This window comes from Curtobacterium sp. PhB115 (assembly GCF_003752025.1).
Classification (GTDB): domain Bacteria; phylum Actinomycetota; class Actinomycetes; order Actinomycetales; family Microbacteriaceae; genus Curtobacterium.
Genome location: NZ_RJKR01000006.1, coordinates 439,532 through 493,319, shown reverse-complemented (window position 1 = coordinate 493,319; position 53,788 = coordinate 439,532). Strand labels below are relative to the sequence as shown.

General features: G+C 71.3%; 60 protein-coding genes and 1 pseudogene (2 of these 61 cut by a window edge). 29 read left to right on the top strand and 32 right to left on the bottom strand.

Annotated elements, in window-relative coordinates:
* Positions 1 to 352: the 5' end (the start) of an alpha/beta fold hydrolase gene (locus EDF19_RS07940; RefSeq protein ID WP_123680359.1), read on the bottom strand. It extends 386 nt beyond the left edge of the window; the window shows 352 of its 738 coding nt (coding positions 1–352); it begins with the start codon at positions 350 to 352; the stop codon falls past the left edge of the window.
* Positions 353 to 637: 285 nt separating this feature from the next.
* Between EDF19_RS07940 and EDF19_RS07935 the strand changes: the two genes are divergently transcribed.
* The 15 genes from EDF19_RS07935 to EDF19_RS07865 all read left to right on the top strand — a co-directional run bounded on the left by EDF19_RS07935 (position 638) and on the right by EDF19_RS07865 (position 15,756).
* Positions 638 to 1,456 carry a GntR family transcriptional regulator gene (locus tag EDF19_RS07935; RefSeq protein WP_123680358.1) on the top strand — a complete coding sequence of 273 codons (819 nt, stop codon included), beginning with the start codon at positions 638 to 640 and terminating at the stop codon, positions 1,454 to 1,456.
* Positions 1,457 to 1,631: 175 nt separating this feature from the next.
* Entirely contained in the window at positions 1,632 to 2,549 is a 918-nt protein-coding gene (locus EDF19_RS07930) for an ABC transporter permease (RefSeq protein WP_123680357.1), read from the top strand.
* Positions 2,546 to 3,415 (top strand): ABC transporter permease, encoded by an 870-nt coding sequence (locus tag EDF19_RS07925; RefSeq protein ID WP_123680356.1) that lies wholly within the window; start codon positions 2,546 to 2,548, stop codon positions 3,413 to 3,415. The genes EDF19_RS07930 and EDF19_RS07925 overlap by 4 nt, the downstream gene beginning before the upstream one ends.
* 101 nt (positions 3,416 to 3,516) lie before the next feature.
* The gene (locus EDF19_RS07920) at positions 3,517 to 5,034 is read left to right on the top strand and encodes an ABC transporter substrate-binding protein (RefSeq protein WP_123680355.1); all 1,518 of its coding nucleotides are present in this window, start codon (positions 3,517 to 3,519) and stop codon (positions 5,032 to 5,034) included.
* Between the two features lie 10 nt (positions 5,035 to 5,044).
* Positions 5,045 to 5,719, top strand: coding sequence for a cysteine hydrolase family protein (locus EDF19_RS07915; protein WP_123680354.1), 675 nt, complete (start codon positions 5,045 to 5,047; stop codon positions 5,717 to 5,719).
* Between the two features lie 82 nt (positions 5,720 to 5,801).
* Positions 5,802 to 7,478 carry an ABC transporter ATP-binding protein gene (locus EDF19_RS07910; RefSeq protein ID WP_123680353.1) on the top strand — a complete coding sequence of 559 codons (1,677 nt, stop codon included), beginning with the start codon at positions 5,802 to 5,804 and terminating at the stop codon, positions 7,476 to 7,478.
* 106 nt (positions 7,479 to 7,584) lie between these two features.
* On the top strand, positions 7,585 to 8,268 hold the full coding sequence (locus EDF19_RS07905) for a flavin reductase family protein (RefSeq protein ID WP_123680352.1): 684 nt from the start codon (positions 7,585 to 7,587) through the stop codon (positions 8,266 to 8,268).
* Positions 8,269 to 8,399: 131 nt separating this feature from the next.
* Positions 8,400 to 9,716 (top strand): NtaA/DmoA family FMN-dependent monooxygenase, encoded by a 1,317-nt coding sequence (locus tag EDF19_RS07900; RefSeq protein WP_123680351.1) that lies wholly within the window; start codon positions 8,400 to 8,402, stop codon positions 9,714 to 9,716.
* 20 nt (positions 9,717 to 9,736) lie between these two features.
* Entirely contained in the window at positions 9,737 to 11,050 is a 1,314-nt protein-coding gene (locus EDF19_RS07895; RefSeq protein ID WP_123680350.1) for an NtaA/DmoA family FMN-dependent monooxygenase, read from the top strand.
* A 21-nt stretch (positions 11,051 to 11,071) separates the two neighbouring features.
* On the top strand, positions 11,072 to 11,905 hold the full coding sequence (locus EDF19_RS07890) for an alpha/beta fold hydrolase (protein ID WP_123680349.1): 834 nt from the start codon (positions 11,072 to 11,074) through the stop codon (positions 11,903 to 11,905).
* A 76-nt stretch (positions 11,906 to 11,981) separates the two neighbouring features.
* Positions 11,982 to 12,479: a flavin reductase family protein gene (locus EDF19_RS07885; protein WP_123680348.1), complete on the top strand. Its 498-nt coding sequence runs from the start codon at positions 11,982 to 11,984 to the stop codon at positions 12,477 to 12,479.
* Between the two features lie 153 nt (positions 12,480 to 12,632).
* The gene (locus EDF19_RS07880) at positions 12,633 to 13,091 is read left to right on the top strand and encodes a hypothetical protein (RefSeq protein ID WP_123680347.1); all 459 of its coding nucleotides are present in this window, start codon (positions 12,633 to 12,635) and stop codon (positions 13,089 to 13,091) included.
* Positions 13,092 to 13,151: 60 nt separating this feature from the next.
* Complete coding sequence (locus EDF19_RS07875; protein ID WP_123680346.1) at positions 13,152 to 13,850, top strand: GAF and ANTAR domain-containing protein; 699 nt, start codon at positions 13,152 to 13,154, stop codon at positions 13,848 to 13,850.
* A 12-nt stretch (positions 13,851 to 13,862) separates the two neighbouring features.
* Positions 13,863 to 14,579 carry a GAF and ANTAR domain-containing protein gene (locus EDF19_RS07870; RefSeq protein ID WP_185022742.1) on the top strand — a complete coding sequence of 239 codons (717 nt, stop codon included), beginning with the start codon at positions 13,863 to 13,865 and terminating at the stop codon, positions 14,577 to 14,579.
* A gap of 100 nt (positions 14,580 to 14,679) precedes the next feature.
* On the top strand, positions 14,680 to 15,756 hold the full coding sequence (locus EDF19_RS07865; protein ID WP_123680344.1) for an acyl-CoA desaturase: 1,077 nt from the start codon (positions 14,680 to 14,682) through the stop codon (positions 15,754 to 15,756).
* 176 nt (positions 15,757 to 15,932) lie between these two features.
* Here EDF19_RS07865 and EDF19_RS07860 read toward each other — a convergent pair whose 3' ends face one another.
* Positions 15,933 to 16,322, bottom strand: coding sequence for a MerR family transcriptional regulator (locus tag EDF19_RS07860; RefSeq protein WP_123680343.1), 390 nt, complete (start codon positions 16,320 to 16,322; stop codon positions 15,933 to 15,935).
* A gap of 93 nt (positions 16,323 to 16,415) precedes the next feature.
* On the opposite strand from EDF19_RS07860, the gene EDF19_RS07855 reads away from it, so the two are divergent.
* Positions 16,416 to 17,117: an SDR family oxidoreductase gene (locus tag EDF19_RS07855; RefSeq protein ID WP_123680342.1), complete on the top strand. Its 702-nt coding sequence runs from the start codon at positions 16,416 to 16,418 to the stop codon at positions 17,115 to 17,117.
* Positions 17,118 to 17,320: 203 nt separating this feature from the next.
* The gene (locus tag EDF19_RS07850; protein WP_185022741.1) at positions 17,321 to 18,283 is read left to right on the top strand and encodes a matrixin family metalloprotease; all 963 of its coding nucleotides are present in this window, start codon (positions 17,321 to 17,323) and stop codon (positions 18,281 to 18,283) included.
* Between the two features lie 12 nt (positions 18,284 to 18,295).
* On the opposite strand, the gene EDF19_RS07845 is transcribed toward EDF19_RS07850, so the two are convergent.
* The 5 genes from EDF19_RS07845 to EDF19_RS07825 are packed head-to-tail and all read right to left on the bottom strand — an operon-like array spanning position 18,296 to position 21,262.
* Positions 18,296 to 18,937: an NAD(P)H-binding protein gene (locus EDF19_RS07845; RefSeq protein WP_123680340.1), complete on the bottom strand. Its 642-nt coding sequence runs from the start codon at positions 18,935 to 18,937 to the stop codon at positions 18,296 to 18,298.
* Between the two features lie 54 nt (positions 18,938 to 18,991).
* The gene (locus EDF19_RS07840) at positions 18,992 to 19,753 is read right to left on the bottom strand and encodes an ABC transporter permease (RefSeq protein ID WP_123680339.1); all 762 of its coding nucleotides are present in this window, start codon (positions 19,751 to 19,753) and stop codon (positions 18,992 to 18,994) included.
* Positions 19,753 to 20,529: an ABC transporter ATP-binding protein gene (locus EDF19_RS07835; protein WP_123680338.1), complete on the bottom strand. Its 777-nt coding sequence runs from the start codon at positions 20,527 to 20,529 to the stop codon at positions 19,753 to 19,755. The genes EDF19_RS07840 and EDF19_RS07835 overlap by 1 nt, the downstream gene beginning before the upstream one ends.
* On the bottom strand, positions 20,526 to 20,894 hold the full coding sequence (locus EDF19_RS07830) for a DUF1048 domain-containing protein (protein ID WP_123680337.1): 369 nt from the start codon (positions 20,892 to 20,894) through the stop codon (positions 20,526 to 20,528). The genes EDF19_RS07835 and EDF19_RS07830 overlap by 4 nt, the downstream gene beginning before the upstream one ends.
* A 2-nt stretch (positions 20,895 to 20,896) precedes the next feature.
* The gene (locus EDF19_RS07825) at positions 20,897 to 21,262 is read right to left on the bottom strand and encodes a PadR family transcriptional regulator (RefSeq protein ID WP_123680336.1); all 366 of its coding nucleotides are present in this window, start codon (positions 21,260 to 21,262) and stop codon (positions 20,897 to 20,899) included.
* A gap of 133 nt (positions 21,263 to 21,395) precedes the next feature.
* Here EDF19_RS07825 and EDF19_RS07820 point away from each other — a divergent pair, with 133 nt between their 5' ends.
* The 4 genes from EDF19_RS07820 to EDF19_RS07805 all read left to right on the top strand — a co-directional run bounded on the left by EDF19_RS07820 (position 21,396) and on the right by EDF19_RS07805 (position 23,769).
* On the top strand, positions 21,396 to 21,884 hold the full coding sequence (locus EDF19_RS07820) for a DUF4126 family protein (RefSeq protein ID WP_185022740.1): 489 nt from the start codon (positions 21,396 to 21,398) through the stop codon (positions 21,882 to 21,884).
* A 16-nt stretch (positions 21,885 to 21,900) separates the two neighbouring features.
* Positions 21,901 to 22,872 carry an NAD(P)-dependent oxidoreductase gene (locus EDF19_RS07815; protein ID WP_123680334.1) on the top strand — a complete coding sequence of 324 codons (972 nt, stop codon included), beginning with the start codon at positions 21,901 to 21,903 and terminating at the stop codon, positions 22,870 to 22,872.
* Positions 22,873 to 23,053: 181 nt separating this feature from the next.
* Complete coding sequence (locus tag EDF19_RS07810; RefSeq protein ID WP_123680333.1) at positions 23,054 to 23,437, top strand: hypothetical protein; 384 nt, start codon at positions 23,054 to 23,056, stop codon at positions 23,435 to 23,437.
* Positions 23,437 to 23,769, top strand: a complete 333-nt coding sequence (locus tag EDF19_RS07805; protein WP_260217015.1) for a sigma factor-like helix-turn-helix DNA-binding protein — start codon at positions 23,437 to 23,439, stop codon at positions 23,767 to 23,769. The genes EDF19_RS07810 and EDF19_RS07805 overlap by 1 nt, the downstream gene beginning before the upstream one ends.
* Positions 23,770 to 23,784: 15 nt before the next feature.
* Here EDF19_RS07805 and EDF19_RS07800 read toward each other — a convergent pair whose 3' ends face one another.
* The 4 genes from EDF19_RS07800 to EDF19_RS07785 form a co-directional block, all read right to left on the bottom strand.
* Positions 23,785 to 24,978 carry an MFS transporter gene (locus EDF19_RS07800; RefSeq protein WP_123680332.1) on the bottom strand — a complete coding sequence of 398 codons (1,194 nt, stop codon included), beginning with the start codon at positions 24,976 to 24,978 and terminating at the stop codon, positions 23,785 to 23,787.
* Positions 24,975 to 25,673, bottom strand: a complete 699-nt coding sequence (locus tag EDF19_RS07795) for a carboxymuconolactone decarboxylase family protein (RefSeq protein WP_123680331.1) — start codon at positions 25,671 to 25,673, stop codon at positions 24,975 to 24,977. Before EDF19_RS07795 ends, EDF19_RS07800 begins: the two co-directional genes overlap by 4 nt.
* A gap of 70 nt (positions 25,674 to 25,743) precedes the next feature.
* Positions 25,744 to 25,947, bottom strand: coding sequence for a hypothetical protein (locus EDF19_RS07790; protein ID WP_123680330.1), 204 nt, complete (start codon positions 25,945 to 25,947; stop codon positions 25,744 to 25,746).
* On the bottom strand, positions 25,944 to 26,816 hold the full coding sequence (locus EDF19_RS07785; RefSeq protein WP_123680329.1) for a helix-turn-helix domain-containing protein: 873 nt from the start codon (positions 26,814 to 26,816) through the stop codon (positions 25,944 to 25,946). Before EDF19_RS07785 ends, EDF19_RS07790 begins: the two co-directional genes overlap by 4 nt.
* An 86-nt stretch (positions 26,817 to 26,902) precedes the next feature.
* On the opposite strand from EDF19_RS07785, the gene EDF19_RS07780 reads away from it, so the two are divergent.
* Positions 26,903 to 27,787: an aldo/keto reductase gene (locus tag EDF19_RS07780; RefSeq protein WP_123680328.1), complete on the top strand. Its 885-nt coding sequence runs from the start codon at positions 26,903 to 26,905 to the stop codon at positions 27,785 to 27,787.
* Between the two features lie 148 nt (positions 27,788 to 27,935).
* Here the strand turns inward: EDF19_RS07780 and EDF19_RS07775 are convergent, their stop codons facing one another.
* Positions 27,936 to 28,823: a helix-turn-helix transcriptional regulator gene (locus EDF19_RS07775; protein ID WP_123680327.1), complete on the bottom strand. Its 888-nt coding sequence runs from the start codon at positions 28,821 to 28,823 to the stop codon at positions 27,936 to 27,938.
* A 130-nt stretch (positions 28,824 to 28,953) separates the two neighbouring features.
* Positions 28,954 to 30,114, bottom strand: coding sequence for a sorbosone dehydrogenase family protein (locus EDF19_RS07770; RefSeq protein WP_123680326.1), 1,161 nt, complete (start codon positions 30,112 to 30,114; stop codon positions 28,954 to 28,956).
* A gap of 120 nt (positions 30,115 to 30,234) precedes the next feature.
* Here EDF19_RS07770 and EDF19_RS07765 point away from each other — a divergent pair, with 120 nt between their 5' ends.
* Both EDF19_RS07765 and EDF19_RS07760 read left to right on the top strand, forming a co-directional pair.
* Complete coding sequence (locus EDF19_RS07765; RefSeq protein WP_123680325.1) at positions 30,235 to 30,633, top strand: cupin domain-containing protein; 399 nt, start codon at positions 30,235 to 30,237, stop codon at positions 30,631 to 30,633.
* Positions 30,630 to 31,301: an SDR family oxidoreductase gene (locus EDF19_RS07760; RefSeq protein WP_123680324.1), complete on the top strand. Its 672-nt coding sequence runs from the start codon at positions 30,630 to 30,632 to the stop codon at positions 31,299 to 31,301. The genes EDF19_RS07765 and EDF19_RS07760 overlap by 4 nt, the downstream gene beginning before the upstream one ends.
* Positions 31,302 to 31,448: 147 nt before the next feature.
* On the opposite strand, the gene EDF19_RS07755 is transcribed toward EDF19_RS07760, so the two are convergent.
* Positions 31,449 to 31,991 carry a TetR/AcrR family transcriptional regulator gene (locus EDF19_RS07755; protein ID WP_123680323.1) on the bottom strand — a complete coding sequence of 181 codons (543 nt, stop codon included), beginning with the start codon at positions 31,989 to 31,991 and terminating at the stop codon, positions 31,449 to 31,451.
* 53 nt (positions 31,992 to 32,044) lie between these two features.
* Here EDF19_RS07755 and EDF19_RS07750 point away from each other — a divergent pair, with 53 nt between their 5' ends.
* On the top strand, positions 32,045 to 32,365 hold the full coding sequence (locus EDF19_RS07750; RefSeq protein WP_148071057.1) for a DUF952 domain-containing protein: 321 nt from the start codon (positions 32,045 to 32,047) through the stop codon (positions 32,363 to 32,365).
* 85 nt (positions 32,366 to 32,450) lie between these two features.
* On the opposite strand, the gene EDF19_RS07745 is transcribed toward EDF19_RS07750, so the two are convergent.
* Both EDF19_RS07745 and EDF19_RS07740 read right to left on the bottom strand, forming a co-directional pair.
* Complete coding sequence (locus EDF19_RS07745; protein ID WP_123680321.1) at positions 32,451 to 32,687, bottom strand: hypothetical protein; 237 nt, start codon at positions 32,685 to 32,687, stop codon at positions 32,451 to 32,453.
* On the bottom strand, positions 32,684 to 33,277 hold the full coding sequence (locus EDF19_RS07740) for a helix-turn-helix domain-containing protein (RefSeq protein ID WP_185022739.1): 594 nt from the start codon (positions 33,275 to 33,277) through the stop codon (positions 32,684 to 32,686). Before EDF19_RS07740 ends, EDF19_RS07745 begins: the two co-directional genes overlap by 4 nt.
* Before the next feature lie 112 nt (positions 33,278 to 33,389).
* Between EDF19_RS07740 and EDF19_RS07735 the strand changes: the two genes are divergently transcribed.
* Entirely contained in the window at positions 33,390 to 33,827 is a 438-nt protein-coding gene (locus EDF19_RS07735; protein ID WP_123680320.1) for a hypothetical protein, read from the top strand.
* A 78-nt stretch (positions 33,828 to 33,905) separates the two neighbouring features.
* On the opposite strand, the gene EDF19_RS07730 is transcribed toward EDF19_RS07735, so the two are convergent.
* From EDF19_RS07730 to EDF19_RS07700, 7 genes are all read right to left on the bottom strand, one after another.
* A complete protein-coding gene (locus EDF19_RS07730; protein WP_123680319.1) occupies positions 33,906 to 36,725 on the bottom strand; it encodes an ABC transporter permease in 2,820 nt (939 codons plus the stop codon).
* The gene (locus EDF19_RS07725) at positions 36,722 to 37,450 is read right to left on the bottom strand and encodes an ABC transporter ATP-binding protein (protein WP_123680318.1); all 729 of its coding nucleotides are present in this window, start codon (positions 37,448 to 37,450) and stop codon (positions 36,722 to 36,724) included. The genes EDF19_RS07730 and EDF19_RS07725 overlap by 4 nt, the downstream gene beginning before the upstream one ends.
* Positions 37,447 to 38,049, bottom strand: coding sequence for a PadR family transcriptional regulator (locus EDF19_RS07720; RefSeq protein WP_260217014.1), 603 nt, complete (start codon positions 38,047 to 38,049; stop codon positions 37,447 to 37,449). The genes EDF19_RS07725 and EDF19_RS07720 overlap by 4 nt, the downstream gene beginning before the upstream one ends.
* 178 nt (positions 38,050 to 38,227) lie before the next feature.
* Entirely contained in the window at positions 38,228 to 39,109 is an 882-nt protein-coding gene (locus EDF19_RS07715; protein ID WP_123680316.1) for an aldo/keto reductase, read from the bottom strand.
* A gap of 79 nt (positions 39,110 to 39,188) precedes the next feature.
* Positions 39,189 to 39,776 carry a YdeI family protein gene (locus EDF19_RS07710; protein ID WP_123680315.1) on the bottom strand — a complete coding sequence of 196 codons (588 nt, stop codon included), beginning with the start codon at positions 39,774 to 39,776 and terminating at the stop codon, positions 39,189 to 39,191.
* Positions 39,777 to 39,902: 126 nt separating this feature from the next.
* Positions 39,903 to 41,483 (bottom strand): FAD-dependent oxidoreductase, encoded by a 1,581-nt coding sequence (locus tag EDF19_RS07705; RefSeq protein WP_123680314.1) that lies wholly within the window; start codon positions 41,481 to 41,483, stop codon positions 39,903 to 39,905.
* 9 nt (positions 41,484 to 41,492) lie between these two features.
* Positions 41,493 to 42,035, bottom strand: coding sequence for a thioesterase family protein (locus EDF19_RS07700; protein ID WP_123680313.1), 543 nt, complete (start codon positions 42,033 to 42,035; stop codon positions 41,493 to 41,495).
* A 46-nt stretch (positions 42,036 to 42,081) separates the two neighbouring features.
* Between EDF19_RS07700 and EDF19_RS07695 the strand changes: the two genes are divergently transcribed.
* Together EDF19_RS07695 and EDF19_RS07690 are read left to right on the top strand one after the other, a co-directional pair.
* Complete coding sequence (locus EDF19_RS07695) at positions 42,082 to 43,068, top strand: aldo/keto reductase (RefSeq protein WP_123680312.1); 987 nt, start codon at positions 42,082 to 42,084, stop codon at positions 43,066 to 43,068.
* A gap of 114 nt (positions 43,069 to 43,182) precedes the next feature.
* On the top strand, positions 43,183 to 44,589 hold the full coding sequence (locus tag EDF19_RS07690; protein ID WP_260217013.1) for a nucleobase:cation symporter-2 family protein: 1,407 nt from the start codon (positions 43,183 to 43,185) through the stop codon (positions 44,587 to 44,589).
* A gap of 26 nt (positions 44,590 to 44,615) precedes the next feature.
* Here the strand turns inward: EDF19_RS07690 and pucL are convergent, their stop codons facing one another.
* The 8 genes and pseudogenes from pucL to EDF19_RS07650 all read right to left on the bottom strand — a co-directional run bounded on the left by pucL (position 44,616) and on the right by EDF19_RS07650 (position 51,394).
* Entirely contained in the window at positions 44,616 to 45,533 is a 918-nt protein-coding gene (gene pucL / locus EDF19_RS07685) for a factor-independent urate hydroxylase (RefSeq protein ID WP_123680311.1), read from the bottom strand.
* A 3-nt stretch (positions 45,534 to 45,536) separates the two neighbouring features.
* Entirely contained in the window at positions 45,537 to 45,869 is a 333-nt protein-coding gene (gene uraH / locus EDF19_RS07680; protein WP_123680655.1) for a hydroxyisourate hydrolase, read from the bottom strand.
* Positions 45,870 to 45,887: 18 nt separating this feature from the next.
* Positions 45,888 to 46,346: pseudogene (gene uraD / locus EDF19_RS07675) on the bottom strand (2-oxo-4-hydroxy-4-carboxy-5-ureidoimidazoline decarboxylase); the annotation flags it as partial.
* Positions 46,347 to 46,500: 154 nt separating this feature from the next.
* A complete protein-coding gene (locus tag EDF19_RS07670; RefSeq protein ID WP_123680310.1) occupies positions 46,501 to 46,983 on the bottom strand; it encodes an FBP domain-containing protein in 483 nt (160 codons plus the stop codon).
* Between the two features lie 181 nt (positions 46,984 to 47,164).
* A complete protein-coding gene (locus tag EDF19_RS07665) occupies positions 47,165 to 48,004 on the bottom strand; it encodes a class I SAM-dependent methyltransferase (RefSeq protein WP_123680309.1) in 840 nt (279 codons plus the stop codon).
* Positions 48,005 to 48,050: 46 nt separating this feature from the next.
* Positions 48,051 to 48,962, bottom strand: coding sequence for a helix-turn-helix transcriptional regulator (locus tag EDF19_RS07660; protein WP_123680308.1), 912 nt, complete (start codon positions 48,960 to 48,962; stop codon positions 48,051 to 48,053).
* Between the two features lie 102 nt (positions 48,963 to 49,064).
* Positions 49,065 to 50,324 (bottom strand): hemolysin family protein, encoded by a 1,260-nt coding sequence (locus EDF19_RS07655; RefSeq protein WP_123680307.1) that lies wholly within the window; start codon positions 50,322 to 50,324, stop codon positions 49,065 to 49,067.
* Positions 50,325 to 50,407: 83 nt separating this feature from the next.
* Complete coding sequence (locus tag EDF19_RS07650) at positions 50,408 to 51,394, bottom strand: M23 family metallopeptidase (RefSeq protein WP_148071056.1); 987 nt, start codon at positions 51,392 to 51,394, stop codon at positions 50,408 to 50,410.
* A 162-nt stretch (positions 51,395 to 51,556) separates the two neighbouring features.
* Here EDF19_RS07650 and EDF19_RS07645 point away from each other — a divergent pair, with 162 nt between their 5' ends.
* Positions 51,557 to 52,045: a hypothetical protein gene (locus tag EDF19_RS07645; RefSeq protein ID WP_123680305.1), complete on the top strand. Its 489-nt coding sequence runs from the start codon at positions 51,557 to 51,559 to the stop codon at positions 52,043 to 52,045.
* Positions 52,046 to 52,096: 51 nt separating this feature from the next.
* Here EDF19_RS07645 and EDF19_RS07640 read toward each other — a convergent pair whose 3' ends face one another.
* A protein-coding gene (locus EDF19_RS07640; RefSeq protein ID WP_123680304.1) for a sodium:proton antiporter crosses the window boundary here: on the bottom strand, positions 52,097 to 53,788 show its 3' portion. Its footprint extends 12 nt past the window's final position; 1,692 of the gene's 1,704 nt are visible here — the last part of the coding sequence; the start codon falls outside the window, past its right edge — the gene reads right to left on this strand; it ends in the stop codon at positions 52,097 to 52,099.

Here is a 53,788-nt window from a genome sequence, read left to right as displayed (position 1 = left end):
TCGTCGGGTCGGGGACGTCGAGCGCGGAACCGGATCCCCCGAGCAGCTGGAAGACGAACTCGCCCTCGTCCGGGATGAAGCCGTCGACGTAGACGAGCGCTCGGACGTCGTTCGAGAACTCCGCGTTCGAGATCACGAAGCCGCCGTACGAGTGCCCCACGACGACGACGGGACCGGTGGTGCGCTGCGCGACGAACGACGAGATGGACGCCGCGTCGCTCGCGACACCGCGCAACGGGTTGGGCGGGACCAGGACGGTGTAGCCCTGCTCCTGCAGTGGAGCCGTGACGAGGTCCCAGCTGGAGCCGTCGGCCCACGCTCCGTGGACGAGGACGATGGTCGGTTTCGACATGCGTGTTTCCTCACGTACCGCCCCGCAGGGCGAGCCGCCGCTCGGCGGCGAGACGTGCCCCGTCGGGTGAGGGGACACGGGAGCGACCGTCGGCGCGACGGTGCAGCGGCCGCGCGGTCATGAGGGGCATCGAACGCTCGGAGGCTACTCCGGAGGGGGCCGTCACCGGAAGGCCCGCGAAACGAACCCGTAACGCTCAGGGGCACTTGGACGACACGCGTCGTCCATAGGCTCACCTCCACCCCAGGGGCCGCAGGTCGCTCGGCCCCGGACCGGAGGATCGACGTGTACACGCAGACGGAACTCACCGAGGCCATCGGCCGTGCCCGGAGCGGAAGCGGTCAGCGCATCCGGGAACTCCTGCAGTCCTCGCCCCGGCGGGCCCACGTGCTCCTGCGGGCGAGCATCCGCCGAGGCGTGCTCTCCGCCGGACGACCGGTCGAGGAACAGAGCCTCATCATGTCGATGATGATGAGCAGGAACAGCATCCGTTCGGCGCTGTCGATGCTCGGTGCCGAGGGACTCATCGAACGCCGGCAGCGCATCGGGACGAGCGTCGTGGCCTCCATCTCCGAACTGCCGTTGCTGGAACTCCTGCCGATCGGCGGCTGGACCCGTGCCGAGGAGGACCCCGACCGCCCCTCGGTGGCCCTCGAGTTGACGGAGCTCGAGCGCGCCACCGTGCTGGCCGACGAGCACATCCGCAGCCGGTTGGAGATCGACGACGAGTACGTGCTGATGCGCGAGGACCTCGTCACCCGGGGCGGCGAACCACTCGGCGTGCTCGTCGGGTACTACCCGCTGGACGCACCGGACCTGCTCGTGGACGACGACGACCGGGACGCCCGGCTCAACGCGATGCGGCAGGTCGCGCTGTCGCACGTCGAGGCGACCGTGGAGGCGGTGAACTGCGACGAGCGCACCGCCAAGGTGCTCAAGGTCGCGGTCGGTGCCGCGATCCTGGTGCGCGAGACGCTCGTGCGCGGCGCCGACGGTCGCGTCGGGATGCTCGCCTACGGCCACTACCGCGGCGACCGAGTGGCCCTGTGGGCGAAGCACGACGACGTGCCCGCGATGCTCAACACCCAGACGCCCCCGCGCTGACCCGCGCAGCTTCTCCCAGGGCGGCGGAAACGCCGCCGATCGGCTTGCCCATGCGGATCGACGGCGCGCAATCAACCGTTACCGACAGGTCACGGTGCGGAATCAATCGGCACATAGCGTCACCTGCACACCGAGGTGACCACCTCGTCCCACGCCCAGAAGGAAGGACCGTCCCATGGTGCGGTTCATCGGCTCCCGCGTCGCGCGGATCGTCGTCACGGTCCTCGCCGTGCTCACGTTCGCGTTCGTGCTCGCCCGGCTGACCGGCGACCCCGTCCGGCTCATGCTGCCCGACCAGGCGACCCAGGCCGACGTGGACGCCGCCCGGCACAGCCTCGGCCTCGACCGACCGCTGCTCGTGCAGTACGTCGACTTCATGGCCGGCGCGTTCCGTGGCGACCTCGGGGACTCGATCCGCCAGGGACAGTCCGCCCTCGGGCTCGTCCTCGAGCGGCTCCCGAACACCGTCGAGCTCGCCCTGACCTCGTTCGTGATCGGCTTCGCGCTCGCCGTGGCCCTGGCCGTCGTCGCCGAGACCACCGGCAGCAAGCGGCTCCGGTCGACGCTGATGTGGCTCGCGACGGTCCGTCAGGCGATCCCCCCGTACCTGTTCGGCATCCTCCTGGTGCTCGTCTTCTCCGTCTCGCTCGGACTCCTCCCCGCGATCGGCCGCACGAGCTACGCGAGCTTCGTGCTGCCCGTCGCGACGATCGCCACGTTCGAGGTGGCTCTGTACCTCCGGCTCATCTCGTCGTCCTTCGACGAGTCACGGACCCTCGACTACGTCCGGACCGCCCGCGCGAAGGGCGTCTCCCGCGGACGGATCGTCGTGCGGCACATGCTCCCGAACGCGCTCCTGCCCGTCATCACGATCGCCGGGATCAACCTCGGCGTGCTGATGGGCGGGACGGTCGTGCTCGAGATGGTCTTCAACTGGCCAGGCCTCGGACGCCTGATCGTGCAGGGCGTCACCGAGCGGGACTACCCGATCGTGCAGGCCGGCGTCGTGCTCATCGCGATGCTCTTCGTCGCCATCAACTTCATCGTCGACATGCTCTACGCGGTGCTCGACCCCCGAGTGAGGCTCTCATGACCCAGGCAACGACCCGGCTCCGCACCCGCACCCAGGCGCGGTCCCTCACCGCCGGACTCGTCGGCGCTGCACCCTCGCTCGTCGTCGCGACCGTCATGCTCGTGATCGTCGCGTTGGTGGTCCTGGTGGTGCCGTTCCTGCCCGGGTTCAACCCGTACACGCAGGACCTCGCGAGTGCGCAGCAGACGCCGTTCACGAGCGGCGCGCACCTGTTGGGGACGGACGCGCTGGGCCGTGACCTGCTCAGCCGGTTGTCGGTGGCGACGCGGACCTCGCTCGTCGTGGCATTCGGCGCCGTGCTCATCTCGATGGTGCTCGGCCTCGCGATCGGGCTCGTGGCCGGCTGGCGCCGCGGTCGTCTCGACGCGTTCCTGATGGGCGTCGCCGACGTGCAGCTCTCGATCCCCGTCGTCCTGCTCCTCATCGTCCTGGTCGCCGCCCTCGGCTCGAGCACCACCCTGCTGGTGGTGATGCTCGGGCTGACCAACTGGGTCGGCTACGGCCGCGTCTCCCGGTCCATCGCGGTGTCCCTGCGGGAGCGCGAGTTCGTCACCGCCGTGACCGCTGCCGGGGGCTCCGGCTGGTGGGTCGTCAGCCGCCACCTGCTGCCGAACGTGCTGCCGCAGATCGCGATCCTCGCCGCGTTCGAGGTCGGCACCGTCATCACGATCGAGTCCTCGCTGTCCTTCATCGGCCTCGGCATCCAGCCGCCGACCCCCAGCCTCGGCGGACTCATCGCCGACGGCCAGAACTACCTCCAGACCAACCCCGCGCTCGTCGTCCTGCCCGCGCTGATGATCCTGATGGTCATCGGCGGGGTCCAGTTCGTCTCGCAGGGCCTGTCCGCGCGCCGCTCGCGCCGCTGACCGCTCGTGCCGCTGACCGCTCGTCCCACCCCCGCACCCCGACCCGTCCCCATCCCGCACCCCCACCCCGCACCCCCTGACCCGGAAGGGACCACCCCCTCATGGCATCACCCCGGATCCACCGACTGCTCGTCGCGGTCGGCCTCACCGGCGCCGCGGCACTCGTGCTCACCGGCTGCTCGGGCTTCTCGTCCGCCGACGCCGGCAGCGGCTCGACCACCAAGGACACCGTCACCGCAGCACTCACCGCGGAGCCGTCGACCCTCGACCCGGTGTTCGACACGAACCTGCAGTCGCTCAACGTCTTCGAGAACGTCTTCGACCAGCTCACCACCATCGGCACGGACGGCAGCGTCGAGCCCGGCCTGGCGACCGAGTGGACCCACGACGACGCACTGACGACGTGGACGTTCACACTCCGTGACGACGCCGAGTTCTCCGACGGGTCCCCCGTCACCGCGGACGACGTGGTCTACACGTACGAGACGGCGATGAAGGACCCCGAGTCGAACCTCGGCGGGTACATGACCGCGATCGACTCCCTCGAGGCGACCGACGACACCACCGTCGTGTTCCACCTGAACACCCCGTACGCGCCGTTCGACCGTCAGGTCACCCTGGTGTCGATCCTGCCGGAGGCGATCTACTCCGAGGGCGCGAAGGCCTTCGGCCAGAAGCCGGTCGGCTCGGGCCCGTACGAGGTCGTGAAGTGGACCCGCGGCGACTCCATCACCCTGAAGCGGAACCCGGACTACTGGGGCAAGCAGGGTACCTACGAGAACGTCGTGTTCCAGTTCGTGCCGGACGAGACCACCCGTGCCAACTCGGTGCAGTCGGGTGACCTCGACATCGCCCTGCTCGGACCGGCCAGCGTCGGCACCGCGAAGTCGTCGGACGCGATCGACGTCGTCGACACCAAGTCGAACCGGGTCATCTACACCGGCTTCAACGCGACCGCGAAGTGGCTCGACGACGCCGACTTCCGCAAGGCCGTCAGCCTGGCCGTCGACCGCGACGCGATCTCCGAGAAGCTCATGGCCGGCACCACCGAGCCGGCCAGCCAGCTCGTCGCATCGGTGACCCAGGGCTACGACGACTCGATCGAGCCGACGGAGCAGGACGTCGCCGAGGCGAAGAAGCTCGTCAAGGCCTCCGGGTACGACGGGTCCTCGATCACGCTGAGCTACCCGACGACGACGCTGCCGCAGATCCAGCAGCTCGCGCAGTCGATCCAGCAGTACCTCGAGGCGGTCGGCATCACGGTGAAGCTCGACGGTCAGGAGTTCTCGACGTTCTCGTCGAACTGGTTCGCGAACAAGTTCTCCGGCCTGTACATCTACGCGTTCGCCCCGTCGGTGCTCGACGCCGACCTGCCGCTCACGATGCTCACGAAGTCCGGCGGTCAGGGCTACGCGAAGAACGCCGAGATCGACGCACTGCTCGAGAAGGAGCTCGCCGAGCCCGACGAGGACGCCCGCGACGCCGACCTCGGCAAGATCTCGACGATCGTCAACGACAACACGTACTACGCACCGCTCATCGCCGACACGTACACGTACGGCGTCACCAAGGGGCTCGACTGGACGCCCCGTCCCAACGGCATGATCCTCTTCAACTAGGAGTCGCACGATGACCACCACCATCCCCACCGAGAACACCGCCGTCATCGTCGTCGACATGCAGCGCGCGTTCTTCGACAACGACGACTCGCTCGGTCGCGCCGGCATCGACGTCACCCCGCTCCGGCACGCGATCCCCGGCACCGTCGCCCTCGTCGACGCCGCCCGCGCCGCCGGCGTCCCGGTGATCTTCACCCGGTACGTCTACATGCCCGGCATGGTCGACTTCGGCGTCACGAAGGGCGCCAAGGCGTCGGACCGCATCGCGGCGAACTCGCTCGGGTACGGCACCGACGAGATCGAGCTCATCCCCGAGCTCGGCGCCCGACCCGACGAGGTCGTGATCGACAAGTCCCGTCCGAGCGCGTTCTACGGCACCCGGCTCGAGCCCGTCCTGACCGGACTCGGCGTCCGGAACCTCGTGGTCTGCGGCGTCACGACGAACATCTGCGTCGAGACCACCGTGCGGGACGCCGGTCAGCGCGACTACGCCACCTACGTGGTGCGAGACGCGGTCGCCGAGTTCACGCCGGAGCGGAACCACTTCGCCCTGTTCGGCATGGGCTGGTCGTTCGGCGAAGTCGTCGAGCTCGCCGACGTCGAGACGTCGTGGGGCGGCACGCCGTCCTTCGCGGGCACGCCCCAGCCGCGCGTGGAGACCCCGCTCCCCACCGTCGCGGTCTAGTCCCACCCCTGCACGGGCCGGTCAGGTCGACCGGCCCGTGCTTCCCCCTCGCACGTTCCGCTCCCGTCCCGAAGGCAGCCCCATGACGCAGCAGCCGCTCCTGTCCGTCCGCGACCTGGCCGTGACGTTCACGACCCCGACCGGTGAGTTCGAGGCGATCCGCCGGGTGTCGTTCGACCTGGCCGCCGGGGAGACCCTGGCCATCGTCGGCGAGTCCGGGTCGGGCAAGTCCACGACCGCGGCGAGCGTGAACCGCCTGCTCGCCGACAACGGCCGGATCTCGGACGGGAGCATCGCCTTCGACGGGGTGCCGATCCACGACGCCCCCGAGCGCACGATGGTCGGCATCCGCGGCAAGGGCATCGGGCTGGTGCCGCAGGACCCGATGTCGAACCTCGACCCCATCCACCGCGTCGGAACCCAGATCCGCGAGGCGCTCGAGGTGCACGGCATCGCCAAGGGCGCTGCGGCGCGGACCCGGGTCGTCGAGCTGCTCGAGATGGTCGGGATCCCCGAGCCGGAGCGCCGCGCTCGCCAGTACCCGCACGAGCTCTCCGGCGGCATGCGGCAGCGCGTGCTCATCGCGATGGGGCTCGCCTGCCGCCCGAAGCTCCTCATCGCCGACGAGCCGACGAGTGCACTCGACGTCACGGTGCAGCGGACGATCCTCGACGAGCTCGACCGGCTGACGAGTGACCTCGGCACCGCCGTGCTCCTGATCACCCACGACCTGCCGCTCGCCGCCGAGCGCGCCGACACGATCCTCGTGATGTACCGCGGGGACGTCGTCGAGCAGGGCCGTGCCGCCGGGATCCTGGCGCGGCCGGAGCACGAGTACACGCAACGACTCCTCGCCGCCGCCCCGGACTTCGGTTCCGTGCGGCTCGTCGGCGACGGCCCCGTCGCGACGGCCCCCCGAGCGACCGGGACGGACATCCCGGTGGTGCCCGCCGAACCGCTCGTCCGGCTGACCGACGTCCGCAAGGAGTACCCGATCCGTTCCGGCGGCTGGCGGCGGCAGGACCCCTTCGTCGCGGTGGCCGGCTCGACCTTCGACATCGCCCGCGGCGAGACCGTCGCGGTCGTCGGTGGATCGGGGTCCGGCAAGTCCACGACCGCGAAGATGGTCCTCGCGCTCGAGCAGCAGACGAGCGGCTCGATCACCTTCGACGGTGCCGAGGTGTCCAGCTTCCGCGGCGCCGACCTGATGCGCTTCCGCAGCCGCGTGCAGCCCGTGTTCCAGAACCCGTACGGGTCGCTCGACGCCCGCTGGACCGTCCGCAGGAGCATCGAGGAACCGATGGTCCTGCACGGCATCGGCGACGCCGTGTCCCGGAAGGCCCGCGCCCTCGACCTGCTCGACCGGGTCGCCCTGCCGGCGGCGAGTGCCGACAAGCTGCCCACCGAGATGTCCGGCGGCCAGCTCCAACGCGTCGCCATCGCCCGCGCGCTCGCACTCCACACCGACCTCGTGGTCCTCGACGAAGCGGTCTCGGCCCTCGACGTCGTGGTGCAGGAACAGATCCTCGAGCTGCTCGTCGAACTGCAGCAAGAGCTCGGGCTGGCGTACCTGTTCATCAGTCACGACCTGGCCGTCGTCCGGATGGTGTCGCACCGCGTGCACGTGATGGACCACGGCCACGTCGTCGAGTCCGGCACCCCCGACGAGATCTTCGGCGCCCCGCAGCACGAGTACACGCGGACACTGCTCCGAGCGATCCCCGGAGCCCGCGTGCTGGACGACGACCGCGCGGCCTGAGCCGGGCACTGCGACCGGCTGCCCCCGGGAGGCGCGCCGGCCCACCGGAGCCGCACCGAGCCTCCCGGCCGACCCGTCCCACGAACGCGCCCCAGGAGGCCACAGCATGTACCTCGACACCTCGTCCGAACACGTCGACTTCATCTGGATGATCAAGAACGCGGTCGTGCCGCGGCCGATCGCCTGGATCGGTTCGGTCTCGCCCGACGGCGGGTACAACCTCGCCCCGTACAGCTACTTCCAGCTCGTCACGATGGACCCGCCGATGCTCATGGTGTCGTTCACCGGCAGCAAGGACACGCTCGACAACATCCGGCACACCGGGGACTTCGTCGTGAACCTCGTCACGGAGGGCTTCGAGGCGGACCAGACGGACACCGCCGCACTGTTCGACGCCGACGTCGACGAGGCCGCCCTGCTCGGACTCGACACCACCCAGAGCACCGTCGTCACCCCGCCGCGGCTCGCCGGCGCGAAAGTGGCCCTGGAGTGCCGGGCGACCGAGGAGAAGGAGATGCCCGGCGCGACGCTCGTGTTCGCCGAGGTCGTCGGCGTGCACACCGACGACGGCGTCCTCGACGACCGCGGACGCATCGACATCGAGCGCTACCGCCCCGTCGGCCGGCTCGGCGGTGCGCTCTACACGACCATCACGTCGGCGTACCGGATCCCGGTGCCGTCGGCCGACGCGGTGCTCGCCGGACACCGCTCCGGCGTATTGGCGGGAGCGGTGGCAGACCGGACCACCGGCACGCCCGAGCCGCAGGCGGAAATCCCCGCCTCCGCCTGAAACCCCAGGTCAGCGGGCGGCACGGGTGGCCGTCCGCACGCGTAATCGAATCCTCACGGTGCGGCAGTCGCGGCGAAATCGCGCACTGCTCGAATGGTCACACCACCACCTCAGTCCCCTCTGGAGCACGAATGGCAGCCGACCCCTTCCACCTCGCGTGGTTCACCCCGTTCAAGACGCCCGCGTGGAAGTCCCCCTGGGCCGCGGACACCCCGCTCACCTGGCTCAACGGCGAGTACTACATGGACATGGCCCGCTCGCTCGAGCGCGCCGGCTTCGACTTCATGATGTTCGAGGACTCCACGCTCGTCAGCGACACGTACGGCGGCAGCACCGAGAACGACCTGAAGCACGGGCTGCACTCTCCCAAGGGCGACCCGGTGCCGCTCCTGCCGATGCTGGCGCAGGTCACGCAGCACATGGGCTTCATCGCAACGATGTCGACGTCGTTCTACCCGCCGTTCCTCGTCGCCCGCGTGATGGCGACCATGGACCACCTGACGAAGGGGCGAGTCGGCTGGAACGTCGTCACGAGCTCGGAGGACCTCGCCGGGCAGAACTACGGCCTCGACCACCTGCTCCCCCACGACGAGCGCTACGAGATGGCGGACGAGTTCATCACCGTGGTCAAGGACCTCTGGGACTCGTGGGAGCCGGGCGCGATCGTCGCCGACCGCGAGACCGGGTACCTGGCCGACCACACGAAGGTGCACCCGATCCACCACGACGGGAAGTACTTCAAGGTCCGCGGACCGCTCAACCTGCCGGCGGGGCCGCAGGGCCACCCGGTGATCTGCCAGGCCGGCGGGTCGCCCAAGGGCCGGGACTTCGCCTCGCGGCACGCCAACGTGTTGCTCTCGGCGCCGAAGGGCGTCGACCAGATGCGGGAGTACCGCGACGACATCCGCGCCCGCGCCGTCGGGCACGGCCGGGACGCCGACGACGTCAAGGTCATGTACATCATCCAGCCGGTGCTCGGCGAGACGCAGGCGGACGCCGAGGAGATCGCTCGTCGTCGGAACGAGCTCACCCAGGACCAGATCGAGACGATCCTCGGCATCATGTCGATCACCACCGAGGTCGACTTCAAGCAGTTCGACCTCGACGCCCCGCTCCCCGACGACGTCAGCACCAACGGGCACCAGTCCGGACTCGAGCAGTTCCGGAAGCGCACCCAGGGCAAGACGATCCGCGAGGCCCTGATGGGCCAGCAGACCGAGGCAGTCGAGCTCGTCGGCACCCCGGCGTCCGTCGCCGAGCAGATGGACGAGGTCATGGAGGCCGTCGGCGGCGACGGGTTCCTGATCCGCGGCGAACCGGTGCGCACGCACTCCCGCCGCTACATCGACGAGATCGCATCGGGTCTGGCGCCGGAGCTCCGCAAGCGCGGCCTCATCCGCAGCGACTACCCCGAGTCCACGTTCAAGGCGAACCTCGCCGCGTTCTGAGCGTCGGGACAGGAGCACTCATGACCGCCTCACCCTTCCACCTCGGGTGGTTCTGCAACGGCACCTCGGTGCCCGCGTGGGCGCAGCCCTTCTCCGGCTCGATCGGCGACGACTGGCAGGACGCCCAGATCTTCGTCGACCTGGCCAGGGCGATGGAGCGCGCGAAGTTCGACTACGTCCTCATCGAGGACAACACGTTCGTCGGCGACCGCTACGGCGACTCGATGGAGGTGTACCTGAAGTACGCGATGCAGGCGCCCCGACAGGACCCGATGATCGTCGCGACCCTGCTCGCTCAGGCGACGGAGCGGCTCGGGATCATCGCGACCGCCGGCACCTTCGCGTACCACCCGTACCTGCTGGCCCGGATGGCGGGCACGCTCGACCAGCTGTCCAAGGGTCGGTTCGGCGTCAACGTGGTCACCGGCACGAGCGACCGCGCGCTGCAGAACTACGGACACGACGGGATGGACGAGCACGACTCCCGGTACGACGTGGCCGAGGACTTCGTCCGCGCGATGACCGCGCTCTTCGACACCTGGGAGCCGGGAGCCGTGGTCGCGGACCGTCGGACGGCGACCTTCGCCGACCACACCAAGGTGCGGTACGCCGACCACCGCGGCAGCCACTTCTCGACCCGCGGGCCGCTGAACTCCGGGCCGTCGCCGCAGGGCCGGCCGGTCATCTCGCAGGCGGGCGGGTCGCCGCGCGGCATCGCGTTCGCCGCACAGCACGCCGACACGATCGTCGCGATCCACTCGTCGCCGGAGAAGGCGCGCGACTACCGGGACCGCGTGCGGGCCGCCGCCGCAGCAGCCGGCCGCGACCCCGACGAGGTGAAGGTGCTGTTCGGCGTCTGGCCGATCGTCGGGTCGAGCGAGGCGGAGGCCAGGCAGCGTGCCGACGAACGGATCCAGCTCGCGATGGACAACATCGACATCCCGCTCGCGACCATGTCCAAGTCCACCGACATCGACTTCTCGACCGTGCCGCTCGACACCCCGCTCGGCGAGCTCGAACTGGCCACGAACGGCACCCAGAACTTCGCGCTCTACCGCGACCGGAACGCCGCGCTGACGCTCCGACAGGCGGTGGCGAAGGAGGCCGGTGGTGCCGGTCCGTCGCTCGTCGGCTCGGTCGAGCAGGTCGCCGACCAGCTCGAGGCGTTCGCGGACGTGTCCGGTGGCGACGGGTTCCTGATCGGCACGAACGGCGTCACCAGGCGGTTCATCGCCGAGGTCTGCGACGGGCTCGTCCCCGAGCTCCAGGCACGCGGGCTGACCCGCACCGAGTACGACCACGAACACCTGCGGGACAACCTGCGGGCGTTCTGAGCCTTCCTGAAAGGAACCACCATGCGCGGTTACGTCAACACCGACTGGGGCCAGCTGCACTTCCGTGCCGGCGGACCAGCTCCCCAGGACGCCGAGCGGGTCGTCGCGATGTACCACGAGTCGCCACGCACCTCGGCGGTCTACGACCCCGTGCTCGAGGCGTTCCCGGACGACGTCGCCGTGCTCGCGTTCGACACCCCGGGGTTCGGACAGTCCGACGACGCACCGGCCGGCCGACCCCTCGGCGACTACGCGACCGTGCTGCTGCAGGCGCTCGACGGGCTCGGTGTCGGACGGTTCCTGCCGGTCGGCATGAAGACCGGGTCAGCCCTCGTCACGGCGATGGCCGTGGCGGCGGGCACGGACCGAGTGCCCGGGGCCGTGCTCTACGCGCAGGAGGAGCCCGACGACGCCGCGTTCGAACACTGGGCGAACGACTGGGCGCCGCCGATCGCTTACCCGGCGGACGGGTCGACCCTGATGAAGCGCTACGCGAAGAACGTCGGGCTCTACGGCACCGAGAACCCGCGGGTGCTCTACGAAGCCGTCGCGGACACGATCGCGAACGCCGACCGGTACGCCTCGGTGTACCCCGCCGTGTTCCGCGGCCACCGGCAGACGTGGGACGACATGCACGCGCTCGTGGCGGCCGGCGTGCACCTCACGGTCCTGGAACCACCGACCGCGCAGTTCACACCGGACGACCCGATCGTGTTCGGCGTGGTCCCCGGCACGCACGTCGTCCCGATGCCGTCGACCGGACAGTTCCCGGCGCTCGCCACCGGAGCGTTCGTCGACGCGGTGACCGAGGCGCTCGACCGCGCGGGTCTGACCGCGCCTGCCGCGGTGGCCTGACCGCCGCTTCCCTGCTCGCACGGCGGCCCGCACGCCGCGATCCCCTCCCGTTCGACCCCGTCCCGAAGGAGCACCGATGTTCACCTCTCCGTCCACCGCCGACCCGGCCCTGCTCCGGCAGGCGTTCTCGGGCTTCCCGTGCGGCGTCGCCGCCCTGTCCGCGGTCGTCGACGACGAACCGACCGTCCTCGTCGCGTCGTCCTTCACGGTCGGCGTCTCGCAGGACCCGCCGCTCGTGATGTTCGCCGTGCAGCACACCTCCACGACCTGGCCGACGCTCGCCGGTGCCGACTCGATCGGGGTCTCGATCCTCGGGGAGCGGCACGAGTCCGTGACCCGGCAGCTGGCGTCGCGCGACAAGTCGGTCCGGTTCGTCGGCGTCGACACGATGGTGTCGGACACCGGGTCCGTGTTCCTCGAGGGGGCGCCGATCTGGCTCGACTGCGCGGTCGAGCACACCTACCCCGCCGGGGACCACGACATCGTCGTGCTGCGGGTCAACGGCCTGATGTCGGACTTCACGCACAGCCCGCTCGTCTGGCACCGGTCGTCGTTCGCGAAGCTGACCGCCTGACCGGAGGCCGGGCGAGCACGCACACCGCGGACGGCACCGCCGGGCCCAGCTGTGAGCGCGCACATCGTCAGGCCGCACACTTGCGCCACGGTGTCGCCAGGGTGCGGCCGGGATCCCCTCGTCCGCCCCTGGGGAGCCGCCGAGGGAGTCATCATGACGAACCGATCCGAGGCGGCCACGACGCCGCTCGCGCTCACGAGTGTGGTGGCCTCCGGGCTCCCCTCCGAGCTCGGCACCCCGTCCGCCGCGAAGTACTACGAGGTCCCCGCGGTCTTCAACCGCCGACCGGACGCCGTCGAGATGGCTGCCCTCCGCGGCGCCGACGGCCACGCCCAGCTCGTCACCGCCGGCTACCCGGACGTCACGTTGGAGATCCAGGACCGACGGCTGGTGATCGGGCACACGAACCTGCCGCAGCTCGAACGGGGCCTCGCGACGGTGGTCGCGACGATCGTCGACACCGTGAGCCGTGCCGCGCTGCTCGACCGCGAGCGTGTCCGCGACGCGGCCCGCGCCGACTTCGACGACCGTGCCGCTCGTGCGCGGGAGGTCACCCGGGCCGCGGAACGGATCCGGTTCGAGCCGGCACCGTACCCGGTCCGTGCGGGCTGACCCGGGCCGTGACTGCGCTAGCGTGAGGACCGACGGACGACCGACCAGGAACGGTGCCCGATGAGCGAGTTCACGACGGCAGCGTCCTCGATGCAGGCCGCCCCCGACGGCGCGGACCTCTGCCCGCCGTTCCTCGCCGCGCTCCCCATCACCGGTGTCGGCATCTCGACGCTCGGCGACCCGCTCGGATCCCGCACCGTGTGTGCGAGCGACGACCTCGCCGAGCGGATCGATGAGATCCAGCTCGACCTCGGCGAGGGTCCGTGCTGGGAAGCGCTCGCGATCCGCCGCCCGGTCCTCGAACCGGACCTGTCCACGACGACGGGCGACCGGTGGCCGGTGGCGCTCGAGGAGCTGCTCCGTGCCGGAGTGGGTGCGGTGTTCTCGTTCCCGATGCACATCGGCACGATCCCGGTCGGTGCCGTCGACCTGTCCGTCGGCATCGGGCACGTCCTGACGGTGGGGCAGATCCGCGGCGCGGTGGAACTGACCGAGGTCGCCGCCCGTCGTGTCCTCCGCGGCGCGCTGCTCGATGCGGCCGCCGATGGTCGCGCGGACATGGACACCGGACGATACTCGAGACGAGAGGTCCACCAGGCGACCGGCATGGTCGCCGCGCAACTCGGAGTGGACGTCGCCGACGCCCTCCTCGTCCTGCAGGCCCATGCCTTCGCCACCGAGCACACCGTCCGTGACGTCGCCGCCGACGTCATCGCACGCCGGATCGACCTCGCCCGGCCGTACGGGTCCGAGAGCTGAGGAGCACGCATCATGGCACCGTCCCGCGAGCACCGACTGGTCGACACCTTCGTGGCGTTGACCGACACCCTGGTCGACGAGTACGACGTCGTCGACCTGCTGCAGAACCTGGTCGACAGCGTCGTCGAGATCTTCGACGCCTCTGCGGCGGGCATCCTGCTCGTCAACCAGGAGCAGGAACTCGAGGTGATGGCCTCGACCAGCGAACGGTCCAGCTTCGTGGGCCTGCTCCAGCTCGATGCCGGCCAGGGTCCGTGCGTGGAGTGCTTCGCGACCGGACGGACCGTCTCCGTGCGGGACCAGGCCGAGATGGAACGTCGGTGGCCGGTCTTCGCCGCGGCGTCGGCGGCGTCCGGGTACGCCTCGGTGCACTCGATCCCGATGCGGTTGCGGGACACCACGCTCGGCTCCCTCAACCTGTTCCGCGAGTCCGAGGGAGCGCTCAACCGCGACGACGCGCTCGCGGCCCAGGCGCTGACGGACGTCGCGACGATCAGCATCCTGCAGCAGCGGACGCTCGAGCACGCCACCCTGGCGCAGCAGCAGCTCCAGCGCGCCCTCGACAGCCGCGTCGTGATCGAGCAGGCGAAGGGCTTCGTCGCGCAGACCCACCAGGTCGACATGCAGGCCGCCTTCACGATGCTCCGGCAGCACGCCCGATCGCACCAGGAGCCCCTCGCGGACGTCGCCCGTGCGATCGTCGAGCGTCGGCTGGTGCTTCCCTCCTAAAGCGGGCGGAACCGGCTGTCGGCCCGACCGCCCGGCGTACGATCGGCAGCACGACCCAGGACCCCGGTCGCAGCAGTGTCGCTGGAGCCAGGAGGTCACCATGGCCGAGTACCGGAAGACCGTCCGTCGGACGGACCGCACGGACACCACCTCGTCGTACACGGCACTGCTCGCGCAGGTCCGGACGGCGGGGTTGTTGGAGCGGCGCACCGGTTGGTACTGGGGCCTCGTCGCCGTGCTCACCGCACTGCTCGCGCTCGCCGGCGTCGCGTTCGCGGTCCTCGGCGGCTCCTGGTGGCAGCTCATCGTCGCGGGGGTCCTCGGCCTCGTGTTCACGCAGTTCGCGTTCCTCTCCCACGAGGCCGCGCACCGGCAGGTCTTCACCTCGCACCACTGGAACGACCGGGCCGCCCGGTACGTCGGCACGTTCCTGACCGGGGTCAGCTACTCGTGGTGGATGGGCAAGCACACCCGGCACCACGCGAACCCGAACACGGTGGGCAAGGACCCGGACATCTCGTTCGACGCGATCTCGTTCCGGCCGGAGGACGCCGCCCGACGCACCGGGTTCCTGCGGATGCTCGTCCGGGTGCAGGGCTACGCGTTCTTCCCGATGCTGCTCGTCGAGGGGGCGAACCTGCACTGGCAGTCGATCCGCACGTACACGGCCCGCGGCCCGGTGAAGCGGCGGTGGGCCGAGGGGTCCGTGTTCGCCGGGCGCTTCGTGCTCTACCTCGGGGTCGTGTTCTGGTTCCTGCCGATCGGGGTGGCGTTCGCGTTCCTCGGCGTGCAGCTCGCGGTGTTCGGGTTCTGCATGGGCATCGCGTTCGCGCCGAACCACAAGGGCATGCCGATGATCGAGGAGGGACGCCGCGTGGACTTCTTCGCCCGGCAGGTTCTGACCTCCCGCGACATCGGCGGCGGTGTCTGGGTCGAGTACTTCATGGGCGGGCTCAACCACCAGGTCGAGCACCACCTGTTCCCGAGCATGGCGCGGCCGAACCTCCGTGCTGCTCGGGTGCTCGTCCGGCAGTACTGCGCCGAGCAGGGCGTGCCCTACACGGAGACGACCCTCGTGCACTCGTACGTGATCGTGGTGCGGTACCTCAACGAGGTCGGGCTCGCCGCCGCCGACCCGTTCGCCTGCCCGATGGTGGAGCGCTTCCGCACGCGCTGAGCGCGGCACGGGTACCGCCTCGCACGGTGCGAGGTGCGCTTCTGCACGGTGCGAGGTCCCGTGCACGGTGGGACGGCATCGGCCCCGCACGGCGTTCGGAACCTCGCACGCTGCGGGACGGGACGGGACAGGACGGGACACGGCGCAGCGCGACGTGGCGCGCCGTGCCGCCGCCGTCAGGCGGCGGCGGCCGCCGGCTCGCGCAGCGCCGGGCAGTGCTCCGCCGTCGGGTGCTCGGAGATGTGGATGACCTCGTCGAGCCGGTCGCGCGCTGCCGCGAGCTCGGCGAGCTGGGCGGTGATCCGGTCCCGCTCGGCGACGAGCAGCGCGAAGGACTCCGGTGTCGCACGGCCGCTGTCGACGCACGGCAGCAGCTGCACGATCGTGCGACTCGGCAGCCCCGCGGCGAACAGCTGCTGGACGAGCTGCACCCGCTCCACCGCCGCCGGGCCGTACACCCGCTGCCCGCTCGGCGTGCGATCGGCCACCAAGAGCCCCTGCTCCTCGTAGTACCGGAGGGACCGCACACTGGCCCCGGTTGCCGCTGCGAGATCGCCGATGCGCATGGTCGCTCCGATCCGGGCTTGCCCCTGACATGGATGTGAGGTCTTAGCGTAACCGAGCCGCAACGGGAAGCGCCCGCTCGGCAGGAGGACACCATGGACATCGCAGGATCCGTCGCACTCGTCACCGGGTCGAACCGCGGCATCGGCCGCCGGTTCGTGCAGCAGCTGCTCGAGCGCGGGGCCACGAAGGTCTACGCGACCGCTCGTCGGCCCGAACTCGTCGACGTCCCCGGCGTCGTGGTGCTGCCGCTCGACATCACCGACGCCGCCTCGATCGACGCCGCAGTCGCCGCGGCGCCGGACGTCACGCTCCTGATCAACAACGCCGGGATCTCGACGCAGGGCTCGCTGCTCACGGATGACCTGACCGACGCCCGGCGCGAGATGGACACGCACTACTGGGGCAACCTCGCGATGATCCGGGCCTTCGCGCCGGTCATCGAGCGGAACGGTGGCGGTGGGATCGTCAACGTGCTGTCGGCGCTGTCCTGGTTCGTCTACCCGGGTTCTGGTGCGTACGCCGCCGCCAAGGCCGCCGCGTGGAACATGACCAACGCCGTCCGGCTCGAGCTCGCCGGCGCGGGCACGAGCGTGCTGGGCCTGCACCTGGGGGCCGCGGACACCGACATGATGGACGGCTACGAGGGGCCGAAGGTCGACCCGGCCGACGTCGCCCGCGCGGCGCTCGACGGCGTCGAGCAAGGCGCAGCCGAGGTCGTCGTCGACGACTGGAGCGCCGCCGTCAAGGCGTCGCTGGCCGGCGACCCCGCGCGGTTCTACGCGCAGTTCGCCTGATCCTGCGGGTCCTGGACCCGACGACTCGACGGCCTGGAGGCGCGGTGCGGGCCCGCCCCGCGCCTCCAGGCCGTCACGGGGTGCAGACCAGGGCACCCTGTCCGGTCGACGCGACCGCCCGCGGACACCGCGCGCCGGACTCGGGTATGCATGGACGAGATCAGGCGCGACGAGCACAGGGGCCCGTCGCTGGAGGGATGACCATGCGTCGTGTCAGGACGACGATCGTGGCCGGGGCGGTCCTCGCCCTGGTGGCCGCGACGACCACCATCGCAGGACCGGCGCAGGCCGCCGGACGCTGCGCCACCGGGACACTCTCGGTGCGGACGCTGCAGACGGGGTGCGCCGTCGACTCGGGCACACTCGTCGTGCCGGACGGACGGACCTTCGCGGTCCCCGCCCCCGGCGAGAGCGTGCTCGCGAGCAGCACCACGGTGCCCGGCGCCACGGAGCTTCCAGACGTCCTCATCGCGAACACCGGCACGGGCGGTGTCGCGGTCCGCATCGACCAGGCATGGAGCGGATCGGCTCCGGCCGTGCAGCAGGAGCGCTCCCGTGCTGCGGCTGCCGCCGCACCGAGTGCCACGACCGCCGCGACCACCAAGTGCACGAGCACGGCGTACGTCCGGAACAACTACCGCTGGTCGAGCACGGTGAAGTGGTACTACAACGAGTCCGGCCAGAAGTCGTCCTACGCGAAGAACGCCCTGCGCACCGCGGCGAACGCGTGGACCGGCACGATCTCGGCGTGCGACCGGACGGCGACGTCCACGGCCCGCAACTCCTACGTCCGGCTGGCGACCCAGGCGCCGGGGCTCACCGACAAGGGCGGGTGCTCGCGGTCGAACGGGTACAGCGTCATGGGCTGGGGGAAGCTGCCGGCCGGCACCCTCGGCGTGACGTGTGTCTGGTACGACGGCAACGGCGTCGCGAAGGAGGCCGACCAGCGCTACGCGACGAGCTACAAGTGGAGCTCGACGGCGACCTGCTCGGGTGCCCGCTTCGACACCCAGGCGGTCGCGACGCACGAGTGGGGCCACCTGTACGGCCTCGGGCACGTGAAGACCAGGACCGGCCAGGTCATGGAGCCGTCGGGTGGGTACTGCGACACGGCGTCGCGGACCCTCGGGCTCGGTGACCTGACCGGCATCGCCGCGATCTACTGAGCGAGGCGCGGTCTACCGGACGAGGAAGTCCGCGATCGGGGTGGAGCCCTCGTTGAAGCGGAACGTGCGACCGGCGGTGTCCGGACGCTCGACGACGTCGGCCACCACGTGGGCGACGTCCCCGCGCGGCACCTGCGTCGAGGAGCCGTCCCAGTCGACGGCGCCGGTGGGCTCGTCGTCGGTCAGCGTGCTCGGGGCGACGACTGTCCAGGCGAGCTCCGAGTCGCGCAGCACGGCGTCGGCGATCATCTTCGACTGCGCGTAAGCGAAGAAGTCCTCGTCCTGCGGCACCCCGTGGTCGAGGACCGAACCCGACCAGGACACCATCACGTAGCGGTCGACCCCGGCGCGTGCGGCGCCCTGGATCGACAGCACCGCTGCGTCGCGGTCGATCGCCCACGTGCGGTCGGCCGAGCCGCCACCGGCGCCCGCCGACCACACCACGGCGTCGTGCCCGCGGATCAGCTCGGCGAAGTCCACCAGCGACTGCTGCTGGATGTCCGCCACGTGCGGCTCGCCGCCGTGCGCGCGGATCTCGTCGGACTGGTCGGCGTTGCGGATGACCGAGGTGACGGTGTGGCCGCGGTCGGTGAGGATACGGGTGGCGAGGAGTGCGACCTTGCCGTGGCCGCCGAAGAGGATGACGTTGCTCATGGCCCGGACGGTACTCGTCGCGCCGACACGTCAGCCGACACGTCAGCCGTCACGTCAGCCGATGCGGCGGCGCTGGATCAGTGTCGCGGCACCGGCGGCGACGACCAGGATCCCGACGCACCAGGCGAGGGCGACCCACAGGTCACCGGCGAGCGGTTCCCCGGCGAACAGTGCCCGGATCGAGTCGACGATCGACGTCACCGGCTGGTGCTCGGCGAACCAGCGAACCGGCCCCGGCATCGTGTCCGTCGGCACGAACGCCGAACTGATGAACGGCAGGAAGATGAGCGGGTAGGAGAACGCACTCGCGCCGTCGACCGACTTCGCGGACAGCCCGGCGACCACCGCGACCCAGGTGAGGGCGAGGGTGAACAGCACGAGGATCCCCAGCACGGCGAGCCACGCCCCGACACCGGCGCCGCTCCGGAACCCCATCAGCAGGGCGACACCGACCACGACGGTCACCGAGACGAGGTTGGCGACGAGCGAGGTGAGCACGTGCGCCCACAGCGAGGCGGCGCGGACGATCGGCATGGACCGGAAGCGGTCGTCGATCCCGGCCTGCAGGTCGAGGAACAGCCGGTACGAGGTGTACGCCACCCCGGACGCGACGGTGATCAGCAGGATGCCGGGCAGCAGGTAGTCGACGTACGCGGTGCTGCCGGTGTCGATCGCACCGCCGAAGACGTAGACGAAGAGCAGCAGGAACGCGATCGGCATCACGGCGGTCGTGACGATCGTGTCGGGGCTCCGCAGGACGTGGCGGAGCGAGCGTCCGGTCAGGACGGCGGTGTCGTGGATCGGGTGGGCGGTCATCAGGCCACCTCCTGTTCGTGTGCGGGCGTCCCGTGGCCGATGACGGCGAGGAAGACCTCCTCCAACGTCGGTTGCTTCTCGACGTACTCGACCCGGGCGGGCGGGAGCAGCTGGCGGAGCTCGGCGAGCGTGCCGTCGGCGATGATGTGGCCCTCGTGCAGGATCGCGATGCGGTCGGCGAGGTGTTCGGCCTCGTCCAGGTACTGCGTGGTGAGCAGCACGGTGGTACCGGTGGCCGCGAGGGTGCGGACGGCGTCCCACACGGCGAGGCGGCCCTCCGGGTCGAGACCGGTGGTGGGCTCGTCGAGGAACACCACGGCCGGGTCGCCGACGAGGCTCATCGCGATGTCGAGCCGTCGCCGCATCCCGCCCGAGTACGTCGCGACGCGGCGGGACGCGGCCTCGGTCAGACCGAACCGCTCGAGCAGGTCGTCGGCGATGCGGCCCGCGCGCGGGAGGTGCCGGAGCCGGGCGACGAGGACGAGGTTCTCGCGACCGCTGAGCACCTCGTCCACCGCGGCGAACTGCCCGGTCAGGCTGATCGACTCGCGGACGCCGCCAGGATCGGTGGCCACGTCGTGTCCGGCGACGCTCGCGCTGCCGGCGGTGGCGTGCACGAGGGTCGCGAGGATCCGGATGGTGGTGGTCTTCCCCGCGCCGTTCGAGCCGAGCAGGGCGAACACCGAGCCGGGTGCGACATCGAGGTCGACGCCGCGCAGGACGTGCACGTCACCGAAGGACTTCTCGAGCCCCCGGACCCGGATCGCGGGCGTCACGACGGGTCCCCTTCGGCATCGGCGCGCTCGATCGTGTCGACGAGGCGCTGCTGCTCCTTGCTCAGCCACGACCCGAGGCCGTAGTTCGCCTTGAACTCCTCGGCGAAGGCGATCGGGTCGTCGCCGACCACGGTCCGGACGCTCGTGCCGTCGGCGGCGCTCTGCTCGAACAGGTCGGCGAGGTCGTCGAGCATCCGCATCAGCTGCTCGCCGTCGCTCGGGCCGGTGTACATGAGGTACCGCTCGATGCCGTCGACGGCCGTGCGGTGGCTCACCGGCAGGGCTGCCGTGCGTGCCTTGTACTGCTTCCAGCGCTTCTTGTCGCCGATCAGCTTCGTCGTGATGTCCGAGATCGAGATGCCCATGGTCAGTCCTGTCCGTTCGTGTGGTTCGTGCTGGTGCTCGGGTCGCTGTGGTTCCGCAGCTGCTCGAGCCGGTCGGCGAGGAAGCTCCACGCCGCCCAGAAGTCGTCGAGTTGTTCCTGGCCGCGGGCGTTGAGGGAGAACACCTTGCGCGGCGGTCCCTTCTCCGACGGGACCTTCTCGACGTCGACGAGGCCGCGCTGCTCGACACGGACGAGCAGCGCGTAGATCGTGCCCTCGGCGATGTCGGTGAAGCCCTGCTCCCGGAGCAGCGCGGTGATCTCGTACCCGTGGGCCGGACGGCCGACGAGCACGGCGAGGACGACTCCCTCGAGGATGCCCTTGAGCATCTCGGTCTCCTGCTTCGGCACGGGTCCTCCTGCGGTGGGTGTTGCTGCGTGTTGCGGGGTCTTGCTGTTCAGTGTTGCTGACTACCGGTACATAGTAACGCTGAGTACCAGGAGCGCAAGAGTACTTTCCGAGAGGACTCGAGAAGGAGATCCGATGAGCAAGCAGCACGAGCAGCGCACCCTCGTCCGCACCCTGGCCCTGGGCATCCTGAGCGGCGGACGGAGTGCCACACCGCTCGCCGTCATGGCGCTGAACCACGACCGTTCCTCGCTGAAGGGGTCCTGGCAGGACTGGAAGGTCTTCAACACCCCGCTCGGCCGCGGGTTGCTCGTGGCCTCGGCGGTCGGTGAACTGATCGGCGACAAGCTGCCGAAGACCCCGAGCCGCGTCTCGCCCGCCGGCTTGCTCGGACGCATCGGGTCCGGGGCTCTGGCCGGCGCAGCCCTCGGCACCACCGGCAAGCGCGACCTGCGCATCGAGGGCGCGATCCTCGGCGCGATCGGTGCCGTCGTGGGGTCGTTCGTCGGCTGGGGCGTCCGCAAGGCCGTCGGTGCCACCACCGGCCTGCCGGACCCGGTCGTCGCGCTCGCCGAGGACGCCGCCACCATCGCCGGTTCGGTGAAGGTCGTCACTGCGTCCTAGGCCTACCGTGGCCCCCATGCGCATCGTCGTCATCGGAGCCACCGGCCACATCGGCACCTTCCTCGTCCCCCGACTCGTCCGTGCCGGCCACGACGTCGTCACGATCAGTCGTGGGACGAGGACGCCCTACGCCGATGCCCCGGAGTGGCAGCAGGTCGAGCAGCTCACCGTCGACCGTGAGCAGGAGGACCGCGACGGCGTGTTCGGCGACCGCATCGTCGGACTCGGCGCGGACGCCGTGGTCGACCTCGTGTGCTTCACCCTGTCGTCCGCCGAGGCGCTCGTCGGGGCACTGCGCGGGACCGACACGCACCTGGTCCACTGCGGGTCCATCTGGCGTGCCGGCGTCTCCCACGTGCTGCCGATCACCGAGGGCAACGCCACACCGCCGTTCGGCGACTACGGGGTCCAGAAGGACGCGATCGCCCGGATGCTCCAGCAGGAAACCGCCTCAGGGGGTCTTGCGACGACCTCGCTGCACCCCGGTCACATCAGCGGTCCTGGTTGGACGCCGATCGGTCCGCTCGGCAACCTCGACCTCTCCGTGCTGACGAAGCTGTCCGCCGGCGAGGCGATCGAGGTCCCGGGCCTCGGCGCCGAGACGATGGCCCACGTGCACGCCGACGACGTCGCGCAGGCGTTCCAGCTCGCGGTCGAGCACCGCGACGAAGCCGTCGGAGAGGCCTTCTTCGTGACGGCCCCGACGGCGCTCACCGCGCGCGGGTACGCGCACCTGGCAGCGTCGTGGTTCGGCCAGGAGGCCCGGCTCGACCCCGTCTCGTGGGACCGGTTCCGAGCGACCACGGCTCCAGAGCACGCTGACGCCAGCTGGGAGCACCTGTCACGCAGTCAGGTGTTCAGCACCGACAAGGCCCGCCGCCTGCTCGGCTACCAGCCGGCGTGGACGGCGGAGGCCACGGTGCTCGATGCCGTGCGCTGGCTGGTCGACCACGGCGAGCTCGACACGGCCCGGCCGCTGCTCGTCTGACGCGCGCGGGTCTCGCGCGGCACGAGGTCTCGCGCTCACCGACACCTCACGCGCTCGCCGCCCCGTGAGGTGTCGGTGAGCGCGTGAAGTCGCGGCTGTGCCGGATGCCAGCACCACTCGAGCGAATTACTTGCGCTCGATATCAGTTGCAGCTACTATCAGTCGCAGCTAATGTCGGCAGATGGAGATCGATTGGCCGAGGGAATTCAACGAGCAGCTCGACCGCCTCGACGCGGACTGCACTGAACGTGGCCGCCAGCGCCTGCAGCTGCTGACGTTCATGCTCAAGCGTCTCCGGGATCTCGACGCGCCACCGATGCAGGACACGGCCATGATCAAGCGTGTCCGACAGTCTCGGCGACATCTGGTGTGGCGGGTGTCCCATCCGTACGTGGAGGGCGTGGCGCTCCGGCTGATCTGCTGGTTCCCGCCGGACCGGCAGCGGGTGGTCGTGGCGTTGTTCTCCGGTGACAAAGCGACCATGGGGGACGTGTTCTACGACACGGTCGGGGTCCGAGCGGACAGGCTGATCGATCGGTGGACCAACGAGACGAAGGAATCGTGATGAGCAAGAAGGACTTCGTGCGTGGCAACGAGCGGCTCGAGCGCATGTTGCGGCAGCCGGGCGTCGCCGACGCCGTCGATGCCCTCGAGACGGAGGCGGACGAGCTCGACCGGATCCACGCCATGAGCCTCGCGATGGTGCGCGAAGCGGGCAAGCGCACCCAGGCGGAGATCGCTCACGAACTGGGGATCAGCCAGGGAGCGGTCTCGCAGATGGAACGTCGTGAGGACATGCTCCTCTCGACGCTGCGGAGCTACATCACGGCGACGGGGGCAGAGAACCCGCGCATCATCGTCACCGTCAACGGCCACGACGTCGAGCTGGCCATCTGAAGCCACGGCCGGGGGTCAACTGCGCGGCTCGACCACCAGCGCCCGCCGCCGGTGGACGGTCCACACCGTCGTCGCGAACCCGGTGAGCACCGCGCCGCCGATGGCGACGGCGGTCCACCCACCGAGGTTCCACAGGACCGACGCGAGCGCCGAACCGATCGCCCCGCCGATGAAGTTCGACGTGACGAAGGCCGTGTTCAGCCGGCTCCGTGCGGCCGGGTCCACCGCGAAGAGCCGCGTCTGGTTCAGCACGTTCGCTGCCTGCACCCCGACGTCGAGCAGCAGCACCGCGACCAACACCACGACGATCGAGTGCGCGCCGATCCCCGCGACCACGAGTGAGACCAGCAGCAGCACGAGCGCCGCACCGGTCACGGGGACGGACAGGCCGCGATCGTGCAACCGGCCGACCCGTTGCGCGGCGACGGCCCCGGCGAGTCCGACGAGTCCGACCAGCCCGATGCTGCTCGTCGAGAAGTCGTACGGGTCCCCGCTCAGCAGGAACGTCAGCGCCGTCCAGAACATCGTGAAGACGGCGAACACCGACGAGCTGATCACGAGCGTGACCTGCACGGTGCGGTGCTGCCGGATCGCCCGGAACACCGAGGCGATGAGTCGCGGGTACGGCACGTGGTCGCGGGCGTCGAGCTCGGGGATCGCCCGGCGGAGCAGGACGGCGAGGACCAGCGCGGCGACGGCGGCCACGACGTAGATCGCGCGCCAGCCGAAGGCGTCGGCCACCAGTCCGCTCACCGTCCGCGAGATCAGGATCCCGGTGAGCACGCCGGACGCGATCGTGCCGACCACCCGCCCGCGCTGCGCGGGGTCGGCGAGGTCCCCGGCCAGCGGGATGAGGAGCTGCCCGGCGACGGTCGTCAGGCCGACGAGCGCCAGGGCCACCAGCAGCGTCGCGAAGGACGGTGCCACGGCGGCGCGCAGCAGCGCGACGGCCGAGCCGACGAGCACCACGGGGACGAGTTTCCGGCGGTCGACCACGTCCCCGAGCGGCACGACGAGCAGGATCCCGAGCGCGTACCCGACCTGCGTCAGGGTCACCAGGAGCCCGGCGAGCGACGCTGAGGTGTCCAGCGACGACGCGATGTCGTCCAGGAGCGGTTGTGACCAGTAGAGGTTGCCCACCGCTGCGCCGCCGGCCACCGCGAAGAGCAGCGTCCTGCCGGTCGTCATCCCGTGGGTGCCGGCGGTCATGCTGCTGGCGCTCCCTCGTTGACGGCGGCCAGACCGTTGAGCGTGCGGGGGTAGCCGATGAGCGCCACCAGGACCGTCAGGACGTCGAGCAACTGCTGTCGGGTGTTGCCGACCTGCAGGTTGCCGGCGACGTGCCCACGCACCTGGTCGTCGGCACCGCCGAGGGCGACCAGGAGTGCGAACGTCAGGAGTTCCCGGGTCGGCAGGTCGAGCCCTGCGCGTCCGACGGTGTCGCCGAAGCAGTTGCCGGACAGGAACCGCTGGAAGTGCAGCGTGTCCTCGGTGGCGCCCTCGTACATCGCGTCGACGCGGTCAGCTCCGACGACGGTGCCCTGGACGTCGCGTCCGCGGGCGAGCCGGTCATCGGGCGTGGTCGTGGACTGCCCGGGCAGCGGGAGGTCGACACCGTGCGCCGTGAGGACCTCGTTCGTGATCGCGAGGAAGTCGCCGGCGCGGGCGGACCCTACGTAGGCGACGGCCTGGTAGCCGATCTCCTTCGCCTCGACCGGGGTCAGGGACTCGTCGAGCGCGGTGTCGAGCAGGTCCCGGAAGGCGGTCTGCGCACCGGCGGCGATCGTGGCGCCGAGCTGCACGATCACGCGGTCGCGCGTGCTCAGTGACGCGTTCCGCAGCGTCTCGTCCACGAAGTCGGCGTGGTACTGGGCGAACTCGGGGTCGGTCTCGGCGAACGTCATGCCTCGACGCTACGACCGTGCCACTGACCGAGGGAGGGGCTGTCCTCCCCCCTTTCACCGCCGAACCACGTCAACGACGTCGGAAGAGCTCCGCCAGGTGCCACGGGCCCGGCGTGAGCCGGACGGCGGCCTCGGCGCGCACGCGCTCCTCACGCTCGCGGTCGCGCGTCAGGTCGTGGATCTCCTGCTCGGCGCGCAGCCGGAACCACAGGCGACCCAGGAACCCGATCGGCGCCGCGGGTGTGGTGGTCGGGACGGACTCGGTCTCGTTCATGCGTCCTCCGGCTCCGGGACGGCGACCGCACTGGTCGCCACGAGGTTCGCGAGGAGTTGCAGGCGCTCCTCTGACGGCGACCCGGGTTCCGTGCTGTAGACGATGAACGTCAAGCCGGTGTCCGTGGCGAGCTCCATCGTCTCGTAGGTCAGGTCGAGGTCGCCGACCTCGGGGTGGTGCACGCGCTTGGAGCCGTTCAGGTGCCGCATGACACCGTGGGCCGCCCAGCGCTGCCGGAACTCCTCGCTCCGGGTCGACAGTTCCCCGATCAGGTCCGTGAGGCCCTTGTCGTACGGTGACCGTGCGGCCTCGGCACGGAGGACCGCGACCATGTCGCTCGCGACGATGTCCCAGTCGCGCCAGAACTCCTGCCCGCGGGGGTCCAGGAACGCGAAGCGCGCGGTGTTCGGCGTGCCCGACGGGTCGAGGAACAGCGGCGAGTAGAGCGCACGGGCGAGGGCGTTCCCGGCGAGGAAGTCGGAACGGCCGTTGCGGACCCAGGCCGGTGCGGTCACCGAGTCGAGCACCCGCTGCACGTTCGGCCGGACCTTCGACGTCGGGGGCTTCCTGCGGGTGGTGGCCGAGGTGTTCTGCGCACGGGCGAGGTCGAACAGGTGCGCGTGCTCGGCGTCGTCGAGGCGGAGCGCACGGGACAGGGACTCGAGGACGCTCTCGGACACCCCGGTGAGGTTCCCCCGCTCGAGGCGGATGTAGTAGTCGACGCTCATCCCCGCGATGAGCGCGAGCTCCTCGCGTCGGAGCCCCTTGACCCGCCGGGCACCGCCGAAGTCGGGCAGGCCCACCTGCTGCGGCGTGACGCGCTCGCGGCGGGTGCGGAGGAAGTCGCGGACTTCGTCTCTCGTGTCCATGCCTCCACGGTAGGACCGATCCGAGCGCCGGAGCAGGGGTTGCTGGTACCCGTCAGGACGCAGCACCCCGGCCTACCGTCGTGGACATGGAAACGATCACCCTGAACAACGGACTCGAGATCCCCGCGATCGGCTTCGGCGTGTTCCAGAGCGCGCCCGAGGAGACCGTGGACGCGGTCCGCACGGCACTGGAGACCGGGTACCGCCACATCGACACCGCCGCCGCGTACGGCAACGAGCGTGAGGTCGGCGAGGGCATCCGTGCCTCTGGCGTGGACCGCGACGAGATCGTGGTCGAGACGAAGATCTGGGTCTCCGACTACGGCCACGACGAGACGCTGCACGCGTTCGACAAGGCCACCGGCAAGCTCGGCTTCGACCACGTCGACGTGCTGATCCTGCACCAGCCCGCACCGGACCGCTTCGACCGGACGATCGCCGCGTACCGGGCGCTCGAGACCCTGTACGCCGACGGCCGGGTCGGCGCGATCGGCGTCAGCAACTTCATGCCGCACCACCTGCGGTCGCTGCTCGACGCCACGGACGTGATCCCGGCGCTCAACCAGGTCGAGCTGCACCCGTACTTCACCCAGCCCGACGTGCAGCGTGCCGACGCGGAGCACGGGGTCCTCGACCAGGCGTGGTCCCCGATCGGCGGGATCACGTTCTACCCCGGCTGGGGCGACGAGCGGGTCAGCGTGATGGACGACCCGACGATCCGGGCCATCGGCGAGGCGCACGGCAAGACCCCGGCGCAGGTGATGCTCCGCTGGCACGTGCAGCAGGGGCGGAACGCGATCCCGAAGTCGACGAACCCCGGGCGCATCGCGGAGAACTTCGACGTCTTCGACTTCGTGCTCTCCGACGGGGAGTTGGCGGCCCTGGACGCCCTCGACACGGGCCGCCGGAACGGCCCGGACCCCGACGGGACGGACACGAGCCGGTTCGAGCGGGTGATCCCGGAGGCCTGACGCGACCACGAGCGGCCTGGAGGCGCGGTTCGGGCCCGCACCGTGCCTCCAGGCCGTGGGGTGGTCGCGACCACCGCGGCCCGCGTGACGCTGGCGCGTCACCGCTGAGCGGGCCGCGCCAAGCCGTGGGGTGGTCGCGACCACCGCGTCAGGTGCGCTGACGGGCGCGTTCGCCGATGTGCTCCGTGGCCGCCCACGAGGCGAGCAGTCGGAGCGCGTCCGCGGTCGGGCTGCCGGGCGTCGCCGGGTAGATCGTCAACGCGAGACCGGGGTCCTCGGCGAGTTCGAGCGTCTGGAAGTGCAGCTCGAGCGGACCGACGACCGCGTGCCGGAAGGACTTCACGCCGGCGTAGTGCCGTCGGACGTCGTGCGCGGCCCAGAGCTCCCGGAAGTCGTCACTCCGCATCGACAGTTCGCCGATCAGCGCCGCCAGGTCGCGGTCGTTCGGCGCGCGGCCGGCCTCGCGTCGCAGGATCGCGACGTTCGTGTGGGCCGCCCGCTGCCAGTCCTGGTAGAAGTTCCGGGCCTGCGGGTCGAGGAAGATGAAGCGCGCGAAGTTCGCCGGACCGGCCGGCCGTGCTCCCCCGGTGAACAGGTCCGCGTGCATGGCGTACCCGAGGTCGTTCGCGGCGACGATGTCCTGCCGGTTGTTGATGATCATCGCCGGGGCCTCGGTGATCGCGTCGAGCAGGTACTGCAGCTCGGGGCGGACGGCGGCCACGGGCACGACCCGGCCGGCCCGCCGCGGCGTCGCGTTCTGGTGCCGGGCCAGGTCGCGCAGGTGCTCGTGTTCGGCGGGGTCGAGCTGCAGTGCTCCCGCGATCGCGTCGAGCACACTGTCGGAGACGCCCTGCAGGTTCCCCCGCTCGAGCCGCGTGTAGTAGTCGATGCTGACGCCGGCGAGGCGCGAGACCTCTTCGCGGCGGAGTCCGGTCACCCTCCGCCGGGTCCCGAAGGTCTCGACGCCGGCCTGCTCGGGCGTGATGCGGGCTCGACGGCTGGAGAGGAAGTCGCGCGCTTCGTCGCGGTGGTTCATGCCGTCACGGTAGCCGGGCGCTCCGGCCACGAGCGAGGTGCTGCCGGAACCCCCGTGTGCCGGGGCCCGGCGCTGCTCTCGGCGCGGACCGGCCCGGCGCTGCTCACGACGCGGACCGGCCCGGCGCTGCTCACGGCGCGGACCGCGTCAGCGGCACCGACACGATGCGGTCGTCGTCCGCCGACGGATCGCCCCGGCCGTCCGTGTTGTTCGTCACGAACCACAGCGTGTCCGACGGACCCTCGAGCACCGTGCGGATCCGGCCGAAGTCCCCCGCGAAGTACTCGGTCGCCGTGCCGGGTTCGTCCGCAGGGATCGCGCGCAGCACCTCGCCGCGGAGGTTCGCGACGAACACGGTGTCGTCGACGACCGCGAGCCCGCTCGGTGACGCCTCGTCGGTCGACCACTGCTGCACCGGGTCGACGAACCCCTGGTCCTCGCCGCCCGTTCCCTCGACCTCGGGCCAGCCGTAGTTCTCGCCAGCCTCGATGACGTTGAGTTCGTCGTGGGTGTCCTGGCCGAACTCCGACGCGAACATGGTGCCGTCCGAGGTCCAGCCCATGCCCTGCACGTTGCGGTGCCCGAGGCTCCACACCGGTGAGCCGTCGAACGGGTTGTCGTCCGGTACGTCGCCGTCCGGGGTGAGCCGGAGGATCTTGCCGGCCAGGGAGTCCTCGTCCTGCGCGTCGCTGCTCGTCCCGGCGTCGCCGACGCTGGCGTAGAGCATGCCGTCGGGGCCGAACGCGATCCGGCCGCCGTCGTGGAACGTGTTCGCGGGCAGCCCGTCGATGATCGTCGTGGCGTCGCCGAGCGCCCACGACCCCTCGCTCCCGGTGAGCTCGTACCGCTGGACCCGGTTGCCGTCGTCCGCCGTCGAGTACACGAACAGGTCGTCGTCGTGCAGCGCCAGGCCGAGCAGCCCGCCCTCGCCGCCGTGGCTGACCCCGTCGACGGCCCCGACCTCGCGGGTCGTCCCGTCGTCGCGGAGTTCGAGCACCTTCGCGGAGTCGCGTTCGCTGACCAGGGCGTCGCCGTCGTCACCCGTCCGGACGACCGACCACGGTGCGGCCAGTCCGGTGACCACGTCGGTGGTGTCGCCGTCCGGTGCGACCTGTCCGCTCGACAGGTCCGCCGGGGCGGTGGCCCGTGCGGTCGGGGCTGCACCGTCCGTCCCGCCGGTACCGTCGCTGCCGTCGCCCGTGCACGCGCTCAGCACGAGGGCCGCGACGGCGGTGAGCCCGGCGACGGACCAGGCGCGGGTGCGGGCGTGGGGTCGGCGGTCGTGGTCCACGGTGTGCCTCCTGGTTCGTGCGTCGATCACACTCGCTCCGCTCGGGAATGTCCTGGACGCGCTGTGGGGGGTTCGGCCGGCACCTGTCTCGCGCAGCACGACCGGCCTACCGTCGGGAGCATGGAGATCCAACCGAAGCAGCCGACGGTCAAGAACCCCGCGGCGCAGTTCACCGGGGACGTCTGGCTCGACGCCATCGCGTCCCCGAAGGAGGACGGCCAGTCGATGACCGTCGCGAAGGTCCGGTTCCTGCCCGGCGCCCGCACCGCGTGGCACTCGCACGCCAAGGGACAGACCCTGCACGTCACCGAGGGCGTCGCGCGGATGGGTACCCGGGACGGCGGCGTGATCGAGGTCCAGCCGGGCCAGACCGTCTACACGCCCGCCGGCGAGGAGCACTGGCACGGTGCGACCCCGACGGACTACATGGAGCACCTCGCGATGCTCGACCTCGCCGACGACCCGGCGACCACGACCACCTGGCTCGAGCACGTGACCGACGAGGAGTACTCCGCATGACGACCATCGCCATCATCGGGGCCGGCAAGGGCCTCGGGCTCGCCGTCGCCGAACGCTTCGGCCGCGAGGGCTTCTCGATCGCCCTGGTCTCCCGCAACCAGGACCGCCTGGACGGCCTCGCCGCGGAACTGCGCGAGCAGGGCATCACCGCCGCCGGGTTCGCCGCGAACGTCCGCGACGGCGACTCGCTCCGCACCGCGCTCGAGCGTGCGACCGAGCAGCTCGGGCCCATCGAGGTGCTGCAGTACAGCCCGCTCCCCGCCAAGGAGTACATGCGCCCCGTGCTCGAGACGACGGCCGACGACCTGGTCGGCCCCATCGAGTTCTCGGTCTACGGCTCCGTCAACGCGGTCCGCCAGGTCCTGCCCGGCATGCGGTCGATCGGCCACGGCACGATCCTGTTCGTGAACGGCGGCAGTGCGGTCCGGCCCGGTGCCCGGGTCACGGGGACCTCGGTCGCGTTCGCCGCCGAGAGCGCCTACGCGCAGCTCCTGCACGACGCCGTCCGTGACGAGCAGGTGCACGTCGGCCAGCTCATCATCCCGTTCGGCATCGACGACGGGCAGCCCGACCACTCCGGGGAGTCCATCGCGGATCGTCTGTGGGCGATCCACACCGAGCGCGGCGAGTTCCGCACGTACGCGGAGCCCCTGCCGGAGCTCGGCTGAGCGCGGCCCGGCGCCGCTTCGCGTCCCGCGCCGCTTCGTGAGCAGCAATGGTCGGGTCCGCCGACGGCACTCGACCATTGCTGCTCACGATCTGACGGCCGGGAGGCCCGTGGCGACGCCGGCACGGGCCTCCTGCCCGTCAGGTGGTCACGTCGAGAGCACCGCGAGCGCCCGCGCTGACCGCGCGGCGACCTCGGCGGGTGTCGGCGCGGGGGCCAGGCCGAGCAGGCGCTCGCGGTGGAGCTCCCCGAGCAGCAGGGTGAACAGTTCGGCGGCGGTCCCCGGCGCGGCACCGGCGCGGACGAGGGCGTCCTGCGCTGCGAGCGGGCCGGCGTCGAGGAACTCGCGGGCGGCCTCGGGTGACCGGAGTGCCTCGGCGATGACGAGCCGGTGCAGCGCGACGGCCCGGTCCGAGAGCAGTGCGCCGCAGATCGCCGCGGCGGTGGTCTCCAGGTCGGCGGCGGGTGCGTCCTCGTAGGTGTGCTGTCGTCGGACGACCGCCCGGAGCAGCGCGGGCTTGTCCCCGACGGCCGTGTAGAGCGTCCGCTTGGTGACGCCGGCCTCGGCGGCGATGCGGTCGAGAGCGACGCCCGCGAAGCCGTGCTCGAGGAACAGATCGGTCGCGACGTCCAGGATCCGGTCGTCACGAGCGGCCCGTTCGTCGGCGGTCGGACGTCCACGCTTGTTCACGAACCCATCCTAGCCGTAATGATACGCTCCCGTTTCATTACCGAGGAGGGTCCATGACCGATGTGGTCTGTCACGTGGCGATCGCCGACGACTGGGAGATGAGCCGGGGCTTCGGTGAGTACGAGGTGGCGACCCGTGGGGTGCCGTTGGAGCCCGGCGGGTACGTCCGGGCCACGACTCCGGACCGGGTGTCGGCGGTCGTCGCCGACCGGTACGCGGACCTGTCGTTGCCGCTGCTCCGGATCGACCTGAGCGTCGCGGGTCTCGCGGCCGCCGGGGTCCTGGTCGAGTGGGTCGACGGGAGTCCTCGAGTCCTGGGCGCCGTGCCGATGGATGACGACGTCGTCGTGGCGGAGGTCCCGCTGCCGAGGTAGTGCGGCTCCCCGACCGGCATCGTGAGCAGGAATGGTCGGGTCCCGTCCTGTGACCCGACCATTCCTGCTCACGAAGTGAGCGGGGTCAGCGAAGCCGGGGCGTGGCGGCGGTGAGCTCGTCCCAGTGACGGTGTCGTGCCTCCAGGGCGTCGCGTTCCTCGTGTGCGAGCCGCGCGGACGTCCGCTCGGCGACCGTCGCCGATCGCTGTCCGGGGTGGACGCGTGCGGCCCGTGACTCGCTCCAACGGAGCAGGGCGAGCCCGATGCGGTGGGCGGTCCGTTCGACCGGGCCGACCTCGGTGAGGTGGAGTGCGGCGCTCATGAGTCGTGCCTTTCGTCGTCGAAGATCGGGACCGCCGCGAGCCGGACGAAGACGCGTTCCGTTTCCGGATCGCTGTCGTCGTCGAGGACATGCCGTTGGCGGAATGTGTCGATGTGTGCGTGGATGCCGTCCATCAGCTCGCGGACCTCCGGGGGCGTCAGGCGGAGGATCGCGACCGACAGATCGCTCGCGTCGCGCCAGCCCGGGGACATCGTCTCCTGGTCGCGCGCGATGAACTCGCGGATCACCTGCTCCGAGAACTCGTTCGATCCCGATGCGAGCAGTCTCGCCGCGGCGATGCCGGCCGGCGACTGCGGGCCGTCCGTGCCGCCGGAGTGCACGGCGACCGGGGTGCGGCGCCACCAGCGTTCCCGGCCCGTGCCGCGTCCCACTGCTTCTTCGATGAAGCCGTGTTTCTCGAGTTGGCGGAGGTGGTAACTGGTTGAGCCGGTTGATTCACCGACCTTCTCGGCGAGCGTCGTGGCCGTCGCCGGACCGTGCGCAGCGAGCTCGTTGAAGAGCTGTGAGCGCAGCGGGTGGCTCAGGGCCTTCATCGACGGCAGGTCGAGGACGCGAGATTCGGTTGCCATGTTCCGAGCGTACGACTGCAAAGAAGTCTTTGCAACCATATGTTTGCAGCGGTGTCTTTGCACTTGTGGTGACCGGCTGCCGCCCCTCGCGTGGAGCTCTAGGCTGGTCCGGATGTTCAGCGTCCTCCTCACCGTGCACGTCCTGGCGGCGCTGCTCACCCTCGGACCCGTCGCGGTCGCCGGGGGCATGTTCGCGAAGCCGGCGCGGGCGCTCGTCGCCGATCCGGACGACCAGGGCGCACGAGCGGTCGCCCGGGTCCTGCACCGGATCTGCCACGTCTACTCGATCGTCTCGCTGGCGGTGCCCACGTTCGGGATGGCACTCGCGTTCGAGGTCGGCGCGCTCGACGAGGCCTGGCTCCTCGTCTCGATCGGGCTCACCGTCGTCGCCGCGGCGGTCCTCGCACTGTGGGTGCTGCCGGAACAGCGGGAGGTCCTGCGCGGCAACGGTACCGAGCGGTCGCCGCGGAAGCTCGCGGCGCTCGTCGGCCTGTTCAACCTGGTGTGGGTCGCCGTCGCCGTGCTGATGGTCGTGCAGCCCGGCGCCTGACCGGACCCCGGGCCCGCAGGCGTCAGTGCGCCCGACGCGCCGAGCCCGGCGCCTGACCGGACCCCGGGCCCGCAGGCGTCAGTGCGCCCGACGCACCGCGACGCGACGCCGACCGTGCGCGGTCAGCCACGCCCCGGCCGAGACCAGGATCGGCAGACCGATCGCGAGCAGCGCCAGCACCGGCCAGTCCGGCACGAACGGCATGTGGCTCGTGCCGACCGGCCCGTCACCGAACCGCAGGGTCAGCGCACGGATCGGCAGGAGCCCGAGGAGCGTCCCGATCACCGCGCCGACCGACGCCAGGATCGCCGCCTGCCACGTGGAGACCCGACGCCGGAGCCGTGGTGCCGCACCGATCGCGTCGAGCACCTCGTCGTCGCGTCGGCCGTCCGAGCGGGCGAGTCCGATGGCCACCGCCGTCGCACCGATCGTCACGGCGGCGGCCAGGGCGAGCACGATCGCCCGGATGATGGCCCCGCTGTCGACCGGACCGGCCTCGTAGAAGAACTGGGGTCCGTACCACCGGTCGCGGTCCGAGCCGCCGAAGCTCTGCCACGCGGAGCTCAGCTCGTCCCACTGCTCCGGGGTGATCTCGCCGGCCAGTTGCGTCACGAGCATGCCGTCGACGGCCGGGACGCCGTAGTGCGCTGCCGTCGCCTTCGTCATGAAGACGCCGACCTGGATCCGCGGCGACTGGACGTCGAGGACGGCCGGGATCGACACGCTCGCATCGGGCTGGGTGCGCTCGGTGATCGTCGGGCTCTCCCACGTGCGGTCGTGGAAGGTGTCGATGCGGACGGCGCCGTCGCGGGCGTACTCCGGCCAGAGCGACACGGCCTGCCCGCCCTCGAGCGCGTCGCGAACCGCCGACGAGGGCCGGTGGCCGGTGAGCACGGCGTAGTCGTCGACGGTGCCCGTCCAGATGTGCGGGGCCATCGAGTCCCCGCTCTCCAGGTAGATCGAGCAGGACGTGGTGTCGGTCGTCGGGCAGTCGTGGCCGGACCACCGGTGCGGGATCGTCACCGTCGCGGGGTCGTCGCCAGCACCGCCGTCCGTGACACCGAGCACCCGGATGCGGTCCTGGTCGAGCACACCGCCGACGACCTTGGCAGCGTGTGCCGTCAGCGCCGCGTCGTGCCCGGCGCTCGCTCCGTCCTCGTCGGTCATCTGGACCTCGGTCGTGGCGACGCCGACCGCCGTGGCGTACTCGTACCCGCGGACGTACTGGGCGTGGCTCGACGCGCTCCAGGTGATGACGACGGAGGCGACGAACACCACGCTCATCACACTGGCGAGCACGGGGACCGTCCGGACCGGGTTCCGGCGGGCGTCCCGTGCGGCGAGCCGTGCGGACAGGCCGAGGTGGCCGGCGATCCGCGCCACGAGTGCGAGCAGCCACGGTGAGCAGATCGCGATGCCGAGCTGCATGAGGCACGGTCCGAGGGCGACACCGGCGCCGACGACCCACGCCAGGTGGTCCTCCTGCACGGGGCGGTCGTTGAGCATGAGCACGCCCACGCCGCACGCGAGCGTCATGACGGCGCCGGCGACGACGAGCACCGGTCCCCAGATCCGACGACGGCGCTGCGCGGGACGGCTGGGGGTCACCGGTCGGAGCGAACCGCGGAGGGCCGCGAGCACGTTGATCCGGGTCGCGGACCGTGCGGCGACGAGCGCGGACACGAGGCCGGCGAGTACCCCGGCGGCGGCGATGGACAGCAGCAGGACCGGGGGCACGTGCAGGCCGGGGAACGTCGTCACGTTGCCGTTGTCGATCACCCGGTACGCGATGACGCCGACGACGGTGCCGACGGCCGCGCCGAGCACCGCACCGGTCACGCCGAGCACCAGGCCGGACCCGGCGACGATCGCCCGGACGAACCGCTTGTCGCCGCCGACGCTCGTGACGATCGCGTACGAACGGGTGTCCGCCCGCGTGCCGACCAGGAACGCGGCGCCGGCGAGGAGCGCGACCTCGAACATCGCGAACACGCCGAGCAGGGCCATCGCACCGAGGTACCAGCCGATCGAGGAGCTCATCTGCCCGCCGGGCAGGCGAGCGTCGGGCGGGTCGAGCACGACTGGGCGCGACTGCACCACGATCCCGTGCGCGTTGAGGGCCCGGATCTCGGACCAGGTCGGGGCGTCGGTCGGCAGGTACACCGACACGTCGGACAGTCCGACGTCGTCGGTCGTGTCGGTGGTCGACAGCGTGGTGCCCCACGGCAGGAAGACGCCCTGCGCATCGGGGTCCGTGCCGAGGTCCCGCATCGTGCCGGTGATCGTGAAGCGCTTCGTGACCGGGTCGACGAGGTCGACGGTGTCGCCGATCTCCGCGCCGAGCCGGTCGAGGGTCGCCGGGGTCACCATGAGCTGGTCCCGGTCGGCCGGCGCGGTGCCGTGCAGCACCCGCCAGTGGCCGTCGAGCGAGGAGTCCCAGACGCTGCCCTCGTCCGCGGTGAGCCCGACGGGACCCTTCGGGCCGTTCAGCACCACCGGCGTGCTGCCCACCGGGATCGAGAGCGCGCCGTCGGGCACGTGGGACAGCACGTTCGTGAACGGGGAGTCCTCGTCGGCCTTCGTCACCGGACTGTTCCGCTTCGAGTCCGTGAACTGCCACTGGACGGGGTCCTGCACCATGCCGGGCAGGTCCGGACCGGACACCCGCATCTGCGCCGCCGCGTGTCCGAGGTCGTACCGGAGCGACTCGGCGGTGGTCGGCTGCGTGGACTGCACGACGACGGCCACGCCGGCGAAGCCCGCGGTGGGGATGCCGATGAGCGCCACGATGAGCGCAGCACGTCCGGCCTTCGCGAACGCGAGCCGTCGACCGAGCCGGAGTGCCGGGCGCAGTGCGAACGGGGTCCGTCCGGCGTCGGCACGCCGACGCCGGCTCACGAGGCGGTCCGGTCCGACAGCGCCAGTTCGACGCCCGAGTACACGGTCTCGTCGACCACGCGGCCGTCCCGCAGGAAGACGATGCGGTCCGCCCACGCGGCGTGCCGGGCGTCGTGCGTCACGAGCAGCGCTCCGGCGCCGGCGTCGACGTGGCGTCGGAGCATGCGGAGCACGACCTCGCCGGTCTGCGAGTCGAGCGCTCCGGTGGGTTCGTCCGCGAGCACCAGCCGGCGCTCGCCGACGACCCCGCGTGCGATCGCGACGCGCTGCTGCTGCCCGCCGGACAGGTCGTCCGGGTAGGCGTCGGTGCGGTGGCCGAGCTCGACGTTGTCGAGTGCGAGTTCCGCGGCACGACGGGCCTGCGACGCCTTCCAGCCGTCGAGCTCGAGCGGCAGCGCCACGTTCTCGACCGCGGTGAGCGAGGGGATGAGGTTGAAGTCCTGGAACACGAACCCGACCAGCCGTCGACGGAGCGCTGCGAGCTCCCGCGCCGGACGGTCCGAGACGAAGGCGCCGTCGATGACGACTTCACCACTGGTGGGTGGCAGCAGGGTGCCGGCGCACGCGAGCAGCGTGGACTTGCCGGAGCCGGAGGTGCCCATCACGGCGACCATCTCGCCGCGCTGCACGGTCAGGTCGATGCCGGCCAGCGCGGTGACGGCCTTGGCACCGGTGCCGTAGTGCACGCTGACCGCGTCGAGCTCGAGGAGCGGGGCGGCGCTCACCGTGCACTCCGCGCGACGGAAGCGGAAGCGGAAGTCGACGCCGAAGTCGACGCTGACGCATCGGAACCGGCAGCCGGGTGCTCGTCCGGTCGGTACCGCGCCACACTCGACTCCACGTGGTCGAGCCACCGCACCTCGGCCTCGGCCTGGAACACCATCGACTCCAGGACGAGCGACCACGCCAGGTCCGACGACGGATCGGTGGTGCGCTTGAGCCGGGTCAGGTCCTGTAGGTTCCGGATCGCGGCGCCGCGCTGCACCTGCACCAGGCGGGCGACGTCGACGCCGGGCACCGTGACGGCGAGCGCGAACTTGATCGCCAGCTCGTCGCGGCCGCGCTTCGCGGGCACCGGTTCGCTGAACCAGCGCGACACTTCCTCGCGACCCGCGTCGGTCGCCGTGTAGACGACGTGGCCGTCGTCGTCGGCGTCGCCGCGGGCCACGAGGCCGTCGCGTTCCAGGCGGTCGAGGGTCGTGTAGACCTGGCCGATGTTCAGCGGCCAGCTCCCGCCGGTGCGGTGCTCGAACTCCCCCCGGAGCTGGTACCCGTAGCCGGGTCCCCCCACCAGCAGCGCGAGTACGCCCATCCGTACGCTCATGACACTTCCCCCCTCGTCGGTCCGCCTTGGACATACTGAGTATGCACATACGCGGTATGCGTGCGCAAGCGCGGATCTGGACAGGGCAGAAGAGCGGACGGGAGGCACGGTGTCAGCTGGCACCGTGCCTCCCGTCCGTGGGGTCGTCGCGTTCGCGACCCGTGGTCGCGACCCGGGGTCAGGAACCCAGCTTCGACAGCTCCTCGAACTCGTCGTCGGTCAGCTCGATCGTCGCGCCGGCGAGGTTGTCCTCCAGGTGTGCGACGCTCGACGTGCCGGGGATCGGCAGCACGACGGGCGAGCGCTTGAGCAGCCACGCGAGGGCGAGCTGCGCCGGCGTCGCACCCTTCCGCTCGGCGATCTCGGTGAGCGGCGAGTCCTCGCCGGTCAGTCCACCGGTCGCCAGCGGGAACCACGGGATGAACGCGATGCCCTGCTCCGTCGACCAGTCGAGGAGCTCCTCGGCGTCGCGCTTCTGCAGGTTGTACAGGTTCTGGACGGAGACGATCGTGGCGATCTCCTGCGCCGCCTCGACCTCGTCGACAGAGACCTCGGACAGGCCGATGTGGCGGATCTTGCCCTCGTCCTGCAGCTTCTTGAGCTCGCCGACCTGGTCCTCGAGCGGGACCTTCGGGTCGATGCGGTGCAGCTGGAACAGGTCGATGCGCTCGAGGCCCAGGCGGCGGAGGCTCATCTCCGCCTCTTGCCGCAGGTACTCCGGGCGGCCGACCGGCGGCCAGACGTTCGGGCCGGTCCGGGTGAGTCCGGCCTTCGTCGCGATGACGACGTCGTCGCCGTAGGGGTGCAGCGCCTCGTGCAGGAGCTCCTCGGCGACGTACGGGCCGTACGAGTCCGCGGTGTCGAAGAAGTCGACGCCGAGCTCGACGGCACGCTTCAGGACCCGGATCGCCTCGTCGTGGTCCTTCGGCGGTCCCCAGACGCCGGGGCCGGTGAGCTGCATCGTGCCGTAGCCGAGGCGGTGGACCTCGAGGTCGCCACCGATGCGGAAGGTGCCAGAGGCGGTGGCAGGAGTGTTCGTGGTGTCGGTACCAGTGGTCATCTCCCCGGTGTACGCCGCGCTCGTGACCGGTTTCTGAGTCGGTGTCCCCCGGGCGCTACGGCCACTCCGGACGGGGTCGCTACGGCCGCTCCGGACGCGGGTACGGGGTCTCGCCGCGCTCGAGTCCCCCGACGAGCTTCGTCAGGCGGTTGCTCCTGGCGGTGGCGCTTGGTGCCGTCGTGATCCGGTGCAGGATCGCGTACCGGTTGGTCCGGTCGAGCTCGGCGAACAGCGCCGCTGCGGACGGCGATGCGTCGAGCGCGGCCTGCAGGTCCGTCGGCACCTCGGCCGTCGCGGCACCGGCGTAGGCGCGGTCCCACCGGCCGTCGCCCTTCGCCCGGTCGATCTCGGCCTGGCCACGGTCGCGCATCCGGCCGTCGGCGATGAGCGCGGCGACGAGTCCGATGTTCCGCTGCGACCAGAGCGAGGCCTTCCGCCGCGGGGTGAACCGCTGCCGGAACGTGGTCTCGTCGCGGCCGCGCTTCTGCCCGTCGATCCAGCCGGAGCACAGGGCCTCGTCGAGGGCCTGGTCGTAGGTGATCGACGTCGGGTCGGTCGTGCCCTTCTTCGCGAGGACGAGCCACACCCCGTCGGGGTCGCCCTCGTGGCCGTCGAGCCAGGAGCGCCAGGCGGCGGCGTCCGGCAGCACGAGGTCGACGATGTCCATGCGGTCATCGTAGGCGCGGGCCGCGGCTCGGGGCCGTGCCGGTTTTCGGGCTGAGCGACACTTCACGGGGCCCGGGACGCGAGAAGTGTCGGTCAGCCCGAAAGTCGGGCGCGGAGGCAGTCCGGCTCACACCCAGTTCGGCTGCGCCAGCACCCCCGACGGGTCGGCCTGCTCGGCGATCCGGTGCAGTCGCGAGGTGTTGTCGCCGAAGTACGCCGACGGGTCCGTGATCGCCGCATCGCAGTAGTTCGCGTATGCGGCGTCACCCCACGCGGGCCGCATCGCCTTCCGGAAGCCCCGGACGTACGCGTCGAACGGCGCCGGGTCCGCCCCGTCCGCGAACACCGCCGTGTACTGCACGGTCATGAGCGCCGCTCGCCACGGGAACGCCGAGTCGGTCCGGCCGATGTCCGCCACGACCCCGCCGAGTGCGTCGAGCGCGACGCCGCCCTCGAGGTTCCCGTCGACGTCGCCGGCAGCGGCCGCCCGGTCGACCAGCACGTCGATCTGCGCGTCGGTCAGCTTCGACCGGCCGATCGACGACGTCGCCGATTGGGAGACGCGTTGCGCCTTGCCCGCCAGGGTCGACATCGCGGCACCGTAGGTCAGTTGCTGCGCCGTGTGTGCGAGCGGCTTCGCCCCGGTGGCGTCGATGAAACCGTCGACGGAGGTGTCTGCACCCGCCTTCGATCCGGTCCAGACCCCCGTCACCGTGACCGTCGGTGCCGTGTGCCGCGAGCCGTTCAGCAGCTTGAGCGTCGACCACAGCTTCGGGTCGGCGGTGGGCGCCCAGTCCTGCCAGGCGCTGACGACCGCAGCAGCGGCCGACCACGCGAAGGTGATGCGGAAGAGCAGGACTGGAGGCGCGGCCTGCGTCCGGTACGTCAGCGCGGTGACGACGCCGACGGTTCCACCGCCCCCGCCCCGGCACGCCCAGAACAGGTCGGGATCGGCGCTCGCCGACACCTCGTGCACGGTGCCGTCAGGGGTGACGACCGTCGCGCCGGTGAGCTGGTCGCAGGTCAGCCCGAAGGACCGGACCAGCACGCCGACGCCACCGCCGAGGGTCAGGCCGCCGATGCCGACGGTCGGGCAGGAGCCGGCGCCGATCGCTCGTCCGGCCTTCGCCAGGGTGGCGTAGACGTCCCCGAGCTGGGCACCGGGGCCGATCGTGACGGTGTCGTCGTCGTGGAGCTCGACCGAGTCCAGGTCCTGCGTGCTGATGACCAGCGACCGCGGGACGTCGGTGCCGCTCGCGCCGCCGGCGGACCACCCCGTGTACGAGTGCCCTCCGGCGCGGAGTGCCACCGGGGTGTTCGTGTTCCGGGCGAACGCGAGGCCGGCCTGCACGTCCTCGGCGCTCGTGGCGCGCAGGATGCCCCGGGGGTCGGCGTCGTCGTACCGCGGGTTCTCGACGAGCCGGGCGGTGTTCCAGCCGGTCGAACCCGGACGGAGCAGGCTGCCCGAGACGGCGGCTGCGAGTGCACTCCAGGTGGTCGGGCCGCCGTCGGTCGGTTCCTGCGTCGGTGTCGGTGTCGGGCTGCTCGACGGGGTCGCCGGCGAGCTGGTCGTCGACGACGGTGACGGCGACGGTGTCGGGCGCGAGCACGCTGCCAGGACCCCCGCGATGCCGAGGCCGACACCCCCGGCGAGCACGGTGCGTCGCGTGGTCGATGGACGGCGGCGCTCGTGGTCTGGTTCGGTCACCGGACCTGTCTACCCCGCTGTGCTGCTGATGCGGGTGGCACCCGCCCACTCGTGCACCCACTCCGGCACGGTCAGGTCCCGATCGGTGCCGCCGGCCGCGTCGAGGAGCTCCGCCGGCGACACGGTCCCGCCCGACCGCCGCAGGAAGCGTGCCTGCACCACGGCCCGCGCGACGACGGTCCCGTTCCGCACGAACGTCTGCTCGAGGTACGCCGCCCGGTCGTCGAGCCCGAGCACCCGCGTCACGAGGCCGAACCGCTGCCCGAGCGTCAGGGAGCGCTTGTACGTGATCGTCTGCGCCGAGACGACCGGGTACCAGCCGCGCTCGGCGATCTCGCGCCAGAAGCCGGACCGCAGCATCAGGTCGAGCCGACCGAGGTCGAGCATCGACAGGTACTTGCCGTTGTTGACGTGCCGCAGCGGGTCGAGGTCGGTGAGGGTCACGCGGAACGGGGTGCGCACCTCGTCCCAGAGCGACGGGCGACGGCCGCGGACGGTCGGGCGGAGCCGGACGCGCAACTGGAGCAGGAACAGCCGGAAGTACAGGTTCACAGGAGTGATCCTCCTCCGCCTGAGGGAGCGGGAGTAGACCTGCACCATGCAGACACGCAAGCTCGCCGACCTCGAGGTCGGCTCCATCGGCCTCGGAACCATGGGCATGAGCGCCTTCTACACGGGCGCCGGCACCGACGACGCGGAGTCCATCCGCACCATCCACCGCGCGATCGACCTCGGGGTCACCCTGTTCGACACCGCCGAGGCGTACGGCCCGTACACGAACGAGGACCTGCTCCGCCGTGCCCTCGGGGACCGTCGCGACGACGTCGTCATCGCGACGAAGTTCGGCCTGATCACCCACGAACCCGGCGAAGCCGAACCGAGCACGCAGCGCGGGATCAGTTCGGCCCCGGAGTCCGTCCGCGAAGCGCTCGAGGGTTCCCTCCGCCGTCTCGGTACTGACCACATCGACCTCTACTACCAGCACCGCGTCGACCCGGCCGTGCCGATCGAGGACGTCATCGGGCAGCTCGCGGGCTTCGTGCAGGAGGGCAAGATCCGGCACATCGGGCTGTCCGAGGCCGGACCCGAGACGATCCGGAAGGCCCACGCCGTGCACCCGATCACGGCCCTGCAGAGCGAGTACTCGCTGTGGACGCGCGACCCCGAGGGCGACGTGCTCGACACTCTGCGCGAGCTCGGCATCGGGCTGGTTCCGTACTCGCCGCTCGGTCGCGGGTTCCTGACCGGTGCGATCACGAAGCCGTCCGACCTGGACTCCGACGACTTCCGCCTGGCGAACCCCCGGTTCCAGGAAGAGGCGTTCGCACAGAACATGCGCATCGTCGACGCCGTCAAGGAGATCGCCACCGAGGCCGACGCGACCCCGGCGCAGGTCTCCCTCGCGTGGCTGCTCGCCCAGGGCGACGACGTCGTCCCGATCCCCGGTACCAAGCGCGTCTCGCGGCTCGAGGAGAACGTCGGTGCCGCCGACCTCGCCCTCACCGCCGACCAGGTCGAGCGGCTCTCCGCCCTGCCGGTCCCGACGGGCGACCGCTACCCCGACATGTCGACGATCGGCCGCTGACCGGCGTTTCGGGCGTGCGCCGGGTGACCCACTCGTCGCACGCCCGACATCGCGGGGAAACAGTGGCTGCATAGCGTCCGGAGCACAGGGAAACCACCGCTCGAAGGGGACGCCATGACGACCACGAAGCCCGCGCGCACCACACCGACCGAGGACGGCGTCGACACCGTCCCACCACTCGCCAGGCTCCTCCCGCTCGGACTGCAGCACGTGCTCGCGATGTACGCGGGCGCGATCGCCGTCCCGCTCATCGTCGGCGGCGCGCTCGGCTTCGACAGCGCCGACCTGGCCTTCCTCATCAGCGCCGACCTGTTCGTCGCGGGCCTCGCCACGATCGTGCAGTCGGTCGGGTTCTGGCGCTTCGGGGTCCGGCTGCCGCTTGTGCAGGGCGTCACCTTCGCCGCCGTCGGTCCGATGATCGCGATCGGCTCCGAGCACGGGATCACCGCCGTCTACGGAGCGACCATCGCGTGCGGGGTCTTCATGGTGGTCGTCGCGCCCTGGTTCGCGCAGCTCGTGCGGCTGTTCCCACCGATCGTCACCGGCACCGTCATCCTGATCATCGGTCTGTCGCTGATGAGCGTCGCGGCCGGATGGGTCACCGACGGCGGGAAGGACGGTGCCGCCGACCCGCTCGACGTCGCGTTCGCAGCCGGGGTGCTGCTCGCGATCGTCCTGGTGGAGCGGTTCGCACCACGGGGGCTCGCACGGGTGTCGGTCCTGTTCGGGCTCCTGCTCGGCACCGTCGTGGCGCTCTTCGTGCCCGGCATGGTCGACGGCTCGGGCATCGGTGACGCGGGCTGGTTCGCGTTCGTCACGCCGTTCCACTTCGGCCTGCCGACGTTCGACCTCGCCTCGATCGTCTCGATGCTCGTCGTCGGGCTCGTCATCATGACCGAGACCACCGGCGACATGATCGCGGTCGGCGAGGTCACCGGGCGTCCCGTGTCGAAGCGCACGCTCGCCGACGGTCTGCGCGCGGACGGACTCGGCACCGTCGTCGGCGGGGTGTTCAACACGTTCCCGTACACGGCGTTCGCGCAGAACGTCGGGCTCGTCGCGCTGACGGGGGTTCGCTCCCGGTACGTCGCGACGGCGGCCGGCGGCATCCTCGTGGTGCTCGGCCTGGTGCCGAAGGTCGCGGCGGTCGTCGAGGCGATCCCGCACGCGGTCCTCGGCGGCGCCGGTGTCGCGCTGTTCGGCATGGTGGCGGCGAGCGGCATCCGCACGCTGTCGAAGGTGCGGTTCGACAACCGGAACGTGCTCGTCGTGGCGCTGCCGCTCGGGATCGCCCTGCTGCCGACCGTCGCACCGGAGATCTACGGCCAGTTCCCGACCTGGTTCACGCTGGTCTTCGACTCGGGGATCTCGGCCGGAGCGGTCGCGGCGATCCTGCTCAACCTGCTGCTCGGGTCGCGCTCGGTGCAGGAGCGGTTCGGCGAGGACCCGCTGGTCAGCTCGCACGACGGGGTCCGCTCGACGGCCCCGATCGCCCTCCCCACCGAGGCAGAAGCGCACTGACGGCTCGAAAGTGGCCCGCACGGGACCTAGACGAAGGCGGGCAGGTGCTCCCACGCCGTGGGGGCATCTGCCACGCCGTCCCGGACGACGGTGCCCTCGATGAGCCCGTACGGCCGGTCGGCGGCGATGAACACCTCGTTCTCGTTCGTCATGTCGAACGGCGACAGGTCCACGACGAAGTGGTGCTTGTTCGGCATCGCGAACCGCACCTCGGCGAGTTCGGGTCGGAGCTCGATCGCCGCCCGACCCATCTCCCACAGGGTCTGCTGCAGGGCGAGGGAGTGCACCGTCGCGAACTGCTCGAGCATCACGGCGACGACCTCCTCGTACAGCCCGTCGTAGTCGATCCCCGCCTCGACGGCCGCGGGCAGGTACCGCCACCGCGCCGTGACCTCGGTCGCCATGATGCGGTCGGTGGTCTCCGGCAGGGTGGTGAACCGTGACCGCGGGAACCCGTGGAATTCGGACCCGGTCGACTTCAGCACGACCAGGTCCTTCACCCCGCCGGTGACGTGGCGCTCGCCACCCTCGACGTGCACGGTCGCCAGACGGGTGCCCGTCCCGGTGCGGCGGAACGAGTGGTCGTGCGGCTGCCCGTCGACCGTGATGCGTTCCCACGGGTGCACCTCGGCCTGCCAGAGCCCGCCCTCGACCCAGTCGAACTCGCCCGTGAACTGGTCGGCGAGCAGGGCGAGGAAGTCCTCGGGAGCGCCGACCCCGTGCTCCTTCGCCAGCGCGAACACGGTGTTCTTCTGGGTGTCGGTGGCCACGATCCGGGAGTTGTCCCCGGCCGTGAAGGAGCCCGCGAACGCCTCGCCGACGAGCTGCGACGTCACGGTGAGGTCGGCGATCTCGTGCCGGTCGCCGTGCCGGGTCACGCGGACCAGGCGGTTCTCGGCCTTGCCGTACTTGTTCGGTCCCAGGTGGACGGTCGTCTCCGGCATGGGTCAGCTCCCTCGGTAGGTGCTGTGGGCGAAGGGGCTCAGCAGCAACGGCACGTGCAGGTGGTCGGTGCCCGTGACGGTGAACGCCACGGACACGAACGGGTGGAAGGTCGGGACACCGGCAGCGGCGAAGTACGCCCCGGTCTCGAACCGCAGCACGTGGTCGCCGCGCGGGAGCACGTCGGGTCCGAGTGCCGCACGGCCGTCCCCGTCGGTCGTGCCGGACGCGATGACGGTGCCGTCGACGGTGCCGTCGACGGTGCTGAGCGTCAGGCCCACGCCGACCGCCGGGGTGCCGGTGGTGGCGTCGAGCACGTGGGTGGTCAGGTGCGGCACGCCGAAGGTCGACCGGATGCGGTGCAGGGCGATGTCCGCGAGGGCTGCCACGGCTTCCTGCGTCTCGGTCGACGGGTCGTTGCCGAGCCGCCGCTCGAGTTCGGCGAGGAGTTCCTCGGGGCTCCGCCCGGCGGCCCGGACGAGGAACACGCGTCCGAAGCGCTGCTCGTACCGGGCGTTGCCGTCGGCGATGCGTCCGGCGACGTCGTCCGCTGCGGTCCGCATCGACGACTGTTCGGACGCGGACGCGGCATCGGTCGGCCGGTCCCCGATCCGCGGGTGGTCTCCGAGGGCGCTGTCGAGCTCGGACGCTCCCCACGACGCGGCGAGCGTCCGGGCACGATCGAGCAGCGACGGCACGGAACCGAACGGGCGCGCGGCGACGAGGGCGTCCACCCACTCGGGCACGTCGGCCCACCCCCGGACCACCGCTGCGGCATCGGGGGCGGTCGCGTCGTCGAGGTCGCCGAGGTCCATGTGCCGAGGCTATGGAACGCCCGTTTCACCCGCGTTACCGGGCGGTTTCCCCCGCAACGCGACCCGCGGCTCTGAAACGGTCGCGTGTGACGGCCTGGAGGCGCGTGGCGGCCCCGCCCCGCGCCTCCAGGCCGTCCTGCAGGGGCGTCGGGGACTAGACCTCCGCGGCGAAGGACGCTGCGCGGAGCTGCAGGTCCTCGATCCGCCGCAGGCGGGCGGCCTCGACGTCGTAGCCCTCGTAGGCCGGCGGCGGGAGCTTCCGGACGTTGCGGGAGCACTGGAAGTCCTGGCACACGAGGGTGCCGACGGTGTTGCCGTTCCGGCCGGCGGGCCCCGACCGCTTCGCGCTGTAGAACACGACGTCGTTCGGCAGCTTCACGTCCTGGCACCACGAGCACTGCGCCCGGGACCGGGACGAGGCCTCGGCCTGCCGGAACAGGATGCCGATGAGCGGACCCTCGAGCGTCGGCACGACGGCGTACGCGCGCCGACCGATCTTCGGGTCCCGCCAGCCGAGGAAGTCGAGGGCGTCCCAGTCGATCGTGTCGAAGTCGGTGGGCAGGGTGATGTCGGACGTCTCCTTGCGGGAGGCGTTGACGAAGGACGTGCGGAGGGTCTTCTCCGTGATGGGGAGCATGGTGGTTCGCTTTCGAGCAGACCCGGGGTGTGCGGACGCACACCGCACCGGGCGGAGGAGGTCAGGGTTCGACGAGGGTGGCCGCGCCCGAGGGCACGACCAGGGGCCTCACGCCCTGATGCCGGCGATAGGGGCGCCGACCACCTCCTGGAAGCTCACCCGACCAGCCTACGTCGACGTGTCAAGCCGTCGACGTGCCAGCCGTCGACGTGCCAGCGGTCGACGTGCCAGCCGTCGGCGCCCTCGTCGGTTCCGCGGTGACGAGGACCAGCGCCCCGTCGTAGGACGGGCGGATCCGCAGCGCTCCGTGCCGCCGGTCCCACTCGCCGGACTCCAGGGCGGTTCGCAGTGCGGCGACCGAACGCCTCGCGGTGAGCTCGTCGACGAAGCTCCAGGCCGAGTTCGCCGCACGGGCACCGGGGTTGAGCAGCCGTTCGGGGCGGGCGTAGTACGCCTCGGAGAACCCGTCGACGCAGGTGAAGGGGATCGGCAGCGGGGTGCTCGTCACGGTGTCGGTGGGCAGTGCGTCGGCGATCCGGCCGAGGGCGGGGTACCGCCGGGCCTCGGTCGCCATGACCTCGGGCGCGTACTCGGCGAGCCAGTAGTCCTCGACCCGGCTGGGGTCGCACGTCAGGATCACGATCGGGCCGCGGGTGACCCGGCGCATCTCGGCCAGCCCCGCTTCGAGGTCGCTCCACTGGTGCACGGAGAACGTCGTCATCGCGGCGTCGAACGTGTCGTCGGCGAACGGCAGGTGCTCGGCGGTGGCGTCGATCGCGGTGGGCAGGGTGTCCGGCCGCTGCGCGCGCATCGTGGCCGAGGGCTCGACCGCGGTGACCTCGCGGTCGGTCGGTTCGTACGACCCGGCGCCGGCGCCGACGTTGAGCACGGTCCGTGCGTCGCCGAGGGCTGCGACGATCGCCCGGGCGAAGGTGGGTTCCGGGCGGCGGTACTGCCGGTAGCCGTCACCGATGCGGGCGTAGTCGGCGTCCCCCGCTGATCCGTCCGTCGTCCTCGTCACGCTTCCACCCTACGGTCGGGTGCCGCCGAACGGGCCTCGGCGCGGGTCAGTCGACCGACTCGGACTCGGACTCCGACTCGCGCAGTGCCGCGTACCGCTCGGCGCGTTCGGTCGCGGCCCAGCTGCCGAGCAACGCCAGGGACCGCTCCGACTCGCTGCCGGGCTCGGCCGAGTACGAGAACATCGTCAGGCCGGGGTCGGCGACGAGGTCGAGTGCCTCGAACACGAGCTGGAGCTCCCCGACGATCGGGTGGCTGATGCGCTTCTTCCCGGTGCGCTGCAGCCGGACGTCGTGCGCGGCCCACCAGCCGCGGAACTCCTCGCTGCGGGTGGACAGCTCGCCGACGAGCGTGATGAGCCCGGGCTCGCAGGGGTTCGACACCGCGGCGGCGCGGAGCACGGCGACGGCGTCCTTCGCGGTCTGCGCCCAGTCCGGGAAGAACTCCCGTGCCGCCGGGTCGAGGAACGTGAAGCGGGCGGTGTTCACCGGTCGACCGGGCCCGGCGAACATCGGCGAGTAGAGCGCCCGGCCGAGCTCGTTCGTCGCGACGACGTCACCGCGCTCGTTCCGCACCCACGCCGGTGCTCCGGTGATGGCGTCGAGGAGCCGCTGCACGCCGGGGCGGACCCGGGTGGGCACGTTCCGGTGCATGGTCTTGACGCCGGAGTTCGCCAGCCGGGTGAGGTCCCACAGGTGGACGCGTTCGTCCTCGTCGAGCTGCAGGGCACTCGCGAGCCCCTCGAGCACGCTGTCCGAGACGCCCTTCAGCGATCCCCGCTCGAGCCGTGTGTAGTAGTCGACGCTGACGCCGGCGAGCATCGCGACCTCGTGCCGACGCAGGCCGGGCACGCGTCGGACACCGCCACCGAACGACGGCATGCCGACCTGCTCGGGGGTGAGCCGCGCCCGCCGTGAGGACAGGAAGTCGCGGATCTCGTTGCGCACGTCGATACCCATGGGGAGAGCGTACGTGGCGGTCCTGGCCTCCCGGCAGGCACCAGCGGTACCCGCCTGCGAGCCGGGAGGCCCGTGGCGGGCCCGCACCGCGCCTCCCGACCGTCAGCTGGTCGCGTCCACGGCGATCCGCACGCGCGCGACACGGTGACCGTCCATGGCGGTCACCTCGATGACGTGGTCGCCCACGGCGACGACGTCGCCGACCTCGGGGATGCGGTCGAGGGCCACCTGCACCAGGCCGCCGACGGTCTCGTAGTCGCCGTCGGGCAGGACCGGTCCGCCGTCGGCCGCCAGGTCCTCGAGCACCGTGGCGCCGTCCACCCCGTCGTGCTCGGCGGTGGGTTCGTCCCACTCGTCGCGGATGCGTCCGACGAGGTCCTCGAGCAGTGCCTCGAGCGTGACCATCCCGGCGCTCCCGCCGTACTCGTCGACGACCAGGGCGATCTGGTGCCCCTCGGTCCGCATGTCCGCGATCGCACTCGACAGCGACTTCGTCTCCGGCAGCGCGAGCACGGGACGCACGAGCGTCGAGACGGCCGCGTCGGGGTCCGCCGGACGGAGGAGGTCGCGGAGGTGCACGAAGCCCTGGACCGCGTCGCGCGAACCCGAGGTCACCAGGTAGCGCGTGTGCCCGGCCCCGATGGCGTGGTCGGTGGCCGCGGCGACGGACAGCGTCGCGTCGATCGTCGAGACGTCGTACCAGGGACGCATCGACTCGCGGAGGATGCGGCCGTTGGCGTCCAGCGCACTCCGCGCGATCCGGCGGCCCTGGGCATCGATCGCGTCGTGGTCGTCGACGAGGCCACGGAGCTCCTCGGTGCTCATCGACTCGCTGCGGGCGTTCGGGTCGCCGCCGAGCAGTCGCACCACCAGGTCGGTCGAGGTGGACAGGACCCAGATCACCGGGCGCATCAGGGTGGCGAAGCGGTCGAGGGTCGGCGCGACGGCCATCGAGAAGCCCTCGGCGCGCTGCAGGGCGAGGCGCTTCGGGACGAGCTCGCCGAAGACGAGCGACAGGTACGCGATCACGAGGGTCATCGCGACGAGGGCGACAGCCTCCGCTGCGCCCTGCTCCAGCCCGAGGCCGGTGAACAGCGGCGCGACGTCCGGGGCGATCGACGATGCGCCGTACGCGGCCGAGAAGAAGCCGGCGACCGTCACGCCGATCTGCACGGCGGACAGGAACCGGTTCGGGTCGCGCCCGAGCTCGGCGACCCGAGCGCCGCGGCTGCCGCGACGCTCGAGCTGCTGCAGCTGTGACTCACGGAGCGAGACGAGTGCGATCTCGGCCGCGGCGAACACCCCGCCGACGAGCACGAAGAGGATGACGAGCCCGAAGGCGATCCAGGTGTCGACGCCCATCAGCGGGCGGACTCAGTGGATCGGCGACGGGCGGGCGGTCTGTGGGGATCGTCCATGCCTGTGACTCTGCACAGGGAAGCTGATCAGGCGGTGAGGGAACGCCCGATGCGAGCTTGGAGCCATGCCTCGGGATCGATCGGCGTCACGCCGTCCATGAGGACCTCGAGGTGCAGGTGCGCGCCGGTCGAGACGCCCGAGGAGCCCACCAGGCCGATGAACTGGCCGGCGTCGACCTCGTCCCCGACCTTGAGCGGCGAGGACCCCGGGATCATGTGCCCGTAGAGGGTGGAGACCTGGCGACCGTCGATTACGTGGTCGATGATCACCGCGTTGCCGTACGAGAAGTACGTGCCGGAGACGCGGACCGTGCCGGCGGCGACGGCGCCGATCGGCGTACCCATGCCCGGGGTGAAGTCGAGGCCCTGGTGCAGCGACGAGCACGCGCCGCACGGTGCCGAGCGGTAACCGAAGCCCGAACTCATCTTGACCGGGCCGGGGAACGGCGACCGGACCGCTCCGCCGTAGGACACCGACGTACCCGCCGTGCCGTTCGAGCCGCCGCCGACGGTGAACCCGTCGCGGTCGAGGCCCGTCGCGGTGACCGCCTGGGTCACTGCGTAGTCCTGGGTGCGCACGATCGGCGCGATGGTGGAGGTGGCGATCGAGGTGCCGGCGGCGGCGTGCGCGGGCATCGCCGACGCGGCGAACATCGCGACGGCGGCGACGGCGCTGGTCAGCGTGATGCGGCTGGCCCGGTTCGAGCGGATCCACCGGGTGGTCCTGGGCGTCCGGCCCGCACGTGTCGGCTGCTGCCGGGAGGCGCGGGTCGGCACCGCCACGGACGTCGCCACCGCGGGGCGGCGCACGACGTGGGTGATCCGGGCGTCGACGTGCTCGGTGGTCGCACGGGCTGCGGTGGCGCGACGGCCGGGCTTGCGCTCGGGCTTGCGGGCGGCTGCGCGCTCGGGCTTGCGGGCGGCTGCGCGCTCCGCCTCGAGGGCAGCACGACGGGACAGGTGCACGACCGGAGTACCGGGCTGCGGGTCAGAATCGGGTGCTGTCGTCGTCATGGCCGTCCACCATTCTGCACGACTCTGTCCTCTTGTACAGACCCTTTCGTGATCTCTTCGTTACCGGAGGACCTGGGAGCCCCCTGACCGGCGGGGGCTCCGGCGTCCCCCGAGCACTGCTCCTCGGTAGCGTCGGGGGAAAGCGACGGAAGGACCCGCACCATGGCCCGATCGCCGCGTGAGCGGCACGAACCCATCGACCTCCGGTCGGCCGGGGTCGTGCTCGCGGGGACCCAGGAACTCCTCCCGGTGCTGCGTTCGGCAGCGGTCCGGGCCGGTGTCGATGCCGCGCGGATGCGGGTCGTCGGAGTGGACGACCCGCCCGACCCGGACGAGACCGGCACCGCGGAACTGGCGGTCATCGCGATCCGCCGCCCCGGGGACGACCCCGCCTTCCACCGTGCACAGGAAGCGGCCGAGCGCATCGCGCCGCTCTTGGCCCCGCACGCGGTCCGTGTCGTGGTGACGGTGTCGCGGGTGACCCGGCTCGCGCCGAAGCTCGAACGGACCCTGACGTCCGAGGTGCTGCACCAGCTCGGTGCGGCGGCAGCCCCGTTCGGGCTCGAGCGGCCGTTCCGGAACCTGCGGATGCGCCTCGGCCTCGCGGGACTGCGTGCGGCCGGCGTCCGGGTGTTCCGCATCACCGCCTGACGCCCACCTGCGGAGGGCCCGGGCCCAGGCTCGGGCGAGCGCCCCGCGGCGTCACCGGGTCGGCGCCCCGCGGAGCTCGAGGGCGATCTGCTCGGCGTCGAGGTTCTGCAGCATCGACTCGAGCACCTCGGCGTCGAACGTGCCGTCGTCGCGGGCGTCCAGGATCGCCGACCGCTGCGCCTCGAGCACGGCCAGGCGCCTGGACTTCTCGCGCCCCATCCACGCTCGGAGCTCCGCCGGGTCGGCGGCCTCGAGTTCCTCGCGCGTCGCCGGACCGGCCTCGCGCGTGCCGGGGACCTGCTCGGCCGCGTCCCGCATGAGCTCGAGCAGTCGCCGCCGTTCCTCGGTGTCCTTCGCGGCCGTGTCCGTCGCCGGAGCGGCGATGCGACGGAGCAGCGGACCGATCGTGCCGCCCTGGACCACGAGCGACAACAGGGCCACCGCGAACGCGATGAACACGAGCAGGGAGCGATCAGGTGCCGGGTGGGCGCCGGTGGCCGGCAGGGTCTGCGCCGCGGCGACCGTCACTGCACCACGCATGCCGGCCCAGATGACCGTCGTGCCCTCCCGCCAGCCGAGCGGGGCCCTGGTGAAGTACGCGATGTCCGCCAGGGTGCGGCGGATCCGCACTGCGAACCGGTCGAGCTCGCGCTCCGAGGGGGCGCGGTTGCCGGGTCGGTGCTCGCGGATGGTCTCGCTCATGGCGTCCCGGTCGCTCGCGTGCATCTCCTCGAACCGGGCCTGCAGCCGCTCGCCGCGCTTGGCGCTCGCGGAGAGGGCGAACAGGAGCGGGACGACGTAGGCGGCGCGGACGAGCACCGTGAGGACGAGCGCGCCGACCGCGATGAGGACCGCGGGGCCGACGCCGGTGTGTTCCGCCTGGACGTCGTGCAGGACCGACGACAGCTGGAGTCCCATCGTCAGGAACACCGCTCCTTCGAGCACGAGCTCGATCGTCTGCCAGTTCTGGGCATCCGACAGGCGGTGGCCGGGTGGGAGCTTCCGGGGACCGACGATGCCGGTGAACAGCCCGGCGACGACCGCGGCGACGAGCCCGGAGCCCTGGAGCAGTTCCGTCGGCACCGCGGCGATGAACGGCACCGCGAAGGACAGCGCCGTGTTCACCGCGGCGTTCGGGACGCGGGAGCGGACGGCCACGTTCGCCCAGCCGACGAACCAGCCGATCACCGCGGCGATGGCGACGGCCTTCGCGAAGTCGCCGAGTGCGCCCCAGAACGAGAACGAGGCGGCGGCCGCGGCGATGGCGGTGCGGAGCAGCACGAGTGCGGTGGCGTCGTTGAGCAGGGACTCGCCGTCGAGGATCGCGATCACCCGTCGGGACACCGAGGTCTGCTTCACGATCGAGGTGGCGACCGCGTCCGTCGGGCTGACGATGGCGCCGAGGGCGATGCCCCACCAGAACCCGAGGCCCGGGATCACCCAGGCGAAGAACAGCCCGAGCACGACACTGCTGGCGACGACGAGCAGCACCGAGAGCCCGCTGATGGCCCCGAACTCGCGCCGGAAGTTCATCGACGGCATCGAGACCGCGGACGAGTACAGCAGGGGCGGCAGCACCCCCGCGAGGATCCACTCCGGGTCGATCTCCACGTCGGGGATCCACGGGAGCAGGCTCGCGATGATCCCGACCACGACGAGCACGAGCGGCGCCGCGACCCCGATGCGGGGCCCGAGCACGGCCGCACCGGCGATGGCGACCAGGGCGATCACGCCCACCACGAG

What these genes read in the sequence shown, in the direction of transcription:
- EDF19_RS07930 (WP_123680357.1), top strand. Translation starts at nt 1,632, where the DNA reads ATGGTGCGGTTCATCGGCTCCCGCGTCGCGCGGATCGTCGTCACGGTC.
- EDF19_RS07925 (WP_123680356.1), top strand. Translation starts at nt 2,546, where the DNA reads ATGACCCAGGCAACGACCCGGCTCCGCACCCGCACCCAGGCGCGGTCC.
- EDF19_RS07920 (WP_123680355.1), top strand. Translation starts at nt 3,517, where the DNA reads ATGGCATCACCCCGGATCCACCGACTGCTCGTCGCGGTCGGCCTCACC.
- EDF19_RS07915 (WP_123680354.1), top strand. Translation starts at nt 5,045, where the DNA reads ATGACCACCACCATCCCCACCGAGAACACCGCCGTCATCGTCGTCGAC.
- EDF19_RS07910 (WP_123680353.1), top strand. Translation starts at nt 5,802, where the DNA reads ATGACGCAGCAGCCGCTCCTGTCCGTCCGCGACCTGGCCGTGACGTTC.
- EDF19_RS07905 (WP_123680352.1), top strand. Translation starts at nt 7,585, where the DNA reads ATGTACCTCGACACCTCGTCCGAACACGTCGACTTCATCTGGATGATC.
- EDF19_RS07900 (WP_123680351.1), top strand. Translation starts at nt 8,400, where the DNA reads ATGGCAGCCGACCCCTTCCACCTCGCGTGGTTCACCCCGTTCAAGACG.
- EDF19_RS07895 (WP_123680350.1), top strand. Translation starts at nt 9,737, where the DNA reads ATGACCGCCTCACCCTTCCACCTCGGGTGGTTCTGCAACGGCACCTCG.
- EDF19_RS07890 (WP_123680349.1), top strand. Translation starts at nt 11,072, where the DNA reads ATGCGCGGTTACGTCAACACCGACTGGGGCCAGCTGCACTTCCGTGCC.
- EDF19_RS07885 (WP_123680348.1), top strand. Translation starts at nt 11,982, where the DNA reads ATGTTCACCTCTCCGTCCACCGCCGACCCGGCCCTGCTCCGGCAGGCG.
- EDF19_RS07880 (WP_123680347.1), top strand. Translation starts at nt 12,633, where the DNA reads ATGACGAACCGATCCGAGGCGGCCACGACGCCGCTCGCGCTCACGAGT.
- EDF19_RS07875 (WP_123680346.1), top strand. Translation starts at nt 13,152, where the DNA reads ATGAGCGAGTTCACGACGGCAGCGTCCTCGATGCAGGCCGCCCCCGAC.
- EDF19_RS07870 (WP_185022742.1), top strand. Translation starts at nt 13,863, where the DNA reads ATGGCACCGTCCCGCGAGCACCGACTGGTCGACACCTTCGTGGCGTTG.
- EDF19_RS07865 (WP_123680344.1), top strand. Translation starts at nt 14,680, where the DNA reads ATGGCCGAGTACCGGAAGACCGTCCGTCGGACGGACCGCACGGACACC.
- EDF19_RS07860 (WP_123680343.1), bottom strand. Translation starts at nt 16,322, where the DNA reads ATGCGCATCGGCGATCTCGCAGCGGCAACCGGGGCCAGTGTGCGGTCC.
- EDF19_RS07855 (WP_123680342.1), top strand. Translation starts at nt 16,416, where the DNA reads ATGGACATCGCAGGATCCGTCGCACTCGTCACCGGGTCGAACCGCGGC.
- EDF19_RS07850 (WP_185022741.1), top strand. Translation starts at nt 17,321, where the DNA reads ATGCGTCGTGTCAGGACGACGATCGTGGCCGGGGCGGTCCTCGCCCTG.
- EDF19_RS07845 (WP_123680340.1), bottom strand. Translation starts at nt 18,937, where the DNA reads ATGAGCAACGTCATCCTCTTCGGCGGCCACGGCAAGGTCGCACTCCTC.
- EDF19_RS07840 (WP_123680339.1), bottom strand. Translation starts at nt 19,753, where the DNA reads ATGACCGCCCACCCGATCCACGACACCGCCGTCCTGACCGGACGCTCG.
- EDF19_RS07830 (WP_123680337.1), bottom strand. Translation starts at nt 20,894, where the DNA reads ATGGGCATCTCGATCTCGGACATCACGACGAAGCTGATCGGCGACAAG.
- EDF19_RS07820 (WP_185022740.1), top strand. Translation starts at nt 21,396, where the DNA reads ATGAGCAAGCAGCACGAGCAGCGCACCCTCGTCCGCACCCTGGCCCTG.
- EDF19_RS07815 (WP_123680334.1), top strand. Translation starts at nt 21,901, where the DNA reads ATGCGCATCGTCGTCATCGGAGCCACCGGCCACATCGGCACCTTCCTC.
- EDF19_RS07810 (WP_123680333.1), top strand. Translation starts at nt 23,054, where the DNA reads ATGGAGATCGATTGGCCGAGGGAATTCAACGAGCAGCTCGACCGCCTC.
- EDF19_RS07805 (WP_260217015.1), top strand. Translation starts at nt 23,437, where the DNA reads ATGAGCAAGAAGGACTTCGTGCGTGGCAACGAGCGGCTCGAGCGCATG.
- EDF19_RS07800 (WP_123680332.1), bottom strand. Translation starts at nt 24,978, where the DNA reads ATGACCGCCGGCACCCACGGGATGACGACCGGCAGGACGCTGCTCTTC.
- EDF19_RS07795 (WP_123680331.1), bottom strand. Translation starts at nt 25,673, where the DNA reads ATGACGTTCGCCGAGACCGACCCCGAGTTCGCCCAGTACCACGCCGAC.
- EDF19_RS07790 (WP_123680330.1), bottom strand. Translation starts at nt 25,947, where the DNA reads ATGAACGAGACCGAGTCCGTCCCGACCACCACACCCGCGGCGCCGATC.
- EDF19_RS07785 (WP_123680329.1), bottom strand. Translation starts at nt 26,816, where the DNA reads ATGGACACGAGAGACGAAGTCCGCGACTTCCTCCGCACCCGCCGCGAG.
- EDF19_RS07780 (WP_123680328.1), top strand. Translation starts at nt 26,903, where the DNA reads ATGGAAACGATCACCCTGAACAACGGACTCGAGATCCCCGCGATCGGC.
- EDF19_RS07775 (WP_123680327.1), bottom strand. Translation starts at nt 28,823, where the DNA reads ATGAACCACCGCGACGAAGCGCGCGACTTCCTCTCCAGCCGTCGAGCC.
- EDF19_RS07765 (WP_123680325.1), top strand. Translation starts at nt 30,235, where the DNA reads ATGGAGATCCAACCGAAGCAGCCGACGGTCAAGAACCCCGCGGCGCAG.
- EDF19_RS07760 (WP_123680324.1), top strand. Translation starts at nt 30,630, where the DNA reads ATGACGACCATCGCCATCATCGGGGCCGGCAAGGGCCTCGGGCTCGCC.
- EDF19_RS07750 (WP_148071057.1), top strand. Translation starts at nt 32,045, where the DNA reads ATGACCGATGTGGTCTGTCACGTGGCGATCGCCGACGACTGGGAGATG.
- EDF19_RS07745 (WP_123680321.1), bottom strand. Translation starts at nt 32,687, where the DNA reads ATGAGCGCCGCACTCCACCTCACCGAGGTCGGCCCGGTCGAACGGACC.
- EDF19_RS07740 (WP_185022739.1), bottom strand. Translation starts at nt 33,277, where the DNA reads ATGGCAACCGAATCTCGCGTCCTCGACCTGCCGTCGATGAAGGCCCTG.
- EDF19_RS07735 (WP_123680320.1), top strand. Translation starts at nt 33,390, where the DNA reads ATGTTCAGCGTCCTCCTCACCGTGCACGTCCTGGCGGCGCTGCTCACC.
- EDF19_RS07720 (WP_260217014.1), bottom strand. Translation starts at nt 38,049, where the DNA reads ATGAGCGTACGGATGGGCGTACTCGCGCTGCTGGTGGGGGGACCCGGC.
- EDF19_RS07715 (WP_123680316.1), bottom strand. Translation starts at nt 39,109, where the DNA reads ATGACCACTGGTACCGACACCACGAACACTCCTGCCACCGCCTCTGGC.
- EDF19_RS07710 (WP_123680315.1), bottom strand. Translation starts at nt 39,776, where the DNA reads ATGGACATCGTCGACCTCGTGCTGCCGGACGCCGCCGCCTGGCGCTCC.
- EDF19_RS07695 (WP_123680312.1), top strand. Translation starts at nt 42,082, where the DNA reads ATGCAGACACGCAAGCTCGCCGACCTCGAGGTCGGCTCCATCGGCCTC.
- EDF19_RS07690 (WP_260217013.1), top strand. Translation starts at nt 43,183, where the DNA reads ATGACGACCACGAAGCCCGCGCGCACCACACCGACCGAGGACGGCGTC.
- pucL (WP_123680311.1), bottom strand. Translation starts at nt 45,533, where the DNA reads ATGCCGGAGACGACCGTCCACCTGGGACCGAACAAGTACGGCAAGGCC.
- EDF19_RS07670 (WP_123680310.1), bottom strand. Translation starts at nt 46,983, where the DNA reads ATGCTCCCCATCACGGAGAAGACCCTCCGCACGTCCTTCGTCAACGCC.
- EDF19_RS07660 (WP_123680308.1), bottom strand. Translation starts at nt 48,962, where the DNA reads ATGGGTATCGACGTGCGCAACGAGATCCGCGACTTCCTGTCCTCACGG.
- EDF19_RS07655 (WP_123680307.1), bottom strand. Translation starts at nt 50,324, where the DNA reads ATGGGCGTCGACACCTGGATCGCCTTCGGGCTCGTCATCCTCTTCGTG.
- EDF19_RS07650 (WP_148071056.1), bottom strand. Translation starts at nt 51,394, where the DNA reads ATGACGACGACAGCACCCGATTCTGACCCGCAGCCCGGTACTCCGGTC.
- EDF19_RS07645 (WP_123680305.1), top strand. Translation starts at nt 51,557, where the DNA reads ATGGCCCGATCGCCGCGTGAGCGGCACGAACCCATCGACCTCCGGTCG.